This window comes from Neptuniibacter sp. 1_MG-2023, from assembly GCF_030547185.1.
Classification (GTDB): Bacteria; Pseudomonadota; Gammaproteobacteria; order Pseudomonadales; family Balneatricaceae; genus Neptuniibacter.
In genome coordinates this window covers 403,701-460,674 of record NZ_JAUOQR010000001.1, presented here as the reverse complement: position 1 = coordinate 460,674, position 56,974 = coordinate 403,701, and the positions used below count along the sequence as shown (strand labels likewise).

Here is a 56,974-nt window from a genome sequence, read left to right as displayed (position 1 = left end):
GCTACTAATGTTGTAGGTCAGGTTGCTTTTGCTGTTACTAATGGTACGGTTGATGGTATTAACTTTATGGCGAATTCAGGTAACTTGAGTGCAGTGGATGGAGCCGTAACAGGTACGGTTAATGGTGCAGTGTTTGGTGGTAATGCTCAATCTGTAGTCGGTATGGTTGATATTGTTAAGTCTACAAATGAATACACTGACTTACAGCATGAGACACTGTTTGCGGGTGTTAATGACGCGATTACTTCCCCTGCTGTTCCTGAGTAAACTCTTCTTTGTTTAGTAAAAAAGCCAAGGCTAATGCCTTGGCTTTTTTCTGTATTTTTTTTGTCGGGGTGGACTAAAACGCTCATCTTTCTGTTATAACTTATTTCTTTACCGATAGAGAGCGGACTGTATTGAAAGCGGGCGTGTTTGCATTAGGTCGATCAATGCTGGGGAGTTTGCGTGACTTGGCGCCGATTGTACTTGTCATTGCGTTTTTTCAGCTTGTTGTTTTACAGCAGCCGATTCCTGATTTTTTTAACCTTCTTGTTGGCTTTTTGTGTGTCGTTGCCGGCCTTACTTTTTTTATTTATGGCTTAGAAATGGGGTTGTTTCCCATTGGTGGGAGTATGGCGTATGAGTTTGCGAGAAAAGGAAGTCTTTTTTGGTTATTACTTTTTGCGTTTGCTCTAGGTGTGGGAACGACTGTAGCCGAGCCAGCATTAATTGCGGTCGCGGCTGAAGCGGCTCAGGTGGCTGCAGCTGGTGGTATGATCGCTATGGAGCCTCAAGCTCAACTTGAATATGCGTCCGGCCTTAGGTACACCGTTGCTTTTTCTGTTGGCTTTGCAATTGTTTTGGGGGTGCTTCGTATTCTTAAAGGGTGGCCAATTCAATATATTATTATTGGTGGTTATCTTTTAGTGGTTATTATGACTTTTTTTGCGCCTAAAGAAATAATTGGAATAGCGTATGATTCGGGTGGCGTCACCACCTCGACTATTACAGTGCCTTTAGTGACGGCTCTGGGGGTTGGGTTGGCTTCTTCTATTAAGGGGCGTAATCCGATGATTGATGGCTTTGGGTTGATTGCCTTCGCTTCACTTTCTCCTATGATTTTTGTAATGGCCTATGGAATGTTGATGTAATGGGATTTTGGGAGCAATTTGCTGATATTACACTTGCTACCATAAAAGATGTAATACCTATTGTGGTTATTCTTTTTGGTTTTCAGTTTGGTGTGATCAGACGGCGTATAGCCAACCTTCGAAAGGTGTTAGTTGGTTTTGTTTATGTAGTGCTTGGCCTTGCACTATTTTTGTTAGGACTAGAAAAAGCGTTGTTCCCTATTGGCCGTTTAATGGCTGAGCAGTTAACAGATCCTGATTTTATTCGTGCTTGGAGTGGCCCTTCCGATATGGGCCTTCGTTGGTATGATTATTTTTGGGTGTATATCTTTGCCTTTGCTATAGGTGCCAGCACAACAATCGCCGAACCCTCTCTTATTGCTGTAGCTATGAAGGCGAATGAGGTTTCGGGGGGCTCTATAGGTGTTTGGGGACTTCGGATTGCGGTTGCTATAGGGGTTGCTATAGGGATCTCTTTAGGTGCTTGGCGGATAGTTACAGGGTACCCGATTTACTGGTTTATTATTGCTGGTTATATCATTGTTGTTATTCAAACATTTTTTGCCCCTAAAATGATCGTGCCGTTGGCATATGATTCTGGTGGGGTTACAACATCAACGGTCACGGTTCCTTTAGTTGCAGCATTAGGCTTAGGGTTAGCTGAAACTGTACCGGGACGTAGCGCTTTAATAGATGGTTTTGGCTTGATTGCATTTGCTAGTTTGTTTCCGATAATAACGGTTATGGCATATGCGCAAATTGCAGAATTACGTACTAAACGTAGCAAGATAACGGACTAATAGTAGTCGAAGGGGCGGTTATGCATTTCAAGTTATTAGTGGTTTTTGTAGAAGATTCAAAAACTGAGGCGGTCATGGAAGCTGCGCGCGAAGCGGGTGCTACAGGCGCTACTGTCATTAATAATGCTCGCGGAGAAGGTGTAAATCAGCCTAAAACGTTTTTAGGATTAACGCTTGTATCTCAGCGTGATGTTGTGCTCTTTATTGTTGAAGAGCATTTAAGTCGGAAGATTCTAGAAACAATTTCTAACGTTGCGGAGTTTGAAGAGCATCCTGGTCGTGGAATAGCGATACAAGTTGATATAGAGGATGCAGTAGGGATTGCTCATCAAGTGAAAGAGCTATCGAATATCGTTGAGGATGAGCTATGAAAGTAGAAAAGAAAGTAGTCCGTGTCCGCGATGTAATGACGGATGAGTTTGCTATCATTGATGGTTTAATTACTGTGCAGGATGCTTTGATTGTATTTCAGCAACAAAATTCTGAAGTGCTTATCATTAATAAGCGAAACCCTGATGATGAATATGGACTGTTACTTTTAGCTGATGTGGCCAAGAACGTTGTAGCTAAAGATCGTGCACCGGAGCGGGTCAACGTCTATGAAGTAATGGCTAAGCCGGTCGTTTCCGTGGATCCCGAAATGGATATTCGCTATTGCTCACGTTTGTTTGAGAACTTTGGTTTGGCGCATGCGCCTGTTATTAAGGATGGTAAGGTCTTAGGTGTTGTGAGTTATAGCGGTATTGTTTTAAAGGGTGTGTTGGGCGTTTAAATACAGTAGATTGTTTTACATAGAAAAGCCTGCATGAGCAGGCTTTTTAATTTAGAGTAATGGGCTGCTTACCGTCGTGCGGCTTTTAGTGTGTCGGCAATTAGATAAGCAAGTTCTAAAGCTTGTTCTCCATTAAGACGGGGATCGCAATGAGTGTGGTAGCGATCGGCTAGGCCTTGTTCGCTAATCATGTAAGCGCCACCTATGCATTCTGTTACATTTTGCCCTGTCATTTCGAAATGAACGCCGCCCGCATGGGTGCCTTCCGCTCGGTGTACTTCGAAGAATCCTTTGACCTCTTTAAGGATGGCGTCAACACTACGTGTTTTATAACCACTGGAGGCTTTGATCGTATTGCCATGCATAGGATCTGAACTCCATATCACTTGATGACCGCTCTGTTTGACAGCGCGAACAAGTCTAGGCAGGTGCTCAGTGATTTTATCGGCTCCCATTCGAGTAATTAGTGTAATACGTCCTGCTTCGTTTTCCGGATTCAAAATATTTAACAGCTGCTCTAAGTCGTCAACTTTTGTACTTGGCCCTACTTTAATACCAATGGGATTTTTGACGCCTCGTAAAAACTCCACATGGGCGTGATCGGGTTGACGTGTTCTGTCGCCAATCCAAAGCATATGTGCTGAGCAGTCATACCAGTCACCTGATAGGCTGTCGGTTCTAGTTAAAGCTTGCTCATAACTCAGTAGCAGTGCTTCGTGAGAGGTATAAAGTGCCGTTTCATGGAGCTGGGGTGTGTTGGATGAATTGATACCACAAGCTTCCATAAAACGAATAGATTGATCAATTTGATCCGCTAGATTTTGATATTTATCTGCCAGCGGGCTGTTACTAATAAAGCTTTGGTTCCATGCATGTACTTGATGGAGATCGGCAAAGCCGCCACTAGAAAAAGCTCTTAGCAGGTTAAGCGTCGATGCGGCCTGGTGGTAAGCGGTTACTAAACGCTCAGGATCAGGCTGTCGGGCGCTTTCCGTAAACTCAATACCGTTAATGATATCACCACGGTAACTGGGTAATTCAACGCCTTGGCTGCTTTCCATGTCGCTGGAACGAGGTTTTGCGTATTGTCCTGCAATTCGACCTACTTTTACTATAGGGCTGCTTGCCGAGAAGGTCATGACAATGGCCATCTGCATAAGGACTTTGAAGGTATCACGGATCTTATCGGCGCTAAATTCGTTAAAGCTCTCAGCGCAGTCTCCACCTTGGAGAAGAAAAGCTTTACCTTGGGCAACCTCAGCTAGCTCTTTCTTTAGTTGGTTTATTTCGCCGGCAAATACCAAGGGCGGCATTTTGCTTAATGTTGCTTCGGCATCCATTAATGCTTTTTGGTCAGTGTATTCGGGCTGTTGAAGAATAGGTTTATCTCTCCAACTAGTCGGTGTCCATATTTGTGTGGTCATTTTCTGAATCCTAGAGTGTTCTAGTTTAAAGCTAAAAATATAAAGATTATTTAAATAGAGGAGCGGAGGCGGCCTGTAAATTTTGTGCAGATAGCACGAAGTCTACAGACCTAAATAAAATAGGAGTATAGAAAAAAAGCAGGGCAGGTAATGTAGTTTGATTGCAGGGCTGCTGCATTCATATTGCTACGATTCACGTTTAAATACTTATCTTGTTAAATGTTGATTAATTATTTATATCATTTATTAAGCGGTCTTAATACCCGTTAAATTACGGAAAGAGATATCTTTTGCTGTATTAAGGAAGTCGACCATAAATTCTGCATCTTTTTGGTCATCGCGAATCGCTGCATAAAGGGTACACCATATGCCTTTTTCGCCTAGAGGTTTGGAGGCTATGTATTCCCGTTGGATGTACTCATGTAGTGCCCAGTTTGGTAGGGCGGCTACACCGCGACCGCTTGCCACTAGCTGTAGCATCATAATCGTCAGCTCAGCGGTTCTTATGGTTTGTGGCTCTACACCCGCTTCATCTAGAAAGTGATTAAATATATCCAACCGCTGGTGCTCTACCGGGTAGGTGATAAGCGTTTCTTGTGCGAGGTCTTCCGGATGGATAAAGCGTCTTGCCATTAATCGGTGTTGCTTGCTGATCGCCAATCGAGACTCGTAGGTGAATAACGGGATATAGGTGATCCCATTACGGGGCTCTGGATCTGATGTGATAACTAGATCTAAATCGCCGCGTGCGAGGGCGGGTAGCGGTTGAAAACTAAAACCACTTGATAGATCAAGCTCAATTTCAGGCCAATGTTGACGGAAATGATCAATGGTTGGCATTAACCAGTCAAAGCAGCTATGGCATTCTATACATAAATTAAGTCGGCCTGCTTCGCCGCCTGCAAGGCGCGCAATATCGCGTTCTGTATTACGAATCATGGGCAGTATTTCATCGGCTAGTGTGAGTAGACGTTGGCCTGCGCTGGTAAAGCAAATAGGTTTTGTTTTACGAATAAAAAGAGAGCAGTTAAGACGATCTTCTAAGTCTTTAATCTGATGTGATAGGGCTGATTGAGTGAGGTGAACTCGTTCTGCTGCTTCGACAAGACTACCAGCGTCGCGTAAAGCGGACAGTGTTTTTAGATGTCGAAGTTCAACCATTTGCTCGTCTCTCTAGTGGGTGATCCTATAATCGGAATATACGCAGTATAGTACGTTGGAGCAAGAAGAGCAGGTAACCCAGAAAATTACTGTGGTTACCTTACTTTATTTGACAAGTAGAAACTCTAATAATGCTTTTTGCGCATGCAGTCTATTCTCAGCTTCATCGAATACAACCGAACGAGGATCATCCATCATATCTATACTAATCTCTTCGCCGCGATGGGCTGGAAGGCAATGCATAAATAAAGCATCTTCATTTGCATGATCCATAAGCGCTGGAGAAACTTGAAAACCAGAGAATTTCTTCTCCCGTTCCTTTTGTTCCTCTTCTTGGCCCATGGAAGCCCATACATCGGTGACGATCAGATCGCTGCCTGAAACTGCTTCTTGAGGAGAGCGTGTAATAAATACCCGTTCTTTATTTTCCTCAACCAGCTCCATATTTGGATCGAACCCTTCTGGGCAGGCAATATTAAGTTTGAAATCAAACTGTTTTGCCGCATTAATATAGGAGTGGCACATGTTGTTGCCATCACCGATCCACGTGACGGTTTTTCCTTGAATTTCACCCCGATGTTCAAAGTAAGTTTGCATATCTGCAAGCAGTTGGCAGGGATGGTATTCATCGGTAAGCGCGTTAATAACCGGTACAGATGAGTTGGCGGCAAAGTCCTCAACCAGCTGGTGGCTAAATGTTCTAATCATTACCACATCAACCATGCTAGATATCACTTTAGCGCTATCGCTAATCGGTTCACCGCGGCCTAGCTGTGTATCCCGTGGGGATAAAAACATTGCGTGGCCGCCAAATTGCGCCATACCTGCTTCAAAAGAAACACGGGTACGAGTCGATGACTTTTCGAAGATCATCGACATTACTTTGCTTTTCAGTGGCTCATAGACTTCGCCGCGATTTCTAATGGCTTTAAGTTCGCTTGCCCGTCGAATCAATCGGCGTAGTTCGGTTGAGTTGAGATCATTTAGTGTTAAAAAGTGTCTAATAGTCATTATACTCTGCGGTCGCCATTGGGTGCTTCTGGGAGATCATCTGAGCTGCGTTCATCAGCCGCATAAATCCTAATAATTTGTGAAAGCGTATTGACCAAAAGTTCAGCTTCGCTGTCGGTCATTGTTAAAGGAGGGAGCATCCTTACGACTTTTCCGCCGCCAGTAATGTTCAATAGAATGCCTTTCACTTTTGCTAAGACTGCCAGTTCGCTACCACCGTCGGTGAGTTCTATCGCGATTAGCATACCTTTGTTGCGGATCTCCTTAACGTATTCGGCTGTGCCGATTTCGTTGCGGAAACCCTCAGCAATTTTATTGCCTAATTTTTCTGCGCGGTCACATAAATTCTCATTCATAATAGTGTTCACGACAGCAAGTGCAGCGGCACATGCAAGCGGGTTACCACCATATGTTGAGCCATGAGTACCAGGAGAGAGAATAGTAGCGGCTACACCGCGTGCTAAACAAGCGCCAATAGGTACGCCATTGCCTAAGCCTTTGGCTGTAGTGACAACGTCCGGCAGAATATTATTGTGTTGGTAGGCGAAATATTTACCCGAGCGGCCATTACCGCTTTGTACTTCGTCGAGCATCATTAGCCAGTTATTTTCGTCGCAGATGGTACGAATTTGGTTGAGATAATCATCTGCAGGTATATGAATGCCTGATTCGCCTTGGATCGGCTCTACTAAAACCGCAACGATATTTGGATTGTTTGTTGCGATTGTTTTGATGGCGTCAATATCATCGTAAGGTGCGCGTACAAAACCGCTAACGAGAGGTTCGAAACCTGCTTGGGCTGAACGATTACCTGTAGCACTTAATGTAGCCATTGTGCGGCCGTGGAATGCGTTTTCCATAACGATAATGGCAGGATTATCAATGTTTCGAACTGTGTGGCCGTAGCGGCGAGCAATTTTTATCGCAGCTTCGTTGGCTTCGGCGCCAGAGTTGCCGAAAAAAACATTTTCCATGCCCGAAATCTGGGTTAGGCGTTCCGCCAATTGCTGCTGATTGGGAATGGTATATAAATTTGATGTATGAAGAAGCTTGCCTGCTTGTTCTGATATGGCATGCGTAACAGCCGGGTGTGCATGGCCTAAGCCACATACAGCGATACCGCTTAATGCATCCAGGTATTTATTACCGTTTATATCAAACAACCAGCTGCCTTCTCCGCGCTCGAACGCTACGGACAACCGGTTGTAGGTAGTCATGATAGATTCTACAGCCATGTTTATATTTCCCTACAACGCAAAAAGGCAGCCAAGGCTGCCAATCTAAAGGACGAATAATAGGCAGCTTTAATCGCTTTGGCAAGATCTTGTATCAATAAAGTCAGTAATTTTTTTTAGAGAGGGGGTTGCGGTAGTTGGTAATGATAGAAATTATTTATCGACCTAATTAAGAAATGCAAATGTACATTATCAGAGTAAGATGGTCGGATATATGGTATATTGTTCGCCACAATATCCGTGAGAAATGTTTTCAGAATTAGTAAAGAATATAGGTGTACGAATGAGTGTAATAGATACCATTAAAGAACAGCTTGAGAGTAATGATATTCTGCTTTACATGAAAGGGACGCCTCGTTTCCCTCAGTGTGGCTTTTCATCTCGCGCTTCTGAAGCAGTAATGGCTTGTGGTGAACGTTTTGCCTTTGTCAATATTTTGGAAAACCAAGAGATTCGTGCAGAGTTGCCAAAGTATGCTAATTGGCCAACCTTCCCACAGTTGTGGATTAAAGGTGAGTTAATTGGTGGTTGCGATATTATTTGTGAAATGGCGGAAAGCGGTGAGCTTGAAACCTTAATCAAAGAATCGGTCGCAAATTCTGAAGCAACAGATGCAGAATAAATTTTGAAGAGGTGATGTGCTTGATTTTAAGTGCATCTCTTCTATCATATTATCCCTAACGCTAGATATCACTTAATGGAGATTTATTACAATGGGCGTACTTGTAGGTAAGCAGGCACCTGATTTCACTGCACCAGCTGTATTAGGTAACGGTGAGATTGTTGATTCCTATACACTGTCTGAAGCTACAAAAGGTAAAAAAGCGGTAGTTTTCTTCTACCCACTTGATTTTACTTTTGTTTGTCCTTCTGAACTATTGGCTTTCGATCACCGTATTGAAGAGTTTAAAAAGCGTAATGTAGAAGTGATTGGTGTTTCTATTGATTCTCACTTCTCACATAATGCTTGGCGTAATACGCCTGTTAACGAAGGCGGTATCGGTGCTGTGAACTACACATTGGTTGCTGATATGACTCACAGCATTTGTAAGTCTTTTGATGTTGAGTCTGAAGGTGGTGTAGCTTTCCGTGGTTCTTTCTTGATTGATGAAGATGGTTTAGTTCGTCACCAAGTAGTGAACGATCTGCCACTTGGCCGTAACGTTGATGAAATGCTACGTATGGTTGATGCGCTTGCGTTCCATCAGGAGCATGGTGAAGTTTGTCCAGCGGGCTGGAATCAAGGTGATAAAGGTATGGTTGCATCCCCTGAAGGTGTTGCTTCTTATCTTTCCGAAGAAGGCGATAAGCTTTAATTTTAGCGCTTTTATAAAAAAACCCGCTATTGCGGGTTTTTTTGTGTTTGATAGTAAAGGGGGTTATTTATACGTGATGATGGTTATTCGTAATCATCATAGTTATCGACCATGTCCCACCCGCCTAGCTCTTTCCAGCGGTTGACAATAATGCAAAAAAGCTCGGCAGTTTTGGTTGTGTCATAAAGTGCAGAATGGGCTTGTTTTCCATCGAAATCTATCCCTGCAACTTGGCAAGCTCTAGCTAATACTGTCTGACCAAAGGCTAGTCCGCCTAGTGTAGCTGTGTCGAATGTAGAGAATGGATGGAATGGATTGCGTTTGATATCGGCACGATTAGACGCGGCATTGACAAAGCCTTGATCAAAAGAAGCGTTATGACCGACTAATACGGCACGTTTACAGTCATGAACTTTGATCGATTTGCGAACGGCTTTGAATATTTCTTCAAGTGCTTCGCGTTCGGGAACTGCTTCCCGATTTGGATCAAAAGGGTCTATGCCTGTGAAATCAAGTGCAGATTGCTCAATGTTAGCGCCTTCAAAGGGATCAACTTGAGCTTCAAAGCTTTGGTCTATAATTAAAAAGCCATTTTCATCCATTGTGAGTGTTACAGCGGCAATTTCTAGTAGCGCATCAGTGCGGGCATTAAAACCTGCTGTCTCGACGTCTATAACAACAGGTAGAAATCCGCGGAAGCGGTTTGCCATGGGATGTTTTGTATCATGAAGGTTATTCAAGTGCTGCCCTTACTTGGCGAGGTTTCCGTTTAATCAGAGGTTATTCTAACAGTGTAATTGAAGTCACTCCAATTACCTCCTCAAGATAATGATGTTTTGGCCGAAAAGAAGTAGGTATTGTTGTGTTTATTGAATTTCCTAGGCGGTTTATTCTGTGTTTGTTCGTTTAATTATTTCATTGATCATTTTTTTGTCTGCTTATTCTGTGCAGGCTATGACATTTCGTAGCTCGATTGATGATGCAAAATGGGAGCTTGAAGCTTCAAAATTTAGTTGTCGTCTAAGCCAGCTTATTCCCTCGTTTGGTAATGCTGTATTTGAACATGAGGCCGGTGAATCGGTGCGGTTTATCCTTAAGCCTACTGAAAATGTACATTTTGAAGATGGGGCGAAGCTCGTTGCAGAAGCATCACCTTGGCAGCCTGGAATTGCCCCTCGTTTTATTGGCTCTCTAAAGGCTGAAGAGGGCACAGGCTATCTGAATGTTGAGCCAGCGCATGCTAAAAATATGCTAGCAGCGCTTTATAAGGGAATGATGCCTACGTTTACTTCTAATCAGTGGTATGGCACAGAGGAGTCGCTCCGTGTTTCTGTATCTGCTGTGAATTTCCAATCAGCTTATTCTGATTATGTAGGGTGTACTGAAGGGCTGCTCCCTGTTAATTACCGCCAAGTTGCGCGTACTGCTATTTTGTTTCCTTCTTCTCAGTGGCGGTTGTCCGATGCTTCGCGTGAACGTTTGGATATGATTGCACTTTATGTGAAAAATGATGATAGCGTAAAGGCGATCTATGTTGATGGTCACTCAGATAGTATGGGTCGTCGTTTAATGAATCGTGATATGTCTAAACGTCGAGCAGAAGAGGTGACCGCTTACCTCATCAGTTTAGGTTTAGATCCGAATGGGATCACGACGCGTTATCATGGTGAACGTTATCCCGTCGTTGAAAATAACACTAAGGCGAATCGTGATCGAAATCGTCGTGTGACAATTCGTTTAGAGCGAGATTAAAGCCGTTTGTTTTTTTATTATTCTACTGGTTTGAGTCGTAGTTGTTGCTTTCGAGCCGTTTCGTTACCTGCATAGTTTCTGCTATACTAGCGCGCTAAATTTGAATCATCCCTTTCAGTCGACTTCTCGGCTGAAATTGTTCGCAAGTTGGAGCTTGAGAATGTCCGAGATCAAAAAGGTCGTTCTGGCCTATTCCGGTGGATTAGACACGTCCGTAATTGTTCGTTGGTTACAAGATGAGTACAACGCAGAAGTTGTTACCTTTACTGCTGATTTAGGGCAGGGTGAAGAGGTTGAACCTGCACGTGCTAAAGCCGAAGCGCTAGGTGTTAAAGAGATCTATATTGAAGATCTGCGTGAAGAGTTTGTACGTGATTTTGTATTCCCTATGTTCCGTGCTAATACGATTTACGAGGGTGAGTACTTATTAGGTACGTCTATAGCACGTCCGTTAATCGCAAAACGTTTGATTGAAATTGCGAATGAAACGGGCGCAGATGCTATCTCTCATGGCGCTACAGGTAAAGGCAACGATCAGGTTCGTTTTGAGTTAGGTGCTTATGCGCTTAAACCTGGCGTTCATGTGATTGCCCCTTGGCGCGAATGGGATTTGAATTCCCGTGAATCTTTGATGAATTATTGTGAAACTCACAATATTGAAGTTGATTACGCGAAAAACAAGAAAAAGTCCCCTTACTCTATGGATGCTAACCTTCTTCACATCTCTTATGAAGGTGGTATTTTAGAAGACCCTTGGGCTGAAGCTGAAGAAGAGATGTGGCGTTGGTCTGTATCTCCTGAGAATGCTCCAGATCAGGCGACTTACCTTGAGTTGACCTATGAGAAAGGTGATATTGTTGCCATTAACGGTGAGGCAATGAGTCCAGCTACGGTTCTTGAATACCTGAATAAAGTAGGTGGCGAGAATGGTATTGGTCGTTTAGATATTGTTGAGAACCGTTTTGTTGGCATGAAATCTCGCGGCTGTTATGAAACTCCGGGCGGCACTATCATGATGAAAGCGCATCGTGCTATTGAGTCTATTACCTTAGACCGTGAAGCGGCTCACCTTAAAGATGAGTTGATGCCTAAGTATGCTAAAACCATTTATAACGGCTTCTGGTGGTCAGAAGAGCGTAAAATGATGCAGCAGTTGATCGATTACTCTCAGCGTGTCGTTAACGGTGATGTACGCGTTAAGCTTTACAAGGGCGCTGTTGAGGTCGTTGGTCGTCGTTCTGATGACAGTCTTTTTGATGAAAGTATCGCAACATTCGAAGATGATGCAGGCTCTTACGATCAGAAAGATGCGGCAGGTTTTATTAAACTGAATGCACTACGTATGCGTATTGCAGCGAGTAAAGGACGTAATCTTTTAGAAGATTAAGTTGTTACTTGCTCTTTTAAAAACCCCGTACTAGTCCTGCGGGGTTTTTTATTGTCTAGAGAGTCGCTTAAACTTTGATAATATCCTGATTTATATGCTACTTTTGCTGATACGTAATCTTTATGACGCCTATGGAAATTAATTACTCAGGAAAGTCGGCTCTCATTGTAGACAGTAAGCTTGAAGACCTTGGGACGCTACGACAAATCCTGAGTCGTATAGGTGTGGGACAGATTCAGGTAGCTTCTTCGGTAAATATGGCGCTTAGTCTAATGAGGGAGTTCTCATATGACCTCTGTTTTGCTGCCTACGACATGGGAAAAGGTGAAAAAAATGGTCTTCAGTTGTTACATGAGGCCAATGCTGAATATATTTTCCCATCCTCTAGTGCGTACTTCCTTATTGTCGATCCTAAAGATGCAGAACTTCTCTTTGGCTCTTTAGAAAACTCTCCAGATACTTACCTTTCTAAACCTTTTGATCAGGCTAAGATACGTCAGCGTGTAGAAAAGCTATTACGAATAAAAGATGCGATAAAACCAATAGAGCAATTGTTGGATGAAGAGCATTTTGATGAGGTGATAGAAAAAGCTGAAATACTGGCAAAGCATTATCCTGGCTTAAATGTTGTGCTGCAGCGTATTACGGGAATTGCTCTGATCCGTATGCGACGTTTTAGTCAAGCAAAGGCACTATTTTTGACGTTGACTGAGAAGCGGTCATTACCTTGGGCTGAGGTTGGGAAAGGGATCGCTTATTTTAATTTAGGTGAATATTCAGATGCATTGTCGTCATTAAATAATGTAGTAAATCAGCAGCATATTTGCGTCGAGGCTTATACCTGGTTAGCTCGAACCCATCAGGTTAGGGGGGAGCTTGAATTGGCTGTTGCGTTGATGCGCAAAGCAGTGATGTTGCAACCGACTGTGCCTTCGTTGCAGGGGGAGCTAGCTGAACTTGCTAGTCAGACTGAGGAGTGGGAGATAGCTAAAGGGGCGTACCAGCGAGCGGTACGTTATGCGCGCTATTCAATCTTTCAGTCCCCTAAATATTACTTTGGGCTTGTTCGGGCGCTTATTCAAGCAAATACTCAGCGCTTAGCTGAGATAGAAGATGATGTCATAAGGATACTTGAGGATGTTGTGCTGGATCACCCTGATAATCAAGAGGTGATGTTTCGAGCAAAATTGATTAACTGTGATTTTTTTCGGATGGAATCTGATACTTCTCGTTTACAGCAGATGTTGCAGCAAACGTGGAATTTCTATTTAAGAATGGATTTGGATAGTCAGTGCAAGTGGTTAGATGTCATGGTTGATACTGCTAGTGATACAGATCTCGATGACGAGGTGAAAAAGCGTCGTAAAGAGTTGACTAGAAAAATGATTGAAATGGAGTGGGGTAAAGCTAATTATGCTGCGATGACGAGTTTTAGGGGTGGGGATTTAGATAGGGCATTCCAAATGTTCGGCCGTGCCCATGAGTTGCTCCCCAGTCATACAGGTATAGCGCTTAACCTTGTGCAAGCGGGTATTGAAAAAGCGAAAAGAGGCGAGAGTGCTCTTTGGATTTTGCTTTCGGTGCGTGATGTGCTTTCAACGGTTAATTTTGGCGCGTTGCCCACAAAGCAACAGCAGCGTTATAAAGTTCTTTTTAAGCGCTTTGTGGAGCAATATAATTTGCTTGTTCAGCCCCAAGAGGTGCCCCGTAACGACCCCCTGAGTCAGGAGCTTTAATCTAGGTTAAGCGTTAAATGGTTTCATCGTCATCTACAATTAAAAATGATGTTGAGGTTTGGGTATCCGAATCGCCTTCTTGTCTATTAAGGTTTCGAGCGAGTTTTCGGCTTAAGAGCTTTTTCTGCGCCATAGGTGGGAGGTCGGTAAACATAATGATGTTTTTTCCGACAAGCACATCAATTAGATCTTCGAAGATACGAGATACAGCCGCATCGGATTGCTCTAAGAACTCTTCCGCAGAAAATTCATTATCATTGATCGAGAGGAATGCTAGAACCTCTTTGTTTTTTATATCGACCGCTTCTGCTCCTGTTTGAAAGGTTTCAGAGAGGCTGATAATGCGTCCTTCTTCATTGCGTATGGCGTATAACATATTGATTTGCTACATTGGTTGGGTTTTAAAGCGTTGTTGTCATACGCTTTTTTTTGAGTATCTCTCTCATATAAGGTTAAGGTCAAGGTAAATGAAAGCTGTTCAGGATCCTTTGCTCGGTTGTCTAGTTCATCTAAGTAAGCAAAATCATAAGCCTTCCTCGCCTGAAGTGCTCTGTGAGGGCCTCCCCCTAGTTAATAATAAGTTAACACCCAAGCTGTTTGTTCGGGCGGCCAAACGGGCCGGTTTTGCCGCTCAAGTGTTGAAACGTTCACTCGATGATATCTCCCCACTCGTTCTTCCTGCTGTTTTGTTGTTAGAGGGTGATAACGCCTGTGTTTTACAGGAAATTGACCGGGATACTGGACAAGCACTTATTGTGCAGCCTGAAAGTGGTGGTGAGCATAAGGTAGATCTTGAGCAGTTAAGAAATAGTTATCTTGGTTATGCTATTTTTGTTCGTTTGGAATATCGCTTTCAGGAGCAGGTGTCAAAGCTGCTAGAAGGGCATAAAGGTCATTGGTTTTGGGGAACAATCAAGCGTTCATCTGCTATATATCGTGATGTTCTTATCGCCTCTTTTCTGATTAACCTATTTGTTATTGCCAATCCTTTGTTTGTTATGAATGTTTATGATCGTGTTGTACCAAACAATGCGATTGAAACATTATGGGTGCTGGCTATAGGTGTCTTTATTGTTTATTTGTTTGACTTTGGTTTGAAGATGCTACGTTCCTACTTTATTGAAATTGCAGGTAAAAAAGGTGATGTCATATTGTCAGCACTCCTGTTTGAGAAGGTTCTGTCGTTAAAATATAGTGCACTCCCCGCGTCTGTAGGCTCTTTTGCGAGCAACTTAAGAGAGTTTGATAGTATTAAAACCTTTTTAAGTTCCACGACTAATGTAGTTTTTATTGATCTACCGTTCGCTATTTTGTTTTTAGTTGTGATTGGTTTTATCGGGGGGCCATTGGTTATTGTTCCCTTGGCAATCATCCCTTTGATTATTTTGTTTTCGTTTATTGTACGTCCCTATCTCAAAGAGGCTGTAGAAAAAACATTTGCATCTAATTCACAAAAAAATTCTACGTTGATAGAAAGCTTAACCGCGATGGAAACGGTGAAAACCCAGCGCGCTAGTTCGTCGATGCAATTGAGTTGGGAACAAGCTGTAGGTTATATCGCTAAGTGGAGTTTGAAGTCGCGGATGTTGTCGGCATCGGTCGTCAATTTTGCTTCCTTTGCTCAACAGCTGACATCGGTAGGTATTATTATTACGGGTGTATATCTGATTAGTGAACGAGAAATTACGATGGGAGCTTTAGTTGCCTGCGTGATGTTATCAGGTCGTGCTATCGCGCCTATGAGTCAGGTGGCAAATTTAGTGATCTCTTACCATCAAGCGTCAACGGCGTTAAAAGGCTTGAATGAAATAATGCAGATGCCATCTGAGCGTTCAGAAGGTCAGCAGTTTGTTTATCGTGATGAGTTAAAAGGTGCAATTGAGTTTAAAAATGTAAGTTTTGCCTATCCGGGTGAGCAGCAAAAGGCTCTAGATAATGTGTCTTTTAATGTTAAAGCTGGTGAAAAGGTTGCACTGATTGGGCGTATAGGATCGGGTAAGTCTAGTATCGAGAAATTAGTTCTTGGCTTATATGATGTTACAGAAGGCTCTGTTCGTATTGATGGCTTAGATATTAATCAAATCGATCCTGTTGATCTGCGTCGGAATTTTGGTTATATGCCGCAAGATATTATGTTATTTGCAGGGAGTGTACGTGACAATATTGTGATTGGTTCCCCTCAGACTGAAGACTCTAGACTTGTGGAAGTGGCTAATCTATCAGGCGTATCAGACATGGTGAATAGACACCCGCAAGGGTTTGATATGTCAGTAGGTGAGCGCGGTGCGTCTCTTTCGGGAGGGCAGCGTCAGGCCGTCGCAGTAGCAAGATCTTTAGTGCATGATCCCAATGTTTTGATTTTAGATGAGCCAACGGCATCGATGGATAATGCTTCAGAAGAGCATATTAAATCTATGTTGAAAAAATACACTGCAGATAAAACGATGTTAGTGGTTACGCATAAAATGTCATTACTTTCTTTGGTTGATCGAATCATCGTTATGGACTCGGGCAGAGTGGTTGCTGACGGCCCTAAAGATGTTGTATTGGATGCCTTGAAGCAAGGGCGCCTTCAGGTGCAGAAATGAGTGTTATGAATCACAATAAAAAAGACCTTCCGTATATGTCTAGCGTTAGTGAAGCTATAGCTGAACAAACACCTAAAGGTGCAAGCTTTCTTCTTTGGGTGATGGTTCTTTTTATTAGTATCGCTATAGCTTGGGCTATGTGGGCTGAATTAGATGAGATTACGCGTGGGGATGGAGAGATCATACCTTCAAGCCAGTTGCAGGTCATTGAAACGCTGGAGGGGGGCGCAGTATCGGAAATTCTTGTACGTGAAGGCGATATAGTTGAAAAAGGCCAAGTATTACTGCGTATTGATGATATTCGCTTCTCTAGCTCGTTGCAGGAAAATTTAGTGCGCCAGTATGAGCTCATCGCAAAAGCCGCACGCTTAAAAGCGGAAGCTGATAATGTGGAATTTGTTAGCCCCGAAGGTTTCCCAGCAAAATATCAATCTATGGTTGAACAGGAAAGGTATCTTTATTCTACTCGTAAAGCTGAAATGCAAGCGGGCATGGAGGGGTTGAAGCAACAGATCTCCCAACGAGGGCAAGAGCTTAAGGCCGCTAAATCTCAAGAGGGGCAGTTGGCCCGTAGTTATAGTCTATTAAAGCGCGAGTTGGATATTACGCGCCCTTTATTAAAAGAGGGTGTGATTTCCGAGGTGGAATTTTTGCGCTTAAAGCGTCAATTAAATGATCTACTCGGAGAGCTATCAGGCGTTCGTTTGAATATTCCTCGTATTGAGTCAACTTTACAGGAAACTAAGCAGAAGTTAGGTGAGTTTGAACTTCAGTATCGAAACGAAGCACAAAAAGAGTTGAACGAGGTGGGGGCGGAAATTTCACGTATTACCCAAGCACTTACTGGTATGAGTGATCGTATAGCTCGAGCTGAAGTAAAAGCTCCCGTAAAAGGCACAGTAAAACAGTTGTTTGTGAATACCATTGAGGGTGTAGTTCAGCCCGGTGATGAGTTGCTGAATATTATTCCTTGGGAGGATACGTTGTTGGTTGAGGCGAGGATTAAACCTGCGGACATCGCCAATATCACGCCTGGGCAAAAAGCGGTTATCAAAGTAACAGCGTATGATTTCTCGATCTATGGTGGGGTTGATGCTGAGGTGCTTTTTGTTAGTCCAAGTACCATTTTGGACGAAGAGGGGAATAGTTATTACCTTGTACGCTTACAGACAGATACGCCTTACATTGCTACAGCCTCAGCGGAGTTGCCTTTGATTTCTGGTATGACTGTAGGTGTCGATATTCTTACAGGTAAGAAAACGGTTATGGATTATTTGTTAAAACCTGTATTAAAAGCGAAGGAAAATGCCTTAACGGAAAGATAGTTTTTTGCTAATAAAACAGGATGTTACTGACTAGGTGTTTAGTATTTAGGCTGGTTTTGTGGCTGGTGAGCTAAGAATTGTGTCTAAGTATTACATTGGACATATTTTTTTGTTATAAACGCATGTGCATTGCTGCTATTAATAGTACTTTTTAATAATGCTTTTAGGTGATGTGCTTAAAAATCTTAGAATCAATCCTAAATATAGTTAGGTAAAGGATGATAAGGGTGCAGTTATTTTACTGTGAATAACTGCCAGAAACTCAAGGAATAGTATTGAGTATAGCTGGAGCTTTGAACCGCTTAAAGCATGAGGCGCTATGGCTAAATTAAGCGCGCTATGTGCTTCATTTATAAGCGAAGTCAGTTTCTGTTCAGTTACAAAAAGTGATAATCTATATAACCATACGGTAGCAATGGTTATTTTTTGACTGTATATGCTTGCTAACCTTACTTAACCTTAAAGATTGGAGAGGTGGATTCTAAGAATTATGCAGTTATTCTTCATTAGTAACCGACCAAAAGTCCTGGAGCGCTGGAACCATTTATTGAGTGATTGGGATCCTGAGACGGTTGGAGTAGATGAAGTTTCAGCTAAGTTGGCTGGTGGTGGTATTTTACTGATGCATTTAAGTTCAGTGGATGAAGCTGATAGTCAGCGCATATTCAGTTACAAAAAGGATAATCCTAAAAGCATTTTGATTGTCTGTACTGATGTCCCTAATGAGGAAGAGGGGGTTGAGGTTTTACAGCTAGGTGCTAATGGTTATACAAACACGTATGTAACAGGTTCGCTGCTATTAGAGGTGGTGAAGACTGTGCTCCGTGGTGATATTTGGGCTGGGCCTGAGTTATTACAGAAGCTGCTTAGACGGCTATTAAATAATTTGCCTGCATCAAATAGTAAAGTGGACACCGCAGAGTCTGTAGATTGTTTTGACGGATTAAGTAGTCGTGAGCAACAAGTGCTGTCAGTTTTGGTGACAGGTGCTAGTAATAAGGAGATTGCTCGCGAGCTTGAAATTACTGAACGAACAGTTAAAGCCCATCTGAGTTCTATTTTTCAGAAAGCAGGGGTTTCAGACAGAGTTTCGCTGGTCTTATTGGCCAGTAAATCACCGTCATTGGTGGTTTGAAGGTAATTCGGTGGTGGCTACAAACTATTTATTTAAAGGGCGGAAGTAACTTATGTTTAGGTCGATGATTGCTGGTGTGCTTATTGGAACGGTAAGTACCCTCTCCTACTCAGCCTCTTTGGAAGAGGTTGTTACTCAAGGGTTATCAGATAATCCTGACGTACAGCGGGCAATTAGTTATCGAAATTCAGTCTACCAAGAGGTCCGACAAGCAAAAGGTGGTTATCTTCCTAAGGTTGATATATCGGCGGGCTATGGCTATGAATGGACAAACAATACAACGACCGGTGCCAGCGGTTTAGATGATGTTGAGCTAAATCGAGGTGAGGCGGGGTTAAGTATTCGTCAAATGCTCTTTGATGGTTTTGCAACATCAAGCGAGGTTAATCGTCAGAAAGCCCGTGCTTTATCTGCCGATAAACGTCTAGTCGAATCTGCCGAGTCTTATGCGTTGGATGCAACGCGTGCCTATATTGAATTAAATCGTAGAAACGCTCTTTTTCAGCAAGCGAAAGAAACTTTATATAACCACGTTAAAATTTATGACCGCATTAAGCGTCGTTCAGAATCAGGCTTAGGTGCGTTAGCCTCTATCCAGCAAGCGGAAGGCCGTTTAGCCTTGGCAGAAGTTAATGTTTTAGCCGCTGAAAATAATCTTTTAGATGCTAAGGCTAATTTCCAACGTGTGACTGGTGTTCCCGCTCCGGAAGATATTGTTTATCCTGAGTTAACTAATATCACCATTCCTGCAACTATTACTGAAACAACAGAAGTAGCGATGAGTAATCATCCGACACTGCAAGTTGCTGAAGCGGATACTCTTGCGGCTGTTGCTCAATATGATGCAGCTAAACGGAACTACTATCCACGATTTGATTTTGAAGTAGATCGTACATGGAATAACGACCTCGATGGCGTTGATGGTATGAATGAAGATCTAACGGCTATGGTTCGCATGCGTTATAACTTGTATAACGGTGGTGTAGATCAAGCTAAAGTTCGTCAAACCCAACACCAAATTGAAGAAGCTAAAGCGATCCAGAATAATGCGCACCGTGAGGTTATGCAGAGTGTTGAGCTTTCATGGAATGCGTTTTCCATTTTAAGTCGTCAGGTTCCTTATTTAGAACAACATGTGGCAGCCAGCCAAGAGACTCGTAACTCATACCTAAAACAATTTAATATTGGTCAGCGCTCTTTATTGGATCTACTCGATACTGAGAATGAGGTTTTCTCAGCAAAGAATGATCTGACGAATGCATTACATGATCAGCTTATTGCTAAATACCGTGTTGTGAATGGTATGGGTACGTTGTTGGATAGCTTAAACCTTTCATTGCCAGAACCGAATTTGGGTGATGTAGAGGAAAAAAGTCAGCTTGCTGATGCTAAATAAATAAAGAATGACTCTCAGAGTTGTTCTATCATTGAAAAGAGAGGGTGAAGTTAATTAGAATCCCTCCTCAACCTTGTTATTTGAAAAGGGTTGCCATTGGCAGCCCTTTTTTCTTTATGTGAAGTGCCAAAATGAAAGCTCATAAAATTAGCCAAGCCCCAATCCCAATGCGAACCGTTGGTCCTATTAAAATTAGCGGCTCCGTATTAGATGAAAAGATATCGGTACCTTTGGCTACCTATGAAACACCGCTTTGGCCTTCTGTTGGTCGAGGAGCGCGGATCTCTGTATTAACTGAGGGGATTAAAACAACGGTAATTGATGAGCGTATGAGTCGCTCAATTCTCTTGGAAGCGGATGATGCTTACGAAGCCGTTAATGCGTTGAACTCCATTAAATCACGCATGGATGAGATAAACCAAGTGGTTGCAAAAAGCAGTCGCTTTGCCAAGCTCATTGATATGAACAGCCAGATTGTAGCGAATATGATCTATCTGCGTTTAGAGTTCACGACGGGAGATGCATCAGGTCACAATATGGTGACGAATGCGGCCGATAAAATCATTCCTTGGTTATTAACGGAATACCCTCAACTGCGTTATTCATCTATTTCGGGTAACTACTGTTCAGATAAAAAGGCTACAGCGGTTAATGGGATCCTGGGGCGTGGTAAATATGTTGTGTGCGAAATTTTAATCTCGCGCGAACTTTGTGAGCGCCGCTTAAAAACTACACCGGAAAAAGTGGTTGACCTTAATATTAAGAAAAACCTGATTGGTACAATGATAGCGGGTGGCCTGCGTAGTGCTAATGCTCACTTTGCTAATATGCTTTTAGCTTTCTACCTTGCTACAGGGCAAGATGCTGCCAATATTATTGAAGGGTCTCAAGGTATAGTGCATGCAGAGGTGCGTGGTGACGATCTTTATTTTTCCTGTACTTTACCTAATCTCATTATGGGTTCTGTGGGGAATGGTAAAGGGATTGATTTTGTAGAAGATAATCTTGCGATGCTGGGTTGTAAAGAAGATAGAGCGCCGGGTGAAAATGCACGTCGTTTAGCAGCTATCTGTGCAGCGACGGTGTTATGTGGTGAGCTTTCTCTGTTAGCGGCGCAGACAAATCCAGGTGAGCTTATGGAAGCGCATCTTAAGTTGGAGCGATAATGACGGATCTAACCAATGACCGTAAACTTGAGCATATTCGAGCTATTGAGAATGATCCTTTAACTGATCGTTCAGGTCATTATTTTGATCAGATCAAACTGATGCATCGAGCTCTTCCTGAGATAGCGTTGGGGGAGGTAGATAGCTCCTGTGATTTCCTTGGAAAAAAGCTGAGTTTTCCTATGTTGATCTCATCAATGACCGGTGGAGATCATCAGCTTGTTAAACAGGTGAATCAGAATTTGGCGAAGGCGGCTCAGGTTTGTGGTGTTGCGATGGCTGTCGGTTCTCAACGCGTGATGTTTACTGCGCCTTCTGCAAGAGAAAGCTTCCAATTGCGTGATTTTGCCCCCGATGTACCGTTGATTAGCAATATTGGTGCAGTACAGTTGAATTGTGGTATGTCTAGCGAACAAATCCAAGATGCGATTGACTGCTTGCAAGCAGATGGTCTTTATCTGCATTTGAATCCCTTGCAAGAGGCGGTTCAGCCTGAAGGTGACACGGATTTTTCTAACTTAGGTAATGCCATTGCTAAATTAGTTAAAACGCTGGATATCCCGGTGCTTTTGAAAGAGGTGGGTAGTGGTTTGTCGCCAGCGGATATAGAGATTGGTCTGCAGGCAGGCATATCCATCTTTGATGTGGCTGGGAGCGGCGGTACCTCATGGAGTCGCATTGAACATCATCGTCGTCAAGACAGCAGTGATTTAGGGTTGAAGTTTCAAGATTGGGGTATTTCTACGCCAACTGCACTTAAAATGGCCAACCCTTATCTTGGACGTGCCACATTAGTTTCAAGTGGTGGTTTAAGGGATGGGATTGATATGGTTAAATCTGTTATACTCGGCGCCTCAATATGTGGCATGGCCGCTCCACTGCTTAAACCAGCGATGGAATCAAGCGAAGCGGTTGTCACAGAAATAGAAAAAATTAAAACAGAATTCAGAACTGCTATGTTTCTGCTTGGTGCCCGGGATGTTGCCGCTTTATTTAATAACCCAGCCCATATTTTAGAAGCGCGTTAGGATCGAGACCCCATAATGTCAGTTGGTATTGACGAAATTAGTTTCTATACATCTAATTATTTCTTAGACCTGAGAACTCTTGCAGACGTTCAAAAGATTGAGTCTGGGAAGTATTATCAAGGCATTTGGCAAGAAAAAATGTCAATGGCCGCTCCAGATGAAGATGTTGTGACTATGGCTGCAAATGCAGCCAATCCATTAATTGATCGTGTCGGTGCAGATACGATCGGTACCTTGTTGTTTGCTACAGAAACAGGGATCGATCAGTCTAAAGCTGCTGGCGTTTATGTTCATCGTTTATTAGGGCTAAATTCAAATTGTCGTGTCGTTGAATTAAAGCAGGCGTGCTACAGCGCAACCGCTGCGGTTCAGATGGCGTGCGCTTTAGTTGCTCGTCAGCCCAATAAAAAAGTACTGGTTATCGCATCCGATGTTGCTCGTTATGATCTGGATACTTCAGGTGAAGCGACCCAAGGCTGTGGTGCTGTAGCCATGCTTATCTCAACGAACCCTCGGTTAGTTGAAATTGATCCTGAAGTTGGAAATTACACTGAAGATGTGATGGATTTTTGGCGTCCTAACTATCGCACTACAGCTATAGTGGATGGTAAGTACTCCACCAAAATTTATTTAAAATCGCTTAAAAAGGCTTGGGAAAACTTTGTTGAAGTGAGTTCCTTAGCATTTAATGACTTTTCTCACTTTTGTTATCACCTACCTTTTAGCCGAATGGCTGAGAAAGCGCATAAGCATTTAGCTAAAGTGAATAAAGCTGGCTTGTCACTGGATCAAATAGAACAGCAGGTTGAAGATACGCTGCACTATAATCGAGTGATTGGTAACAGCTATACAGCATCAATGTATATTGGCCTAACCTCATTGCTAGAAAACTGTAAGGAAAACCTTGCCGGCCATAAAGTTGGCTTTTTTAGTTATGGTTCGGGTTGTGTAGCTGAGTTTTTCTCGGGCACGGTTGTGTCAGGTTACGAGCAATGTCTACATACGTTGACACATAAAAACATGTTGGATGCGCGTCGAGAAGTGACCTATGATGAGTATCTCACGCTCTACCATTATCCCGACCCTAGGGATGGCGGACACCATGATATTCCTGAGTCCACGACAGGACGTTATCGTTTAGCTGCAATCAGTGGTCATAAACGAGAATATGTTATCTGCTAAAGCCCCTGGGAAATTGATACTGAGTGGTGAACATTCAGTTGTCTATGGGGCTCCTGCCATTGCGCTAGCTGTGAACCATTTTGTCACAGCTAGCTATACTCCATCGGATTTCGATACGTTAATTATTACCTCCGCTGCGTTAGGGCGGGATAGCCGTACTTTGGGGCAACTGGAGACTTTTGTTGCGCATATAGATCAGCGTTTTGAGCGCTTTCTGTCCGGTGAGCTTGCGGTCCAAGATGTTTTAACGACCCCCCATGATCTTCTTTATTATGCGGTGTTACAGTCGGATAGATTAGGTGCTGGCAACATAACCATAAATAGTGAGATACCTACCGGTGCAGGTATGGGGTCATCGGCTGCTGTCATAGCGAGTTTACTTCAACTATTTGAATCCTCTTCTTCTATGCAAAAAGATGCTGTTGAACAGCAGGTGTTTTTCCAGAAAGTAAAATATTGCGAGCGCTTGCAGCATGGCCGAGGTAGCGCAATTGATGCTGCGGCTGTGACTTACGGTGGTACATTAAAAGTCGAAGATGGCAAAGTGATGCCTTTACCCATTATGTTGGGAGAGGGATGGTACTATTTTCATACGGGTACTCCTTGTTGCTCTACGGGAGAAACGGTTTCCGCTGTTAGAGAACAGTTTGCGAGCCAAGTCGATCTGTGGGAGCAGTTTGCCGATGTAACCCATTGTTTTGAGCAATATATAAATCAGCCTTCAGAGCTACTTGCGGTTATTAGATCCAACCATCGGCTATTACAAAAAATTGGTGTTGTACCTTTATCTGTATCACAGCTAATTGAGCGTATTGAAGCGCTAGGCGGTGCAGCTAAAATTTGTGGTGCAGGAGCTCATCGAGGTGAGGGGGCAGGGCAAGTACTAGTGTATTTTCCTGAACAAAGTACTGAGCTCTTAAGTGCGCAGCTCGGCATTCAGTTAACACCATTACAGCAACAATTAAGGGGAGCTCATCGTGCGTAAAATTCGTGCAAAAATACCCGGTAGTATTATGTTGATGGGCGAGCATTCAGTGCTCTTTGGAGAGAGAGCATTGGCCTGTGCTGTAGATAAATATATTGTTGTTGAATTAATGCCTCTGTCAGAACCTGAAGTGATAATTGATTCTGCCTTAGCGCATTACCGATCTAATTTAGCTCAGCTTACCGCTAACCCAAATTTAACTTTTGTGTTAGCTGCGATTGAATTGTTTACGAGTCAACTGCCAAATGGCTTTCGGTTAACTATTGAGTCAGAGTTTTCCCATAAGGTGGGATTGGGCTCTTCGGCGGCGGTAACAGCAGGTGTTGTAGCTGTTTTGTCCGCCTATGCTGAGCTTAAGGTAGATAATAAATCCTTATTTGAAAAAGCGTTAACTGTCGTGCACAAAGTGCAAGATGGACGTGGTTCAGGTACGGATTTAGTTGCTAGCATATACGGCTCTATTGTCGCTTATAGTGTTAATCCTTGTTCAATTAAAAAGCTGCCCGCATGTCCTGAAATATCTCTATTCTATGCAGGTTATAAGACAAAAACCCCAGATGTGTTACGCAGAGTTGAGAAATTAAGTAGCGCTAACCCTGAGATATATCAGCAGATTTATCATCTAATGGGGCAGGTGACATTGAAAGCAGAAAAAGCCGTTGTAGAGCTGGATTGGCAGAATTTTGGCTGTCTGATGAACCATTATCAAGGCTTAATGGATGCGTTAGGCGTATCTGATCGCGTTATTTCAGATATGGTTTATCGCTTACGATCCAGTGCTGATATACAAGGTGCCAAAATATCAGGTTCTGGTCTGGGTGATTGCGTATTAGCTTTAGGGCAGGTGACTGATCTAACTATGCCTTATGAGCAGATAGAGGTTGCAGTATCAGAGCAAGGAGTGAGTCTTGAGTATCTCTAAAAAGGATGTGATTGCAAATTACCTACCTCAAAGAACCGAGGCGGGCTTGAAAGCTGAGGCGTTTGCACCTAGTAATATTGCGTTATGCAAATATTGGGGGAAGCGAGATGTAGAGCTTAATCTACCTATTAATGGATCTTTGTCTATTTCTTTAGGTGAGTTGGGCAGTCATACATCAATAAATGAGTCTGACACAGGAGAGGATCAGGTTTATTTAAACGATGAGTTGCTTGAGCTAGATAGTAAGTTTGCCAGTAAAGTGATTAGGTTTATTGAGCTGTTTCGGCGAGATCTAGATCAGCCTATTACTGTGAGGACTGTAAATAATATTCCTACAGCGGCAGGTTTGGCATCATCTGCATCGGGCTTTGCTGCTTTGACTTTAGCGGTAAATGACTTTTATCGTTTTGGGTTGAAGAAAGAACATCTATCAGCTTTTGCTCGAATGGGGAGTGGCAGTGCTTCTCGTTCCATTTACCAAGGTTTTGTTGAGTGGCATTTAGGTGTTCGAACAGATGGTATGGATAGTTGTGCTGAACCTTTAGCTGCACAATGGCCTGGATTTAGGATTGGTCTGTTAAAAGTTGCAACCGGCGAGAAAAAAATAGATTCCCGTTCAGGTATGCAGCGCACAGTTGAATCCGCACCACTTTATAACTCATGGCCGCAGCAAGCTACCAATGATTTGAGGGTGATTAAAGAGGCTATTAAGAATCGGGATCTAGAATTATTAGGTCAAACTGCGGAGCAGAATGCCTTATCTATGCATGCCACTATGATAGGTTCTTGGCCGCCCTTACTTTATTGGCAGCCCGAGTCTGTTGCAGCAATGCATAGATTATGGGAATTAAGAGCATCGGGTGTTCAGGTTTACTTAACTATGGATGCGGGTCCCAACTTAAAGTTGATTTACCATAGTGAGTCTGAAGCTCAAGTAAGAGATGCTTTTCCTGAGTTAATGGACGTAGATATTGTTGCGCCGTTTGGATAAGTTATCTGTGATCCCTGATGTCTAATCGAGATTTGTTAGCGTTGGAATCGACAACGGGATTTATATTAACGCGTCAACAACAGGATGGTCCTACAGGGATTGTGCTCACCTACTGGGTTCGCACAATAGATCAAGTTTTTCCTGTTACGGTTCCCAATCAAGAGACGATTTTCTTTGTCTTAGATGAGCAGGTTGAAGAGGTCGAACGCATATTAATGCGTTTTTCAGGTTGGCGAATAGTTAAGCTTGAATTAACTGACCTTAATTATAAAGGGGTGCACGGCCTCTATTGCCGTAGCCTTAAAGTCATGCGGCAGATCGTGGATCTTTTGCGATTGTCAGGCATTGTGATGATGGAGGAAGATATTCGCCTTACTGATCGCTTTTTAATGGAGCGGTTTATTCAAGGTGGTGTTGCCATTACGCAATGCGCCTCCCAATTTAAGCTTAAACCTGCAGAAGTATTCCCTCGTTTTCGAATTCTCTCTATCGACTTAGAAACCACTATGCGCGCCGATAAAATATTATCGGCAGCCTTTTATGCAGATGACTTTCGCTTAGTGTTAATGCTGGGGGAAGGGGAAGATAAGGCAGAAATAAAATACTATCCTAGTGAAAAATCACTTTTACTCGCTTTTATTGATGTAGTTGAACGATATGATCCGGATATTTTTATAGGTTGGAATGTTGTTGGTTTTGATTTTAGGGTCCTTAAAAATAGAGCTGATGCATTGCATATCGCTTTACGTTTAGGCCGCGATAAGCAGCCAATACAGTTACATGAGTCAGGTCAAGGGAAGTTATTTATCCGTATGGCGGGGCGCATGGTGTTGGATGGTATAGACACTCTTAAAGGTGCGACCTACCAATTTGAAAGCTTCTCCTTAGAAAATGTTTCCCGTCAGATGTTGGATCGTGGCAAGTTGATTGACCATGTCGAGGTTCGAGGGGATGAAATTCAACGGCTTTTTCGTGATGATAAAGAAGCTTTAGCCCGCTATAACCTCGAAGATTGTAAGTTGGTTTGGGATATTTTTGAGAAAGCAGATCTGATCAATTATCTTATTGAGCGAGCCCGTTTGACTGGATTGTCTTTAGATAAAGTAGGAGGTTCAGCGGCCGCTTTTGATAACCAGTATTTACCCCATCTTCATCGTAAAGGTTATGTTGCGCCGGAATACGCATCGGGGGTTTCAGGGCTAAGTGCACCAGGTGGATATGTTATGGATTCCCGCCCAGGACTATACAGCCATGTACTTGTTCTGGACTTTAAAAGCCTATACCCGAGTATTATTCGTACGTTTAAAGTAGATCCCTATGGTTTAGCTGAAGGACTAAAAGAGGATTGCCTCCCAGAAGATCTATTACCCGGTTTCAATCATGCTATTTTTTCGCGTAGCAAGACGATTCTCCCTGAGTTAATTGAAACCTTGTGGGCCGCTAGAGATCAGGCTAAACGGGCGAAAAATGCCGCACTCTCTCAGGCAATAAAAATAATTATGAACTCGTTTTATGGCGTGCTCGGTTCAAATGTTTGCCGGTTTTATGATCAAAGGCTATCAAGTTCTATTACACTGAGAGGACATGAAATACTGACAAAAACCGCTGAGTGCATAGAGGGTAACTTTGGTTTCAAAGTAATCTATGGCGACACAGACTCTGTCTTTGTGTGGTTAGGCGATGACTTTTCTACTGAAAATGCAGATAAAAAAGGTGAGTTGTTAGCTGAATTTTTAAATGGCTGGTGGCGAGAAAACTTACAGCAGCGCTTTCAGTTAGATACTCAATTGGAGATAGAGTACGAGACACACTATAGCCGCTTTTTAATGCCGACCATAAGACACTCTGAAAAAGGTTCAAAGAAGCGTTATGCGGGATTGAAGCGTCTGTCTGATGGTTCTGAGCGGATGGTTTTTAAAGGGTTGGAAAATGTACGAACGGATTGGACTCCGCTTGCTAGGGAGTTGCAAGAGAACTTGTATGAACGCGTATTTAAAGGGCAGGAGTGGAAGTCACTTTTAAAAAATATAGTGGAGCAGCTGAAACAGGGAGAGGTTGATGCAAAGCTTGTGTATCGAAAACGGATCAGGCAGCGCCTAGATCAATATGTCAAAAATAAACCGCCCCACGTTCAAGCAGGCTTAAAAGCTGAGCGCGAATATGAACAGCTTGATCAGCCAAGTCCGTATCGTTCGGGAAGTTACATCGAATATGTAATAACGGTTAATGGCCCAGAACCAGTCGAGTTTGTGAGGTCTTCATTGGATTACCAGCATTACCTAGAGAAACAGATTCGGCCGGTAGCTGAGGCAATTATGCAGTTTTTAGGTGAGGATTTTGATGACTTAGTCGCACCGCAAATTAAATTGTTTTAATCTTTTTTGCGGAAAAGGTAGCTTTCGCCCGCTTTTATGCGGTGACATCAAGCAGTGAACCTAATGGGCTTAGAGGGTCGGTGCGTAACTTTCCTGGCGCAGTGACTTCTAATAGTTGCATCACTTGTTCACCTGTTTTCTCAATTTGGTTGTTAGCCATCTCAGCCGATTTTATTGTGTGGTTAGTGGGTACTGTATGCTCATTAGCGACCGCTACACTGCTACTGATCTCATTTATTTCCATTTCTAACCTTTTGCCTTGATGATGAAATTAGGTTGTTATTCCTCTGCGAATTTCTTCTTTGTGTTTAAAAGAGAGGTAGTTAAATTGTCGGCTGCAAGTGTAGATACTTGAGTGCTGCTTTAGGTTTCACTGTGTTTAAACCTTAGGAAATCGATTCAAAGGGTGACTTTTTGGGCAGAAAACACTATTTTGGAACTAAGCCTCAAGAATGATTTAAAAACCAGAATATACAGTTCATGCTTATCTGGATTTTTTAGGCTTTAAATTAACTTCATTTTGCTTTACTAAAAATTAAAATTAAAAGGGTCAGGGATAATGAAACAGAAACAAAGCGTTACTCGCAAAGTTCTAATTGGATTAATTGCAGCATCAGGCATGTTGTCTAGTACTGCTTTTGCGGCGGGTAATATTAATATCGAAGAAACTGCAAACCTTAATGTTAAGCCCGCTGGTGTATGGGCTTTAGTGGGTGATTTTAATAGCCTGAACCGTTGGCTTCCAGGTATTGTTGCCAGCGATCGCACAGGTGATACTCGTGTATTGACATTAGGTGATGGCGGTAAAGTTACTGAAATTCTTCTAGAAGAAGATAATGTAAATCACTCTTATCGCTATGCGATCACCGATTCTCCATTGCCTGTTTCTGATTATGAAGCGCAAATCACCGTTAAGCCAAATGGCAAAGGCGGCTCTGTAATGACTTGGAAAACAAGCTTTAATGCTGCGGGCCTATCAGATAAAGAAGCGGAAGATGTGATGCGTGGTGTGCTTAAAGCCGGTGTAGGAAATCTGGAAAAACTTTATAACTAATTAAATGTTTTCTGGTTTAGAAAGAGCGGCTTCTGAAAAGGAGTTGCTCTTTTTTTATGTGTATTATGTGCTAGATATACTAAAACACTGAGATCACGCGCACACTGTTTGCGTGAATATGGCCTAAAGTGCACACTTTACTATTCCTTGATTATCGCGAGCAACTCAAGGCTTAGCTTATAAGCAGCGGATTAATTCGATTAAAAAGAGTAGTTCAGGATAAAATTAAGAGAAGTGTTAAACTGATAACTGGTCGTCCATAAGGCTATTCGTATCATCTATTATGTCTATTAAAAAAGCAGGTTCTGATGTTAAGGGTCTTAGTCAGCAGTTAAGTCTAAAGCTGCAGCAAGATATCTTATACGGCGATGTTTGCCCCGGGCATAAACTGACTTCTCAGCGAGAACTTGCTTCTACTTATCAAGTTTCTAGATCTACAGTTCGAGAGGCAATACAAGATCTTGAGCTTAAAGGAATGGTGAAAACCTATCCAGGTGGAGGATCAGTCTGTCTCAATTTACTTGAACCTCATTTAGATATGCCGTTGGGAGGATTAGGGCATAGCTTGGAGTTTCAATTACAAGTGATGGAGATGCGGGCTGCTTTGGAAGGAGAGGCTGCATTTTATGCAGCTTTAAGAGCAACAGATGAGCAGCTAGAAAAAATAGAGCAGGAATACCAAATTGTACATGCGCGTTCTAGTGGCGTGACCACCTTAGCTAAAGCGAAAGCAGATCTTCGTTTCCATATGATGATCGCTGAAGCAAGTCATAATGTTTTAGTAATGTCCTTTAGCCAGATTTTTTATGATCGCTATTTTAATGCTATTTATGGCGTACTTGATCTCACACTGAAAAAATTTGGGCGATACCCTGATCGCATTGGTGCCCAGCATACACAGATCTATCAAGCTCTAATGAATAGGGATGCGCCGCTTGCAAAAAAAATAGCCACAGAGCATATCAACTACACACGCAGTCAGTTGGAAGGCGCTGGTTAATCTAGGTGTGCCTGTTTTTCCCATTCAGTACTGTTTTATTGCCCTATACTTGTTCACATTATACTTTCTTCAATCAGTCATAACTTTCTTGGTCAGACCAGTTGGCGTGTCTGCCTATTTTTGCTTTGAAATAGGGTTTAGTGTGTCTTGCATAAGTTTTAATGGTGGCCTGTATTCGATGATAATTTATCCCGAAACGTTGGTCCGATTAGTGGATTAGCCAAGCATTGCCTGAAACTGCTTATTGGTTGATTCGTATAACAATAAAAAGAACGTCACCTTCATTGACAAGGGCGGGTAAATGTCTCAAGAAATTATTAATGCCGATGTTAAGGGCGCAAAATCCAATACGATTAAATGCCTGAATATATCTGAAAAGAAAGTAGGTTTATTTGTCACCTGCTTAGTCAACACTATGCGACCATCGGTAGGTTTTGCTTCTCTAAAATTACTGGAGGAGGCAGGATGTACCGTTGAGGTTCCGGAGCAGCAGTCATGTTGTGGTCAGCCAGCTTTTAATTCTGGTGATGATGAGGGAACACGTCAGATAGCCTATCAGACGATTAAACAGTTTGAGAATTTTGATTACGTTGTTGTGCCTTCAGGCTCATGTGCTGCAATGATCAAAAAGAATTTTATTGAGGTTTTTAAAGATCAACCTGAATGGCTTGCGCGAGCACAGCATTTGGCGGATATAACCCATGAACTGCTTTCATTTTTAGTGGATGTTTGTGAATTTGAGTCCAGCGGTATTGAGCTTGAAGGGTCGTACACGTACCACGATAGCTGCTCAGGTTATCGAGCGCTTCATGTTTATGAGCAGCCTCGAAAGATGTTGGCTAATGTTAAAGGGTTAGAGCATAACCCGCTGAATGGTCACTCTGAATGCTGTGGCTTTGGTGGAACCTTTTGTGTCAAATATTCTGATATCTCTAATGAGATTGTTGCGGAGAAAGCCGAAAATATTCTAGCGACTGAAGCCGATTATCTGCTGGGTGGTGATATGGGTTGCTTAATGAATATGGCGGGAAAACTGAATCGAGAAGGCCATAAAGAGATAAAAGCGCTACATACGGCGGAAGTGCTAGCAGGCTTAGCTCCACAGATTTTGGGAGATGAAAATGCAAGCAAATAAACCGGAAAATTTCTACCAGAACGTTAAAGATGCGCTTGCACAACCGGATCTGAAAATGATCATTCGGCGCACGACCGATAAAGCAGAAGCAAAACGTGCGGAGGCGATTGCTAACTTCCCAGGGTTTGAAAATGCCCGTAAACAGGGGCAGAAAGTCAAAGACCATACGATTAAGTATATGGATCACTATTTGGCTGAGTTCGAGAAAAATGCGTTGGCACAAGGGACTATCATTCATTGGGCCAGTACCGCAGAAGAAGCGTCAAAGATTGTTTTAGATATTTGCCGTCAGCATGAAGCGAAGAAAGTGACACGTAGTAAATCGATGCTAGGTGAAGAGATCGGTTTGTCCCATGCGTTAGATAACTCAGGGATAGAGCGAGTTGAAACGGATCTGGCTGAACATATTATTCAGTTGGCGGGTGATCCCCCTTCACATATTGTCTGGCCTGCGATGCACCGTAGTCGGGAAGATGTTATTAAACTCTTCCGCGAATACCATAAAGACCCTACTTATTCTGAAGAGATTATTGATCTAGTGCGCAGCGCGCGTCGAGATCTTCGAACTAAGTTTTTAACCGCAGATATTGGTATCAGTGGTTCTAACTTTTTACTGGCGGATAGCGGTTCATCTTGTACCGTTACTAACGAAGGTAATGCGGAGCTAACGATTACGCCGCCTAAGGTCCATATTGTGACGGCGGGTATTGAAAAATTAGTACCATCAATGGCTCATGCGGTACCTTTATTGCGATTGCTGACCCGTTCGGCGACTGGGGGGGAAATTACCCAGTACATTACTTTTCATAACGGACCTAAGCGCCAGAATGATGCGGATGGGCCGGAAGAGTGTCATATAGTTTTGGTTGATAATGGCCGTACCAAAATGCTGGCTGATGGTATGGAAGAGATGTTGCGCTGTATCCGATGTGGCGCCTGCATGAACCATTGCGTAGTTTATAAACATATTGGCGGTCATGCCTATGGCTCTGTTTACCCAGGTCCGATGGGGTCAGTGTTAACACCCCATTTAAATAGCTTGGAAGTGGCGAATAAACAGACCCATGCCTGTACCTTAAATGGACGTTGTGAAGAGGTCTGTCCGGTTAATATTCCTCTACCTAAATTACTGCGTTCACTGCGCGCCCAGTCGTGGGATAAGAAGTACGAACCGTTAACCAACCGTTTTGTTGTCAAAGCTTTTGCCGCTTTAGCTAAAAGGCCTAAGTTATTTCAATTGGTTTCCTCTTGTGGCGTGATCTTTATGAGGTTATGTAGTCGTCAGGGGTGGATTAAATCAATGCCATTAGCGGGTGGTTGGACGCGTAATCGTGATTTGATTGAGCCAGAATCAAAAACCTTTATGCAGCAATATAAAGCAATGAAAAAAGCCAAAAGTGATGGTGCGTAAATAATGAATAAACAACGAAATGAAATAAGTCGAGAACGTATTTTTGATGCGATTAGAGCGGCTGCGCCAACCGTCACTGCGGATGTAAAGGCTATTCAGAATGAAGCGCTTGAAATCTTAGGTGAAAGTGAGTTTGCACGTCCTGCCCTTTTAGCTGAAGATGCAGCTGAAGCATTGACGCTGAGAATTGAAGCGGGTCTAGTTATAGGCACCAGCTGCGAAAAGATCGCTTCCCTTGATCAGTTACCTGATTCTGTTAATCAGTTTTTAGCTAAATATGCTTTACCTGCGGAGCTTAAGGTTCAGGAGATAGAGCGATTAAAAGCACTAAATTGGGATGGTATTACAACAGAGGTCGATATTAAAAACGATAATACTGTAGGGCTATGTTGGGCGGAGTATGGTATTGCGGAAACGGGTACGTTTGTCGTTCATTCTGGGCCGGATATGCCGATTCTTCTTAATTTTTTACCTTTGTATCTTCTTGCCGTTATCCCGAAATCGAAAATACTGCCTTATATGGATGACTATGCCCTAATTGCAGGTGAGATAGCGCAGCGGGGAGAAACACCGCGCAACATGTGCCTTATCTCGGGTGTTAGTGGAACAACAGATATAGAAGGGGTGTTGATTCAAGGCGCCCATGGGCCAGAAGTCTTGCATATTATTATCGTTGAAGATCAGTAAGTACAAGAGCCTATCCCTATTTATGGGGATAGGTTTTTTTTGAGAAGGTATCTATCTCATTCCTTTGCATCTAATAGCCCAATGGCAGTTTAAAAAATAATACTGCTTATATGGAACACTCATATATTTCTGTTCTGTTGGGTGCGCCTTTTAGTTTTCGCTAAAAAAGCAGACATTAGCAATGCGTCACCAAAAATCGACTCGCCAGCAACAGTTAATTCCCCTATAATCCGCCCTCGCGAAACGTACTTGGTTTGTATGTTCTCGAACTAACTAATTTTGAAGTGGCCTTGCGTATGGGTCACCACTGAGATCAAAGGATTTAACATGCCTGTAATTACCCTACCTGACGGTAGCAAACGAGAGTTTGCTAATCCGGTTACTGTTTTCGAAGTTGCTGCTGATATTGGTGCAGGTTTAGCGAAAGCAGCCCTTGCTGGTAAAGTGAATGGTCAGCCAGTTGATACTTCTTTTACCATTGCAGATGATGCAGACCTCGCGATTATAACTTCCCGTGATGAGGAAGGTTTAGAAGTGATTCGTCACTCTTGCGCGCATCTGATGGCAATGGCAGTTCAAGCACTTTTTCCAGGTGTTCAGGTAACCATCGGGCCTGTTATTGAAGATGGTTTCTATTACGACTTTGCTTACGAACGCCCGTTTACGCCAGAAGATCTAGAAAAGATCGAAAAGAAAATGGCTGAACTAACAAAGCAGAATCTACCGGTTACCCGTTCAATTATGAGTCGTGATGAAGCGACTAAAATGTTTGATGAGATGGGTGAGAAGTACAAAGTAGAGCTGCTACAGGCTGTTCCGGATGCTGAAGATCTTTCATTCTACTCTCAAGGTGATTTTATTGATCTTTGTCGTGGCCCACACGTGCCATCTACGGGTCATATTAAAGCATTCAAATTGATGAAGGTTGCCGGTGCATACTGGCGTGGCGACTCCAATAATGAAATGCTACAGCGCATTTACGGTACTGCTTGGGGTGATAAAAAAGCACTTAAAGCGTACTTGCACCGCTTAGAAGAAGCTGAAAAACGTGATCACCGTAAGCTGGGTAAACAGCTTAATATGTTCCACCTGCAAGAAGAAGCACCGGGCATGGTGTTTTGGCATCCAAATGGTTGGACGCTTTATCAGCAGATCGAACAGTACATGCGTACTAAACAGCGCCAGCATGGTTATAACGAGATTAAAACACCACAAGTTGTTGAACGCTCTTTGTGGGAGAAATCAGGTCACTGGGATAAGTTCTCAGAAGAGATGTTTACAACACACTCTGAAAACCACGATTTTGCAATTAAGCCAATGAACTGCCCTTGTCATGTTCAAGTGTTTAACCAAGGGTTGCGCTCGTACCGAGATCTACCTTTACGTTTGGCTGAGTTTGGCTGTTGTCACCGTAATGAGCCATCAGGTGCATTACACGGTATTATGCGTGTGCGTGGCTTTGTGCAAGATGATGCACATATTTTTTGTGCTGAAGACTCGATTCAAGAAGAAGTTGCACGGTTTATCGAATTTCTTGATGAAGTATATGATGATTTTGGTTTTACCGAAGTTATATACAAACTGTCTACACGCCCAGAACAGCGTGTAGGTTCAGACGAAGTTTGGGATAAAGCCGAGAAGGCTCTGGCAGATGCATTAGATGCTGCTGGCCTTGAATGGGGTGAACTTCCAGGCGAAGGTGCCTTTTATGGCCCTAAAATTGAATTTTCTTTGAAAGATTGTCTTGGTCGTGTTTGGCAGTGTGGTACTATTCAAGTAGATTTCTCAATGCCGGGTCGTTTAGGTGCTCAATTTGTAAATGAGCAGGGCGAACGTGAGACTCCAGTCATGCTCCATCGAGCAATTTTGGGCTCTTTTGAAAGATTTATTGGTATTCTGATCGAGAACTTTGCCGGTGCATTACCGACATGGTTATCGCCTGTACAGGCAGTTGTGATGAATATTACGGACAAACAAGCAGAATATTGTGAAAAAGTTGTCCAAAATCTTGAAAATAACGGATTCAGGGCCGAGTCGGACTTGAGAAATGAGAAGATCGGCTTTAAAATTCGCGAGCGTACTTTACAGAAGGTTCCTTATCTTCTTGTAATAGGCGACAAAGAAGTTGAGGCAGGTACCGTTGCGGTACGTACGAGAACAGGTGTAGACCTTGGTTCCATGTCTCAAGATGAATTTATAAACCTTCTTGGTAGCGATGTCGCCAAGAAAGGTCGTCAGGATTAATTAGACTAAATAATAGTCAGGAGATACAGCTATCAGGCGTGATAATAAAAGGGGCGCTCGCAGAGAGGAGCCCATGATCAATGAGAACCTGCTTAAAGTAACTAAAGAATGCAGGTTGATTGGTCCAGACGGAACGCAGATAGGCGTCGTACCGATTAAAGACGCTATTGAGGCATCTCAAGAAGCGGGTCTTGATCTGGTGAAGATTTCTGAAGCGGATCCTATCGTCTGTAAGGTGATGGATTATGGCAAACATTTATATGAGCTGAAAAAGCAAAAAAATGAAGCCAAGAAGAAACAGCACCAGGTTCAGATTAAAGAAGTAAAATTCCGTCCAAATACGGAAGAGGGTGATTATCAGGTAAAACTACGCAACCTGGTACGTTTCCTTGAAGCAGGAGATAAAGCCAAGATAACACTACGTTATCGTGGCCGTGAGATGGCTCATCAGGAACTGGGCATGCAGTTGCTCCAACGAATCGAAAAAGATTTGGAAGAGACAACCGTAGTTGAACAGCGTCCTAAGATGGAAGGCCGTCAATTGGTCATGGTCTTAGCTCCGAAGAAGAAAAAGTAACTCGTTACTTTCCTTAACCCGTGACTAACTCGTTAAAAAGTTAGCTGCGGGTTTTGTCGTTTGTTCTGAGTGAAAAAAAATTAACGAATGCGTGGAGATTTTAGTAATGCCTAAAATGAAATCTAATAGTGGTGCGGCTAAGCGTTTTAAGAAAACCGCTAACGGCTTCAAGCACAAGCAATCCTTCACTAGTCACATTCTGACTAAAAAATCGACTAAGCGTAAGCGTCAGCTACGCCCGATGATGCAGATTCATGCTGCTGATAAGGCTCTAGTTCGTCGTATGTTGCCTTATATTTAAACGATTTTTTTAGTTAATAGAATTTAGAAAGGAAGGAAAGTTATGGCTCGCGTTAAACGTGGTGTTGTTGCCCGTCGTCGTCACAAAAAAATCCTGAAAAAAGCAAAAGGTTATTACGGTGCTCGTAGCCGTGTATTCCGCGTTGCTAAACAGGCTGTTATTAAAGCTGGTCAGTATGCATACCGTGACCGTCGCCAGAGAAAACGTCAGTTCCGCGCATTGTGGATTGCACGTATCAATGCTGGTGCACGTATCAATGGTTTGTCTTACAGCCGTTTCATTGCTGGTCTGAAAAAGGCTAACATCGAAATCGACCGTAAGGTTCTAGCTGATCTAGCTGTTCACGAAGCTGGCGCATTTGCTGCGATCGTTGAGAAAGCGAAAGCTTCTCTAGCGTAAGTAAGCACCCAGTGTCGTGTGAACGACTCGATTTAAATAGGGGAAGGGTGCAAGCTCTTCCCCTATTTTTTCGGTTTTTTTGCACAGATTTATAGATGAAATTTGCGCAAAGAAACTGATTTTATGTAGAGACCTACTTTTCTCATATAGATAAAGGTGATGGTCTTTTTCTCCTGATTATTGGAGCCGGATAATGGAAAACATTCAAAGCCTGTTGGCAGCAGGTACTGAAGCTGTTGCTAAGGCAACGACTACGCAAGCGTTGGACGATGTACGAGTTCAGTACTTGGGTAAAAAAGGTGAGCTGACAGCCCTGCTAAAAGGGTTGGGTAAGCTGTCTGCTGAAGAGCGTCCACAGGCGGGTGCCAAAATCAATGAAGCTAAACAGGCACTGCAAGATAAGATTAACGAGCGTAAAGCCTCGTTAGAATCTGCGGCATTGGAAGCTAAACTAGCAGACGAAACCATTGATGTTACCTTGCCCGGTCGTGGTCAGGAACTGGGTGGTTTACACCCTGTAACTAAAACAATGGAACGTATAGAAGCGTTCTTTGCTGGCATTGGTTACAGCGTTGAAGAGGGGCCTGAGATTGAAGATGATTATCACAATTTCGAAGCTCTAAATATACCGTCGCACCATCCTGCGCGGGCGATGCATGATACGTTCTATTTTAATGCCAATACCTTATTGCGTACACATACTTCAGGTGTGCAAGTACGTACTATGGAAACACAGCAGCCACCTCTACGTATTATCTGTCCAGGCCGAGTTTATCGTTGTGATTATGACCAAACCCATTCACCTATGTTCCATCAGGTTGAAGGTTTGATTGTAGATAAAAACATTAGTTTTGCTGATCTAAAAGGCACATTAGAACAGTTTTTACGTGAATTCTTTGAAGAAGATGTACGTGTACGTTTCCGTCCATCCTATTTCCCATTTACAGAACCTTCTATCGAAGTGGATATTGATCGTGGAGATGGTAAATGGTTGGAAGTTCTTGGTTGCGGCATGGTGCATCCAAAAGTATTTGAAGCATCGGGTATCGACCCTGAAGAATACACTGGCTTTGCTTTCGGCATGGGTGTGGAACGTTTGGCAATGCTACGTTATGGCGTAAATGACCTGCGTTTGTTCTTTGAAAACGACCTGCGTTTCTTAGGTCAGTTTAACTGATCAATAAACGTTTAGTGGTTATTAACAGGATTTTCGGGAAAGCAAAATGAAATTCAGTGAAAAGTGGTTACGTGAACTGGTAAACCCTGCAATTGATACGCAGGGTCTTGTTGATCAGGTCACAATGGCAGGTCTTGAAGTAGACGAAGTAGAAGCGGCAGCTAAAGATTTTAGTGGTGTTGTTGTCGGTGAGATTCTAACAGCTGAACAGCATCCTAATGCTGATAAGCTGCAGGTTTGTACTGTATCAAGTGGTAGCGAAGAGTTCCAAGTTGTATGTGGTGCACCTAATGCACGTGCAGGCTTAAAAACAGCCTTTGCGACAGTGGGGGCTGTACTCCCAACGCCTGATGGTAAAACTTTTAAGATTAAGAAAGCTAAACTACGCCAAGTTGAATCTTTCGGTATGTTATGTGCGGATGATGAGCTAGGTATTTCTGAAGACCATGGCGGCATTATGGAGCTACCGGCTGATGCGCCTGTAGGTACCTGTATCCGTGATTACTTAGGTCTTGATGACAATATTATTGATGTTGACCTTACGCCTAACCGAGGGGACTGTTTAAGTATTACGGGTCTTGCTCGTGAAGTGGGTGTACTTAATAAAGCGCCGGTTACCTTTATAGACGCACCTGAGGTTGCTGCAACCATTGATGACCAATTTACGGTTGGTTTAAAAGACAGTGCTGATTGCCCGCGTTATGTTGGCCGTGTGATTCGTAATATTAATCCACAGGCCGAAACGCCATTGTGGATGAAGCAGAAGCTTGAACGTTCAGGTGTGCGTAGTATCGACCCAGTCGTTGATGTCACTAACTTCATTCTTTTGGAATTAGGTCAGCCGATGCATGCGTTTGACTTAGATAAGTTAGAAGGCGGCATTGTTGTTCGTCGTGCAGAGCAGGGTGAAAAGCTTGTGCTGCTTGATGGGCAAGAGGTTGAGCTTAATGCTGATACGCTGACTATCTCTGATGCTAAAGGGCCTGTTGCTATGGCCGGCATTATGGGTGGCGAGCCGACTAGCGTAACGGCAGAGACTAAAAATATTTTTCTAGAAAGCGCCTTTTTTAACCCAATTACTATTGCGGGTCGTGCGCGTTCTTATGGTTTGCATACAGATTCATCTCACCGTTTTGAACGGGGTGTAGATTGGCAGCTACAAGCTAAAGCGATCAACCGTGCTACCGCTTTATTGATTGAGATTGTTGGTGGTGAAGCTGGTCCAGTTATTGAAACTGTTGACCAGAATGAATTGCCATCAGCTCGTCAAGTTACTCTGCGTCAAAGCAAAGTGAATAGTATGTTGGCGTTTGAGATGCCATCTACTGAGATCGAAGAGATTTTGACACGCTTAGGTTTAGGTATTGAGAAAACATCGACAGAAGGCGAATGGAACGTATCTGTACCTTCTTATCGTTTTGATATAGCTATCGAAGTTGATCTTATTGAAGAATTAGCCCGTGTTTATGGTTACAACAACCTACCCGTACGCACGCCAATGGCTTCTATGCCGATCAAAGCGAATGATGAAACCATAGTAACGATTCACAATGTGCGCCGTGCTCTGACCGCCTTAGGCTATCAAGAAGCGATTACCTACAGTTTTATTGAAGCGGGCTTGCAACAAAAGTTTGATGATCAATACGAAGCGATCGCGCTAGCTAACCCAATTTCCGCTGAGATGGCTGTAATGCGTACAAGCATTTGGCCCGGTCTTGTTAAAGCCGTTCAATACAATCAGAACCGTCAACAAAACCGTGTACGTATGTTTGAAAGTGGACAGCGTTTTCTACCGACTTCGGGTGATGAAATTATCCAAGAAAATGTAATCGCGGGTGTTATTACTGGCCCACGAGATCCTGAAGGCTGGAACGCAGGTAAAGATGCTGTTGATTTCTTCGATATTAAAGGTGACTTGGAGAGCTTGCTAGCTCTTGGTGGTGCTGCGGATGAATTCAGTTTTGTTGCTGACCGTCATATAGCTTTGCATCCAGGTCAGACTGCACGTATTGAACGTAATGGTGATGGGATAGGCTTTATCGGTGCTTTGCATCCAAATCTTATAAAAGAACTGGGTTTGAATGGCACAGTTTATTTGTTTGAGATTAATCAGGCAGCATTATGCCAAGGTAAATTGCCACGTTACGCGGAAATTTCTAAGTTTCCGGAGTCTCGTCGTGACTTAGCCTTAATTGTTGATGAGTCTGTAGCATTTGAATCAATTCGTCAGATTACAGAGAAACATGCGGGTGAATTTATTAAAGAAGTCACTCTTTTCGATGTTTATCAGGGCCAAGGTATTGAAACAGGACGAAAAAGTCTTGCTGTGGGCTTGACGTGGCAGCATCCTTCGCGCACTCTTAATGACGAAGAAATAAACAGCGCAATTGACGCAGTTGTTTCAGCACTAGCTTCTAAGTTGAGTGCCACATTGCGAGAGTAAGCAGCGAAAGGTGATTTATCATGAGTTCGTTAACAAAAGCTGAAATGGCGGAACGCCTAAATGAAGAGCTTGGGTTAAATAAACGCGAAGCCAAAGAGATGGTGGAGTCGTTTTTTGATGAAATCCGTGCATGTCTGGCTGATAACGAGCAGGTGAAATTGTCCGGCTTCGGTAACTTTGATCTACGCGATAAGCGTCAAAGACCAGGCCGCAATCCCAAAACGGGGGAAGAGGTACCTATAGCGGCTCGCCGCGTAGTGACTTTCCGACCTGGTCAAAAACTGAAGGATCGTGTCGAAACTTATGCTGGAGACGGAGCAGAGTAACGACCCTAACCCTATTCCGGGTAAGCGTTATTTTACTATTGGTGAAGTGGCTAAACTTTGTGATCTCAAAGCGCATGTACTGCGCTATTGGGAGAAAGAGTTTAGCCAAATATCGCCTGTAAAACGTAATAATCGTCGTTATTATCAACGGCAGGATGTTTTGTTAATTCGCCAAATTAAAAGCTTATTACACGATCAAGGTTATACCTTGAGCGGTGCTAAACAGTATCTATCTGGCGAGAATAACGAAGATGATCAAAATCAATATAAACAATTGCTAAGGCAAACAATTACTGAACTAGAAGCAATCCTAGCTTCGTCTAAGCGTAACTAGTTACACTTTATTGGTTACGCCTTTAGTTCTATCTATTCAGATCTATTAAAACAACCGTTTTACATACATAGTTTCAATACCCTCCCTCTTTGGCACTGTTTCTTTCTTAGACTATTGGTTTAGATCTCGCTGTTCAGTTACTATTATGTGACAAAAATAATAACGACGAGATATGGATATGGCTATTGTTAGAGTCGGGTTAGGTCACGCGACTGATGCAGCAACTGCTGCGAACCAAGCAATGGAGAAAACACCCAAACCAGATCTAGTAATCTGTTTTGTTAGTTTCTCATTAGACATTCATCAAGCTTACGCAGATGTAAGATCAATCGTAGGTGAGAATGCCCCAATTATTGGTGGTAGTGCTTGGGGAGAATTTTCCAGTTTAATGGATGAACCTCAAACAGGTACGGTTGTTATTCTTACCCTGCAAAGTTCCTACTTCAGCGTTGGTTTGGGCATAGGTGAAAACTTAACCGCTCAGCCAGAACAGGCCGCTAAAGATGCTATTCGCAATGCCTATTCTAATTTATTATCAAACCCTGCAGTTATGTCCCTTATGGCAATTGCGCTAGATAGTAAAGGGGCGAATGAAGTCTCCCGTATTAAGCCTTGTATCAATATGGTGTTACCGGATGGTACATCGGCACAAGAGGAAGCGTTTTTACGTAGCCTTATTATTGAAACCGGAACTGTATCGCAAATTATCGGGGGGTCGACTGCTACCGATTTCTCTGACAGCAAAAGTTATCAGATCTGTAATGGGATTTATCAAGATTCTGCCGCCATCGCTAGTTTTAGTAGTGGGTTAAAAATTGGTACAGCGATGGGGCATCCTTACATGCCCGCCAGTAAAGGTGCTGTAGTTACAAAGTCTTCCGGCCGTAGAGTCATTAGCCTCAACGGTAAACCAGCAAAAGAAGTGCTTGAAAAGTTGCTAGAAAGTGACGACCTCACGCCTGAGCTCTTTATACAAAATCCCTTTGGGATTAAGTCGTCCGATGTGTTTGCAGAATACACGATTAAAAGTGCACAGCAGGTGCATGAAGATGGCAGCGTAAGCTTTTATGCGGAGATCCCTAAAGGGGCTTTTCTTCGGGAGATGAAAACGGATGCGGAAACCGCTAAGCAGCGATTTAAAGAAACCTTAGAAAAAGCGATTATTGATGCGGGCAGCCCTAAAAAAATCGCTGCTGTAATCGTCTTTAATTGTATCCTGCGCCACGAACTTAAATGCCGTCTAAAAGTCGATGACCTCAGTTTGCTGCAAGAGGTCTGTGGCGAAGAGGTGCCTTTAATTGGATTTAATACATTTGGCGAGCAGGGCTCAACACAAGGTGGCTCCATTGGTCACTATAATCAAACCGCTACTGTAATGGTGATAGCGGAAGAGGTTATTACACAATAAATTCTTAAAAATTCTTCACAGATTCAGGCGGTTAAGTTAATATACCGCCCTCTTGAAGAGCGCCCGCTCTCAAGTTCTTAGTCGGGATGTAGCGCAGCTTGGTAGCGCACTTGCATGGGGTGCAAGGGGTCGGAGGTTCAAATCCTCTCATCCCGACCAAATAATCTTCTATATTTTATTACATTAGATTGTCTTAAATTGACTCAGCCTTTTCATTTTTTACTTTTATGCTCGATGTTGCGCTTTAGGTCATAACTTTTTATTGTTAATTGGTGCCCCTTAGAATTTCAATCGTTCAGAGATCCACTCTGCCGTTGTTAAGATCCTTACCTTCAATCGAAACGATTAAAGTAGCTAAGATACCGCTTCATCTGGGGTTTTATTATTACCTGTGTGTAAAAGATGTTTTTATAGAAAGGCTATTATCTCTCTAGAGAAATTAAAATAAACTCCTAGAACGGATGCTAAGAACTTTGCTGCGCTTCTGCTATAAGTTTTTTAAGTTATAGCCCTGTAATACGGTCGTTACCTTTGAGAACGGCCATACCTACCAGTTATCTATGAATCTTGTGTCACGTTGCAGCCTTTAAAGTTACCTAGCCTCGATGATGTATCCTGCTTCACAATATAGCGAAGAAAATTAATGAATGATCAGAAACGAAAGATCCCTACAAATATTATCACTGGATTTTTGGGTGCCGGGAAAACTACAGCAATAAATGCAATGTTAGCTAGTAAACCTGAAAATGAATCCTGGGCTATTTTAGTTAATGAATTTGGTCAGGTCGGGATAGATCAGGAAATGTTGCCTGACGATGATGGCGTTTATGTAAAAGAGGTTGCTGGTGGATGTATGTGTTGTTCTATGGGAGCTTCATTATCAAAAACGCTCTCAGTGCTCATTGAACATGCCAGTCCTGACCGTCTAATTATTGAACCTACAGGTCTAGGGCATCCCGAAGGTATTATGGATACCCTTATGAATCGTTCTTTTAAAGATATCCTGGATGTACGGGCGACAGTGTGTTTGCTGGATCCGCGTTTACTTGATCAAGAAGAGGTAATAAGTAATAAAACTTTTCAGGATCAGCTGAGCATGTCGGATATTGTTCTCATCAATAAATGTGATCTTGCTGCTGAAGAATTTATAGAAATAGCTGAAACAAGTCTCAACAATATGTTCCCTCCAAAACAACATGTTGGTAAAACGACTCGGGGACTGATTGATCTTAAGCTGCTTGATGTAGTGCGAGAGGGTAAGTTTTGTAATCAATTGCCCGGTTCCCATGGGCATGCCCCTCATCACCATCATCATTCCGATCCAGACGTATGGCCAGAACCGAGAAGTCCTATAAAAAAAATAGGTAATGGGAGTGGTTTTTACAGTTGTGGTTGGGTTTTTCATCGAAGTGATTGCTTCGACTATTGGAAGTTGGAAGGGGTACTTAATGGTATTCGGGGCATTAATCGAATTAAGGGCGTAATCCGAATTAGTAGTGATTGGGTTCTGTTCAATAGGGTTCAGGACGAATCTGATTTTGATAAGGTCGCTTACCGCCGCGATTCTCGAGTCGAAATTATTAGCCCGTTTGAGCTAGATTGGGAAAAGGTTGAACGTGAAATGTTGGCTTGTTTAATAGATGCGTAGAGAGATCTATTCCCTGTAATAACAGAACAGGAAGTGCGCCCTAGAGTAGATTTTATCTGCTGATTGGCTGATTGATAGCCACTATCTGAAATAAAACTGTTATTGGCTTTTTGTGTGCAGCTTTTTAAGTCTATTCAGCAATCTGTATATTAAAAAACATACGGTGTCTGCGTATTTGAGTGGACAGGCCGTCAAGAAGTGCAAAGGTTGTGTAAAGGTATGCTAAGTCGAGTTTTTTGTTAATTTTTCCGCGTAGTATGGTTCTTAACTTAATTGGTTTAGATAGGTAACGCGATGAAATTAACTATCCTATTACCCCTTGTTATGAGTTTGATTGTGCTGCCAACGACGGGTACCGCTCAAGGAAAAGACTCACAGTATAAAGATGCACACTATAAAGAGACTAAATCTATAGAAGGTCAAAATAAAAAGAATCAGAATAAACAATCTAAGGGCAAGGAAACGAAAAAGAGCCCGGGTCATCATAAGAGTGCTCCGGTTAAAGTTGTATCGCACAAGACAATTGTATATCGCCAGCATAGCGTTCCGCAGCGGAAGGTTTATAAAACCGGTGCGGTTGTTCATAAAGCACCAGCGAAAGGAATATCCGTTAATTTTGGAGGTGTGTCATTTATCTTTAATGACGGATTCTATTATCGCTATGGTCATCAAGGCTATACGGTTGTTCGTCCACCGTCGGGTTTGAAAATTCGTTATCTACCCAATGGACATGAAAAGGTCATAGTAAAAGGGCGCTCCTATTATGCTGTTCAAGGCATTTACTATGTGTTTGATAATGGCTATTACCGTGTAGTTGAAGCACCGAGTGGCACGATTATCCGTAGTACGACTATTTTACCTACCCGGAGTAGCAACTTTCAGTTGGGTAACCGTTACAGCGCTTTGCCCCAAGGTGCAGCGTCGGTCACCATCAATGGACAGCAGTATTTTCAATATAGAGATATTTACTTTTTGCCTCAGCTATCAGGTCAGGGGATTCATTACCTAGCTGTGAGGTTGAATTAGGTAAGGTTTTGGAAAAAGGGCACGTCTAAGGTAGGCGTGCCAAACGCCGGATTATTTCTTGGGTTTAATGTTACTTTTCTGCTGCAATAGCAGTAGAGCGATCTCGTAAAAAGGCTAGAATCTGCCAGATCTCATCATCTGTATGGCTTTCTTTAAATGATGCCATGATCGTGCCTGGACGCCCATGTATAACAACGGAATACATATATTCTGGTGTGTTACCGCCGCCGGGCCTATAGGGGCCTGTTACTAAAGATGGGGCGCGAGCACCTTTACCATCGGGGCCGTGGCAAAATAGACAGGTATTACCAAATAGTTGTCTACCAGTGGCGATAGAGTCGGGGTTGCCTATGTGTTTTTCAGCGAGTGCCGCTAGATCCTCTTCGCTTGTGCCTTCTTGTTGTTGGAGGCCTTCTACACCAAACCCCCATGCGGTTGATACTATGCTCATCAGAATCAAAATTGCGAGTTTGGTTTTTAGTCGTTTTTGCATGGAACACCTTTGAAGATAATAGAGGGAGCAGGTGCCCCCTCGTAAAGGTTAAAAATGATTCAGGTGGTTATTTTTTATGGAGTGCAAACACGAAGAGACCGCCGCCCTTAGTGTTATGTTTGAAAAACTCTCCATACACGAGTGGCCATAAGCTACCGCCACCAGGGCCTACAAGTACGGCAACATATTGGGTGTCGCCTACCATGTAGGTGGTAGGGTTGCTGTGGATACCTGTACCTACGTTGTATTCAAATAGGGTTTCGCCAGTATCATCTTTAATGGCGCGGAAGAAACCTTCAGCATCACCGTTAAAAACTAGTCCGCCCGCCGTGGCTAGTACACCGCCTGTTGCTGGTACGTTTTGCGACCGCATCCATTCAAGTTCGCCGGTAGTTGCGTTAAATGCTTTTAGATAACCTGCTCCGGGGTGTAAACGAAGTGTATTGGTGCCTAAGAACCATTGCCCAGGTTTAAACTCTTGTTTTTTGGCTTCTAGATCCATCGACATATCAATGACAGGCACATAAATCATACCGGTACGTTTACTGTAAGCGGCTGGGTGCCACTCTTTACCGCCGCCTAGCGTCGGTGCGATATCGGTTGTGATTTTACCTTCAGTTGGTACTTTGTCTGGATTAACCGTTGGACGGCAGTTGTCATCAAAGCTTTCAACCCAATTGGCCCGCTGCATAGGAACAACCCAGTTACATTTCATCGTTTTGCTGTTGATAGAATATAAGTGGCCGTTACGGTCAGCATGTAGGTAGGTGTCTCTGTTTTTCTTATCTTTGATCAGTATCGCTTCGTTGGTACCGTCATAATCCCAAACGTCATGGGGCGTGTATTGGAAGTGGTTAACAATTTTGCCGTCTTTCGGATCGATTGCGACGGTGGAACCTGTATATAGGTTGTCACCTTTTCGTGAGCTTCCATCAAAGTCTGGGGTAGGGTTACCTACACCATAAAGAATGTAACCTGTTTTTTTATCATAGGTTGGTGGAAGCCATGGCGTACCGCCTGCGGTTTTCCAAGAATCTCCTGCCCATGATTTGGCGATTTTTTCTTTGCCGGTCATTGGGACAGTGTAGGTTTTCCAGATCAGTTCGCCTGTATCAGCATCCAGCGCATACACGGTGCCTGGGTTTGCACCGAGGTCACCACCGGAGTTGCCTATTACGATCATGCCATTAATAACCATTGGCATGGACGTTAGGATCTCACCTGTTTTGTAGTCACCTAGTTTCTTTTCCCAAACCACTTCCCCTGTATTGTTGTCTAAGGCAACCATATGGGTGTCGAGTGTGGCCATATAAACTTTATCTTTGTATACCGCGACACCGCGGTTAACTGAACCACAGCAAAGCTTTGAACCTAGATCACCAGGCAGTGCGCGTTGATATTTCCAAAGGATGTCGCCTGTTGTTCCGTCAAGGCCAAAGGCTAGGTTCTGGCTGGAGGTAACGTAGAGTCGACCATTGACGGCCATGACTTGGCTGTCTTGTGCGCCAATTACACCAAACGAAAGGTTCCATTTAGGCACTAAATCGCTGACATTTTCTTTGTTTATCTGTGTTAAGGGAGAATACCGTGTTCCTTCGTAGTCTCGACCGTAATGTAGCCAGTTGTTTGGATCTTTATCTGCATTAAGCAGCATATCGTCCGTAACAAAGTTATTAAGATGCTTTCCTTCTAAGACACTGACGCCAAGTGCGTAGGTGTTGATAGATAGGCTTAAGCCTAATAAAGCCGTGCAGACGACTGCACCTGCTATTTTTTTATGCATCATATTTGCTCTCACTTATGTATTTTTAATTTTTATCGTATACGTGCGCGATTATGAGAGAGCATTATTTGTGCCATTAAAAAATAGGATGAATTTGGTCTATTTCTTTGCTTTTTGCATGTTGGCTGAAACTGTTTGTGTCATTGTGCGACATTATGTTTTATTTGAATTTCAGTTATCGAGTGGTTACCAATTTTATTGAGGATAAGATCGTAGGATTTTATCTCAGAGCGAAACTTTAGTTAGAACTAAAGAACGCAGACGGATTAAATTTGTTCAATATCTTCTTTTCTAAGTTCTGTTTTACCTTATTTATAGGTAGGGATGCTGGTTGGGGCGGTAGGTGATTTTTTAATACCTGTAGTGGGTTTGCTTTATCTAATTCTTTTTCAGTCAGGGATTGGGTAATAAGCTGCTTTATCGGGGTAATATTATTTGCCAAACGAAGGGTCACTTTACGTGCTATTTTTGCTGCCAAAGTGTCGTTTGTGAATAGGCCTACCACTAAGTTTGTACCGTGGTAGAGGATACGAGTAGTGCGCATCATCTCTGATTCGTAGTTGGCTAACAGTGTTTCACTAGCAATCTCTTCTCCATCGGCCACAGCTTGTGCTATTAATTGAGTTAAGGTTGCTTGTCCTTTAAGTCCAAGATTAAAACCGTGAGCTGTGACGGGGTGCATACCTACAGCGGCATCACCGATTAAGGCAAAGCGACGTCCTACAAATTGATTTGCGTGTACAGCGACTAATGGATAGATATGACGTATACCGGTCAGTTTCATCTCCCCAAGTAAGCCATTTAGCTGCTGTTCTATCGTCTGGTTAAAGTCAGTTTCTTTCATTTCAGCATAGTGTTGTGCTTCACGGCTATTAACAGTAACTACAATGGATGAGCGGTTCCCGTTCATGGGTAGAATTGCGGTTGTACGACCATAATGAAAGCATTCAAATGCAGTTTGCTGGTGTGACTTTTCATGTTCCATTCGGCAGACGATTGCGCTTCTTGAAAAGTCCTTCATGGTTGCAGATAACCCCATTTTACGACGCATCTCAGAAAAACGCGTATCCGCAGCAATAATTAGCTTAGCTTTTAATTCCTTGCCATTGCTGAGAATTGCTGTGCCGTTGTATTCATCTGTTGTCACTGATTCCACAAGGGTTTCAGTTAAAACGTCTATCTGAGGATGAGATATGAGTTCTGCGTAGTAAGCTTTACGGATCTGGTGGTTGGGGACTAGGTAGCCTAAGGCTTCTAAATCTTGAGTATAGTTATCAAAATTTAAGCTGTAGCTTGATTCACCATCAAACACTTTGGCTGCTTTGATAGGTGAGATCGATTCCGCGGGTAGTCTTTGCCATGCGCCACAGGCTTTCATGATCTCTACGGATTGATGGGTGAGTGCTATTTCTCGGCCATCTTCGGGAGGTTCTGCCAGTGTTGTTTCTGATGATCGTTCTACGATAGCTATATTAAGCGGCAGGTCTGCTAAGGAACGAGCAAAACTCAGCCCTGCAGGGCCGGCACCAATTATTAAGACATCGTAGATTTCACTCATAACAACCACCTCTTAGTTGAAAAAAGCTACTTTACTCCGTCATTTAGTTTTAAGCTTGGATGTAAATCAAATAAAACGGCCTCAATCTCGGTTCGAATATTTAGTAAAAGATATAAATTGGAAGGTAGGTATGACAAAGAAACACACTGATGATGCAGTTGAAGAGATTGAACGTATCACTTTAGATCATTATGAAACGAATGCAGAAGCGTTTTGGCAGGGAACACGTGATCATGATGTTAGTCAAAATATTGAGGCTTTTTTAAAAGCGCTTCCGCAGCGTGAAGGATTAGACCTTTTGGACTTAGGTTGTGGACCTGGTCGCGATCTTCATTATTTTAAAGGGCTTGGTCATAGAGCAGTTGGTTTAGATGGTAGTCAGACTTTTTGTAAGATGGCGCAGGAGCATAGTGGTTGCGATGTTTTGAATCAAAGTTTTGCTGAGTTGGATTTAGGCGAGCAATGTTTTGATGGTATTTACGCAAATGCTTCCCTGTTTCATGTGCCTAGTCAGTTATTACCGAGTGTTTTAAGTGCCTGCCATCGAGCGCTTAGAGAGGGTGGTATTTTGTTTAGTTCTAATCCTCGAGGGAATGATGAGGGTTGGAATGGTCAGCGATATGGCCATTATATGGAGTTTGATGTGAGTCAACGTTTCTGGAATGACGCTGGGTTTGAGGTGCTACATCATTATTACCGCCCAGAGGGAATGCCGCGCCAACAGCAACCTTGGTTGGCTATAGTGAGTGCAAAGAGAAATTGAGTCGATCTGTTTTTTAATTTGTGGTTTATAATTAAAGCGTTATAAAAGTGTATAGCTCCTATATATAAGGGGTTGTTGAAAACTGAGCGGTGTTGAGATGCGTAAAATTATCATTCTTGATGATGAAAAGATGATGCTCAAAAGCTTAGAGCGTCGTATTAAGTCAGAAAACTTGGACTATGAACCGCACTGTTTTAGTTCGATTAAAGCGGCTTTGGCCGAATTGGAAAAAGGTGATTGTTATGCTTTTATCACCGATGTGAAAATGCCACTTTTGACTGGTGATCAGGTGGTTAATTATATTAGTCAGAAATTCCCAGAGCAGCCTTGTATCGTGATCACTGGGCAGGCGGAAAGGCGTGAGATTAAGCATATCCTTGATGCCGGGAATGTTAAAGAGGTTATCTGGAAACCGATTGATTTTGAAAAATTGGTGACTGCTTTGGATAATATTGCGGTGTCGGAGTAACCCCTTCATTTTTATCGGTGTATAGCTTTTTACCGTATCTACTATTAGGTTGTTTATGTCCCATGCTTTGACACAGTATCCCCCGTTAAAGATTGCCGCGGTCGTTTTGGCAGGAGGGCAGGGGAGTCGAATGGGAGATCAAGATAAAGGTTTAGTGATCTACGATGGGAAGCCTATGGTTTGCTGGACATTAGATCGTTTAAAGCCTTTGTTAGAAACCGTGCTTATTAGTTGTAACCGTAATTTTGATCAGTATGAGTCTTTTGGCTGTACCTTAGTAAAAGATCAGATCAATGGTTATCAGGGGCCGCTGGCAGGTATTCATGCGGCGATGCGTCAACTGGATGCTTATACCCATTTAATGGTGTTACCTTGTGATACGCCTCTGTTGGATGAAAATGTCATAGAGCGTTTATTACTGGCCGCTAAAGAGCATCGAGATAAAATTGTGGTGTTAAAAACGGGTGATCAACCGCAGTTTCTACATGCGGTTATACCTATGAGATTTGGCACTGAGTTAACCCATTGGCTTTCCAGCGGTGAGCGAGCGGTCTATAAGTGGTATAAGCAGTTTCCTATGTATTTTGTGGAAATGGATGCAAAGTCCTCTGCATTAAAAAATATTAATACCGCACAGGATCTACCTTAGTATTCTGTATCACCAGTCATCCGCCTTCACTTAGTGACGGAACCCCTCCAAAAAAATCGATAGCAACTTTTAAAAGCATTCTCTTCATTAGTTCTTGTTAATAAATCTACTCGCCTGTTGGTATAGGTCAATTTATATACTAATTTGTTTTGTTATTATTTCATTCAGAAATAATCTAATAGCCCTCAGTGGTCATTCCTTTCTCAATTGAGCGTGAGATTGTGAGTCTCTTTTTTTGTTGCGCGGTGCCTATTAGCTTTAACGTTTATGTATAGGTTTAGCCATTATGGATTTCGATTTTTTAATTGATAGCTTAGGTGAAGATGGCGCAACAGCCTTAGGCGGGCTGATTTTAGGGCTGATGTTTGGTGTGTTTGCCCAGCGAAGTCAGTTCTGTTTACGAGCCGCGGTTGTTGAATTTGTACGTGGAAATATGGGACCTAAGGTGGCTATCTGGTTGTTAACCTTTTCTGCGGCTGTCGGTGGGACTCAAACGCTTATTCTGATGGGTGAGCTGGATATTACTGATTCTAGAATGCTGGCATCTTATGGAAGTTTATCCGGTGCGGTTATAGGCGGGCTCATGTTTGGTGCGGGTATGATTTTAGCGAGAGGCTGCGGAGCACGTTTGCTTGTGCTAGCAGCCACAGGGAACCTTCGTGCTCTGTTTTCAGGCTTATTGTTTGCTGCTATAGCGCAAGCTAGTTTACGTGGTATTTTTGCACCGGCTAGGGATGCTGTTGCCCATTCTGTTTTACTACATGAGGATGGGGGGCTGGAATTATTAGGTTTTCTTGGCTTAGGTGATTATGCTGGCATATATATCAGTATCGCTTGTGCTGTAGTGGCTGTGATCTATGGTATAAAAAATAAACTGACGCCGTGGGCTTGGATTGGTTCTATGGGTGTTGGATCTATGGTCGTGGGCGGCTGGTGGTTTACTTATCATATGTCTTATCAAACATTCGAATCTACACAAGTTGAGAGCATGACGTTTACAGGGCCTTCCGCCGACACCTTGATGTACTTTCTGACGCCAGGTGGTGCGCCAATGGATTTTGATGTTGGATTAGTACCTGGTGTTTTTATTGGTTCGTTCTTAGCTGCTTTCTTTTCCCGTACGTTAAAGCTTGAGGGGTTTAAAGATGGTAGTAGTATGGTGCGCTACATTATGGGGGCATGCCTAATGGGGATGGGAGGGATGCTGGCTGGTGGCTGTGCTGTGGGTGCAGGATTAACTGGTGGCTCTGCGTTTTCTATTACGGCCTGGATTGCTTTGGCCTCTATGTGGGCTGGGGCAGGTCTGACCGATACCTTTGTTGATCGGAAGCGAGAACTTTCAGTGGTTAGAAGTTAAACTTTTTACCTGAGTCTTTTTCCTCTGCCTTCTCTTTTGCTTTTTCTTCTGCTGCTGTATCTATTTTTTCTGCCAGTTGGCCGACATGTGTGCGGATTTCGTATAATTGTCGATCGAGCGTTTGGTGGTAATTGAGGTTTTGCAACTTGCTAAAGCAGCTACGGTAGTGATGTATGACGACTTCGGGGCCTCTAGATTTCTCCGTTTCCATCGCGTTCATAAGTTCAATATCAACTTCAATACGCGAATAGGTGTGTTTTGCGTCTTTTGTTAAGTTGTCTGCTATTTCATTATTGATTTCGCCTTTGTTTTTTATATCGGCAATGAATTGGGCTAATTCTTTTATAATGCCCATCGCTCTAGCGGCTTCTGTATGGCTTTTAAATATGGTCATGGAGCCTGATGGGTGAGCTACAGGTTCTGGCAAAATAGCTGCTTGAGCTTGAAAAGCGGCTTTTTGCTGTTTATTGCTCTCATTCGGATCTAATTCGACAACCGCTGTCCAGCGAGCTTCTAGGTATTTGCAAAGTAGGGTGCGGATTTCGGTAGACATTAGAATGGGTGGGAAGGCATCAAATAGATGAGATGCCCTGCGAATACCAGACTTTAAACTGATCAAGCGTAGATTACGTTCGCGCTTTTTGTTTTCAATATCCTGTATGACAAAGGCTATACAGGCCATGAGAGCAACGCCACAAAGAATAATAACTGCTATGTAAGTTGGGCTCATGAAAGTGTCCTATTTATAATCACTTTACACTATCGGAAACAACTCTGATTTTATAGGTAAATAATCAAATAAAACACTTGTATTTTGAATGTTAGATCAGTATTATTTGCCCCGCTTTAATGAGCTGATAAAGCTTGCTGCGTCCCATTCGTCTAGAGGTCTAGGACACCGCCCTTTCACGGCGGTAACAGGGGTTCGAACCCCCTATGGGACGCCATTTAAAGCATTGCGGGAATAGCTCAGTGGTAGAGCACAACCTTGCCAAGGTTGGGGTCGCGAGTTCGAACCTCGTTTCCCGCTCCATCTTCTACTATACCGTTTATTTTATCAGCCGGCTTATGCTGGTTTTTTTGTTTTTATCCCTCCGATAACTGTTTATTAAGCTGTCTTCCTTTACTGCATATCTACCTTATTGGCACTTGAGTGGCCAAAAAATGGTGTGTATTGGGTATAAAGCTGTCATGAATTTACCTTGTTGAAAGTTCTTTAATATTACCAATGGGTTAGGGTGAAAACAGCGTTAGGGCTGTTTGCTGTATTTGCAACCCATGGATAGAAAACAAAGTGTTCTTTTTTCTTAAAAATAGGGTTGACCCCTAAGAATCAGTTCTTTAATATACGCGCCTCCTTACAAGGCAACACGTCTTGCAAGGATGTAGCGTCCCATTCGTCTAGAGGTCTAGGACACCGCCCTTTCACGGCGGTAACAGGGGTTCGAACCCCCTATGGGACGCCATTCTCTTTAAAGAGATCAGCGGGAATAGCTCAGTGGTAGAGCACAACCTTGCCAAGGTTGGGGTCGCGAGTTCGAACCTCGTTTCCCGCTCCAAATTCAGTAGTGAATTTGAATTTTTTGTGTCCCATTCGTCTAGAGGTCTAGGACACCGCCCTTTCACGGCGGTAACAGGGGTTCGAACCCCCTATGGGACGCCATTCTCTTTGAAGGTTTTGCGGGAATAGCTCAGTGGTAGAGCACAACCTTGCCAAGGTTGGGGTCGCGAGTTCGAACCTCGTTTCCCGCTCCAAATTATGCAATGAATTTACAATTTTTGTGTCCCATTCGTCTAGAGGTCTAGGACACCGCCCTTTCACGGCGGTAACAGGGGTTCGAACCCCCTATGGGACGCCATTTCCTTATTTTTCTTTGTTGTATCGCCCAATAAAATGAATTAATGCTTAGTTTTGAGAAAAATCTCTTTTCTTGAACTAGACTACTATGCGTTGTACCTTGTTTGTTCGAAATAAAGATTTTTTATTTCGAGTCTAGGTTATTTCACATAGGATGTGGTTGTATTCATTGTATGATCCGACTTCTGTTATTTTTATTATTGTTAGTGCTTCCTCGGATAGTTTCGTCTGAGGTTATCGTCAATTCAAGTGTTTCACTTGATAGCGTTAGCCGACAATACCTCCTCTCTATTTTCTCGATGCAAACTCGTGTTTGGCCCGACGGTCAGTCAGTTAGGGTTTATATTCTTCCTCCCCATAAAGCAGAACATCAAATGTTTGTTAAAAAAGAATTAAAACTCTTCCCTTATCAGTTAGTGAAAATCTGGGATCGATCTGTTTTTTCTGGCTCAGGACAGTCCCCAATGGTTGTAGAGTCCTTTGACGAGATGCTAGATAAAGTATCTAAAAATAAAGGAGCGATAGGGTATATATCCATGGATAAGGGGGGGAGCAGTGATGCTAAGACTTTACTGGTTAAATAGGTGGTTTAGTGCACTTCTTTTCAGTCTGCTATGGGTGGATTTTGTTGCGGCAGATGATATTGATTGGGAAGTTAATGGTTTTGTTACCCAAGGGTTTTCCTTAACTGACGATAATAATTTCTATGGTAAGAGTGAGAGCGGAAGTTTTGATTTTAGAGAGCTTGGTATTAGTTCAACTACGCGCTTAAGTGAACGGTTTTTAGTCTCCGGGCAGTTGGTTTCTCGTCGGGCGGGGGAAGTGGATGATGGTAAATTAAGTGTTGATTATGCCTTAGTGGATTATCGCTTTTTGGAACAACAATGGGGACATGCAGGTATACAGGTAGGGCGGGTAAAAAATCCATTTGGTTTTTATAATACGACGCGTGATGTAGCGTTTACACGGCCTTCAATTATGCTGCCTCAATCGCTCTATTTTGACCGAGCCCGAAATCTAGAGCTATCTTCTGATGGCTTGATACTTTATGGAACGAAAATGTTGAGCGGTGGACGTATTAAGTCGGAGTTATTAGCCGGCGCCCCGCGCAAAGATAAAAATGTGGAATATGCGTATTTGAATGACGATTGGCCTGGTTCGTTTGATCAGACTCGAGGCTACCTTTGGCGTACAGAGTATAGTTTGAATGACTATAGTTTTATCGGCGCTTTTACTTATGGGAATTTTAAGTTGGACTTTGATCATCCCTCGACTCCGGCTCCAGGAGCACCTGGTGATGGTCGTCTCGATCTTGGCGTTATTGTTTTGTCATTACAATACAATTGGGATAAGTGGAGTTTGACGGGGGAGTATTTTCGGCAAGATGTTGATTGGGGTAGTTTAGGAGGCGTATTTGCACTTAAGCCTGAAACGGCCAGTGAATCTTTTTATCTGCAGTTAGAGCATAGGTTGACGTCTGAGTTATCTATGTTTGCTCGACGAGATGTGTTTTATATAGATAAAGACGATAAAGATGGTAAAAAAGCGGAAGCACTTTTGGGGGTGCCCGCCTATAACCAATATGCTTTCGATTGGACGCTTGGGGTTGGTTGGGAACCTTCGTCTCATTGGCTGTTCCGTGCCGAATGGCACAAAGTAGAAGGGACGGGTTGGTTGGCAACCCAAGATAATCCCGATCAGACCAAGAAAAAAGAGAATTGGGATCTATTTCTTCTCCAGGCAACCTATAGGTTTTAATAAAGATGGCTGATGTGCATGCGAGTAATCGCGCTTTTTTTAGCTTGCGCTGGAAGGTATTTATATACTTAGTTTTTGCATTGACTATGGTGCATCTTATTTATGGCTATTACTCCTATTTAAGCTTAGAAAAGAAAAGTGAGCAACAGCGTCTTGAATTTATAAAACGCGATGTGAATGTGCTAGAAGGGCTGGTCGCTACCTCTTATGATCGATTGCTCGATTTAGCAGAAATTATCCCTCTCGTTGTCAATAAACAGTATGAGGGAAACACAAGAGCGGAAGCATATACGGAGGTTATCGGAACCCTCTTTCCT

Annotated in this window: 55 protein-coding genes and 8 tRNA genes (2 of these 63 only partly in view); 52 read left to right on the top strand and 11 right to left on the bottom strand. The window is 42.9% G+C overall.

Features of this window, described 5'->3' with window-relative positions; translation table 11 throughout:
* From Q4492_RS02150 to Q4492_RS02130, 5 genes are all read left to right on the top strand, one after another.
* A protein-coding gene (locus tag Q4492_RS02150) for a hypothetical protein (protein ID WP_303415597.1) crosses the window boundary here: on the top strand, window positions 1–267 show its 3' end. Its footprint begins 936 nt before the window's first position; 267 of the gene's 1,203 nt are visible here — the last part of the coding sequence; its start codon lies off the left edge, out of view; it ends in the stop codon at window positions 265–267.
* Window positions 268–431: 164 nt separating this feature from the next.
* Window positions 432–1,133, top strand: coding sequence for a DUF1538 domain-containing protein (locus Q4492_RS02145; RefSeq protein WP_303415596.1), 702 nt, complete (start codon window positions 432–434; stop codon window positions 1,131–1,133).
* Window positions 1,133–1,912: a DUF1538 domain-containing protein gene (locus tag Q4492_RS02140; RefSeq protein ID WP_067982266.1), complete on the top strand. Its 780-nt coding sequence runs from the start codon at window positions 1,133–1,135 to the stop codon at window positions 1,910–1,912. The genes Q4492_RS02145 and Q4492_RS02140 overlap by 1 nt, the downstream gene beginning before the upstream one ends.
* A 20-nt stretch (window positions 1,913–1,932) precedes the next feature.
* Complete coding sequence (locus Q4492_RS02135) at window positions 1,933–2,283, top strand: P-II family nitrogen regulator (RefSeq protein ID WP_067982263.1); 351 nt, start codon at window positions 1,933–1,935, stop codon at window positions 2,281–2,283.
* Complete coding sequence (locus Q4492_RS02130; RefSeq protein ID WP_303415595.1) at window positions 2,280–2,684, top strand: CBS domain-containing protein; 405 nt, start codon at window positions 2,280–2,282, stop codon at window positions 2,682–2,684. Before Q4492_RS02135 ends, Q4492_RS02130 begins: the two co-directional genes overlap by 4 nt.
* Window positions 2,685–2,752: 68 nt before the next feature.
* On the opposite strand, the gene Q4492_RS02125 is transcribed toward Q4492_RS02130, so the two are convergent.
* The 4 genes from Q4492_RS02125 to Q4492_RS02110 all read right to left on the bottom strand — a co-directional run bounded on the left by Q4492_RS02125 (window position 2,753) and on the right by Q4492_RS02110 (window position 7,515).
* Window positions 2,753–4,108 (bottom strand): class II 3-deoxy-7-phosphoheptulonate synthase, encoded by a 1,356-nt coding sequence (locus tag Q4492_RS02125; protein ID WP_303415594.1) that lies wholly within the window; start codon window positions 4,106–4,108, stop codon window positions 2,753–2,755.
* Between the two features lie 246 nt (window positions 4,109–4,354).
* Entirely contained in the window at window positions 4,355–5,269 is a 915-nt protein-coding gene (locus tag Q4492_RS02120) for a LysR family transcriptional regulator (RefSeq protein WP_067982255.1), read from the bottom strand.
* Window positions 5,270–5,374: 105 nt separating this feature from the next.
* A complete protein-coding gene (gene argF, locus Q4492_RS02115; protein ID WP_303415593.1) occupies window positions 5,375–6,280 on the bottom strand; it encodes an ornithine carbamoyltransferase in 906 nt (301 codons plus the stop codon).
* Window positions 6,280–7,515: an aspartate aminotransferase family protein gene (locus Q4492_RS02110; protein ID WP_303415592.1), complete on the bottom strand. Its 1,236-nt coding sequence runs from the start codon at window positions 7,513–7,515 to the stop codon at window positions 6,280–6,282. The genes argF and Q4492_RS02110 overlap by 1 nt, the downstream gene beginning before the upstream one ends.
* A gap of 283 nt (window positions 7,516–7,798) precedes the next feature.
* On the opposite strand from Q4492_RS02110, the gene grxD reads away from it, so the two are divergent.
* Together grxD and Q4492_RS02100 are read left to right on the top strand one after the other, a co-directional pair.
* The gene (gene grxD / locus Q4492_RS02105) at window positions 7,799–8,137 is read left to right on the top strand and encodes a Grx4 family monothiol glutaredoxin (protein WP_303415591.1); all 339 of its coding nucleotides are present in this window, start codon (window positions 7,799–7,801) and stop codon (window positions 8,135–8,137) included.
* A gap of 91 nt (window positions 8,138–8,228) precedes the next feature.
* The gene (locus tag Q4492_RS02100) at window positions 8,229–8,831 is read left to right on the top strand and encodes a peroxiredoxin (protein WP_303415590.1); all 603 of its coding nucleotides are present in this window, start codon (window positions 8,229–8,231) and stop codon (window positions 8,829–8,831) included.
* 83 nt (window positions 8,832–8,914) lie between these two features.
* Here the strand turns inward: Q4492_RS02100 and rnt are convergent, their stop codons facing one another.
* Window positions 8,915–9,541: a ribonuclease T gene (gene rnt, locus Q4492_RS02095; protein WP_067866445.1), complete on the bottom strand. Its 627-nt coding sequence runs from the start codon at window positions 9,539–9,541 to the stop codon at window positions 8,915–8,917.
* A gap of 244 nt (window positions 9,542–9,785) precedes the next feature.
* Between rnt and Q4492_RS02090 the strand changes: the two genes are divergently transcribed.
* The 3 genes from Q4492_RS02090 to Q4492_RS02080 all read left to right on the top strand — a co-directional run bounded on the left by Q4492_RS02090 (window position 9,786) and on the right by Q4492_RS02080 (window position 13,706).
* Window positions 9,786–10,583 (top strand): OmpA family protein, encoded by a 798-nt coding sequence (locus Q4492_RS02090; protein WP_303415589.1) that lies wholly within the window; start codon window positions 9,786–9,788, stop codon window positions 10,581–10,583.
* Between the two features lie 160 nt (window positions 10,584–10,743).
* On the top strand, window positions 10,744–11,970 hold the full coding sequence (locus Q4492_RS02085; RefSeq protein WP_303415588.1) for an argininosuccinate synthase: 1,227 nt from the start codon (window positions 10,744–10,746) through the stop codon (window positions 11,968–11,970).
* Between the two features lie 131 nt (window positions 11,971–12,101).
* Window positions 12,102–13,706 (top strand): tetratricopeptide repeat protein, encoded by a 1,605-nt coding sequence (locus Q4492_RS02080; protein WP_303415587.1) that lies wholly within the window; start codon window positions 12,102–12,104, stop codon window positions 13,704–13,706.
* A 13-nt stretch (window positions 13,707–13,719) separates the two neighbouring features.
* On the opposite strand, the gene Q4492_RS02075 is transcribed toward Q4492_RS02080, so the two are convergent.
* The gene (locus tag Q4492_RS02075) at window positions 13,720–14,082 is read right to left on the bottom strand and encodes a hypothetical protein (protein WP_303415586.1); all 363 of its coding nucleotides are present in this window, start codon (window positions 14,080–14,082) and stop codon (window positions 13,720–13,722) included.
* A 91-nt stretch (window positions 14,083–14,173) separates the two neighbouring features.
* Here Q4492_RS02075 and Q4492_RS02070 point away from each other — a divergent pair, with 91 nt between their 5' ends.
* The 11 genes from Q4492_RS02070 to Q4492_RS02020 all read left to right on the top strand — a co-directional run bounded on the left by Q4492_RS02070 (window position 14,174) and on the right by Q4492_RS02020 (window position 28,799).
* Window positions 14,174–16,294: a type I secretion system permease/ATPase gene (locus Q4492_RS02070; protein ID WP_303415585.1), complete on the top strand. Its 2,121-nt coding sequence runs from the start codon at window positions 14,174–14,176 to the stop codon at window positions 16,292–16,294.
* A complete protein-coding gene (locus tag Q4492_RS02065) occupies window positions 16,291–17,619 on the top strand; it encodes an HlyD family type I secretion periplasmic adaptor subunit (RefSeq protein ID WP_303415584.1) in 1,329 nt (442 codons plus the stop codon). The genes Q4492_RS02070 and Q4492_RS02065 overlap by 4 nt, the downstream gene beginning before the upstream one ends.
* 490 nt (window positions 17,620–18,109) lie before the next feature.
* Entirely contained in the window at window positions 18,110–18,754 is a 645-nt protein-coding gene (locus Q4492_RS02060) for a response regulator transcription factor (protein ID WP_303415583.1), read from the top strand.
* Window positions 18,755–18,806: 52 nt separating this feature from the next.
* On the top strand, window positions 18,807–20,150 hold the full coding sequence (locus tag Q4492_RS02055) for a TolC family outer membrane protein (protein ID WP_303415582.1): 1,344 nt from the start codon (window positions 18,807–18,809) through the stop codon (window positions 20,148–20,150).
* A 131-nt stretch (window positions 20,151–20,281) separates the two neighbouring features.
* Window positions 20,282–21,316 (top strand): hydroxymethylglutaryl-CoA reductase, encoded by a 1,035-nt coding sequence (locus Q4492_RS02050; protein WP_303415581.1) that lies wholly within the window; start codon window positions 20,282–20,284, stop codon window positions 21,314–21,316.
* Complete coding sequence (gene fni, locus Q4492_RS02045) at window positions 21,316–22,344, top strand: type 2 isopentenyl-diphosphate Delta-isomerase (RefSeq protein WP_303415580.1); 1,029 nt, start codon at window positions 21,316–21,318, stop codon at window positions 22,342–22,344. Before Q4492_RS02050 ends, fni begins: the two co-directional genes overlap by 1 nt.
* Before the next feature lie 15 nt (window positions 22,345–22,359).
* Entirely contained in the window at window positions 22,360–23,526 is a 1,167-nt protein-coding gene (locus Q4492_RS02040) for a hydroxymethylglutaryl-CoA synthase (RefSeq protein ID WP_303415579.1), read from the top strand.
* Entirely contained in the window at window positions 23,513–24,511 is a 999-nt protein-coding gene (locus tag Q4492_RS02035; protein WP_303415578.1) for a mevalonate kinase, read from the top strand. The genes Q4492_RS02040 and Q4492_RS02035 overlap by 14 nt, the downstream gene beginning before the upstream one ends.
* Window positions 24,504–25,433, top strand: coding sequence for a mevalonate kinase (gene mvk / locus Q4492_RS02030; RefSeq protein WP_303415577.1), 930 nt, complete (start codon window positions 24,504–24,506; stop codon window positions 25,431–25,433). The genes Q4492_RS02035 and mvk overlap by 8 nt, the downstream gene beginning before the upstream one ends.
* Window positions 25,420–26,424 (top strand): diphosphomevalonate decarboxylase, encoded by a 1,005-nt coding sequence (gene mvaD / locus Q4492_RS02025; RefSeq protein WP_303415576.1) that lies wholly within the window; start codon window positions 25,420–25,422, stop codon window positions 26,422–26,424. Before mvk ends, mvaD begins: the two co-directional genes overlap by 14 nt.
* Window positions 26,425–26,441: 17 nt before the next feature.
* Window positions 26,442–28,799, top strand: a complete 2,358-nt coding sequence (locus tag Q4492_RS02020) for a DNA polymerase II (protein WP_303415575.1) — start codon at window positions 26,442–26,444, stop codon at window positions 28,797–28,799.
* A gap of 34 nt (window positions 28,800–28,833) precedes the next feature.
* Here Q4492_RS02020 and Q4492_RS02015 read toward each other — a convergent pair whose 3' ends face one another.
* A complete protein-coding gene (locus Q4492_RS02015) occupies window positions 28,834–29,043 on the bottom strand; it encodes a hypothetical protein (protein ID WP_303415574.1) in 210 nt (69 codons plus the stop codon).
* Between the two features lie 315 nt (window positions 29,044–29,358).
* On the opposite strand from Q4492_RS02015, the gene Q4492_RS02010 reads away from it, so the two are divergent.
* From Q4492_RS02010 to Q4492_RS01930, 17 genes are all read left to right on the top strand, one after another.
* Window positions 29,359–29,853, top strand: a complete 495-nt coding sequence (locus Q4492_RS02010; RefSeq protein WP_303415573.1) for an SRPBCC family protein — start codon at window positions 29,359–29,361, stop codon at window positions 29,851–29,853.
* 283 nt (window positions 29,854–30,136) lie between these two features.
* Window positions 30,137–30,853, top strand: a complete 717-nt coding sequence (locus Q4492_RS02005) for a FadR/GntR family transcriptional regulator (protein ID WP_303415572.1) — start codon at window positions 30,137–30,139, stop codon at window positions 30,851–30,853.
* A gap of 301 nt (window positions 30,854–31,154) precedes the next feature.
* A complete protein-coding gene (locus Q4492_RS02000; protein WP_303415571.1) occupies window positions 31,155–31,988 on the top strand; it encodes a (Fe-S)-binding protein in 834 nt (277 codons plus the stop codon).
* Entirely contained in the window at window positions 31,975–33,399 is a 1,425-nt protein-coding gene (locus Q4492_RS01995) for a lactate utilization protein B (RefSeq protein ID WP_067866338.1), read from the top strand. Before Q4492_RS02000 ends, Q4492_RS01995 begins: the two co-directional genes overlap by 14 nt.
* Before the next feature lie 3 nt (window positions 33,400–33,402).
* Window positions 33,403–34,086: an LUD domain-containing protein gene (locus Q4492_RS01990; protein ID WP_303415570.1), complete on the top strand. Its 684-nt coding sequence runs from the start codon at window positions 33,403–33,405 to the stop codon at window positions 34,084–34,086.
* Window positions 34,087–34,413: 327 nt separating this feature from the next.
* Window positions 34,414–36,330, top strand: coding sequence for a threonine--tRNA ligase (gene thrS / locus Q4492_RS01985; RefSeq protein ID WP_303415569.1), 1,917 nt, complete (start codon window positions 34,414–34,416; stop codon window positions 36,328–36,330).
* 73 nt (window positions 36,331–36,403) lie between these two features.
* Complete coding sequence (gene infC / locus Q4492_RS01980; RefSeq protein ID WP_303415568.1) at window positions 36,404–36,907, top strand: translation initiation factor IF-3; 504 nt, start codon at window positions 36,404–36,406, stop codon at window positions 36,905–36,907.
* A 106-nt stretch (window positions 36,908–37,013) separates the two neighbouring features.
* Window positions 37,014–37,208, top strand: a complete 195-nt coding sequence (gene rpmI, locus Q4492_RS01975; RefSeq protein WP_067866314.1) for a 50S ribosomal protein L35 — start codon at window positions 37,014–37,016, stop codon at window positions 37,206–37,208.
* 42 nt (window positions 37,209–37,250) lie between these two features.
* A complete protein-coding gene (gene rplT / locus Q4492_RS01970; protein ID WP_067866312.1) occupies window positions 37,251–37,607 on the top strand; it encodes a 50S ribosomal protein L20 in 357 nt (118 codons plus the stop codon).
* A gap of 193 nt (window positions 37,608–37,800) precedes the next feature.
* A complete protein-coding gene (pheS, locus tag Q4492_RS01965; RefSeq protein WP_067866310.1) occupies window positions 37,801–38,784 on the top strand; it encodes a phenylalanine--tRNA ligase subunit alpha in 984 nt (327 codons plus the stop codon).
* A 46-nt stretch (window positions 38,785–38,830) separates the two neighbouring features.
* Window positions 38,831–41,227 (top strand): phenylalanine--tRNA ligase subunit beta, encoded by a 2,397-nt coding sequence (gene pheT, locus Q4492_RS01960; protein WP_303415567.1) that lies wholly within the window; start codon window positions 38,831–38,833, stop codon window positions 41,225–41,227.
* Window positions 41,228–41,247: 20 nt separating this feature from the next.
* A complete protein-coding gene (ihfA, locus tag Q4492_RS01955; protein WP_067866305.1) occupies window positions 41,248–41,553 on the top strand; it encodes an integration host factor subunit alpha in 306 nt (101 codons plus the stop codon).
* Window positions 41,531–41,887: a MerR family transcriptional regulator gene (locus Q4492_RS01950; RefSeq protein ID WP_067866303.1), complete on the top strand. Its 357-nt coding sequence runs from the start codon at window positions 41,531–41,533 to the stop codon at window positions 41,885–41,887. Before ihfA ends, Q4492_RS01950 begins: the two co-directional genes overlap by 23 nt.
* A gap of 178 nt (window positions 41,888–42,065) precedes the next feature.
* Window positions 42,066–43,295 (top strand): FIST signal transduction protein, encoded by a 1,230-nt coding sequence (locus Q4492_RS01945; protein ID WP_303415566.1) that lies wholly within the window; start codon window positions 42,066–42,068, stop codon window positions 43,293–43,295.
* Between the two features lie 82 nt (window positions 43,296–43,377).
* Window positions 43,378–43,454: transfer RNA gene (locus Q4492_RS01940), tRNA-Pro, on the top strand.
* 484 nt (window positions 43,455–43,938) lie between these two features.
* A complete protein-coding gene (locus tag Q4492_RS01935) occupies window positions 43,939–44,943 on the top strand; it encodes a GTP-binding protein (protein ID WP_303415565.1) in 1,005 nt (334 codons plus the stop codon).
* A 294-nt stretch (window positions 44,944–45,237) separates the two neighbouring features.
* On the top strand, window positions 45,238–45,969 hold the full coding sequence (locus Q4492_RS01930; RefSeq protein ID WP_303415564.1) for a DUF6515 family protein: 732 nt from the start codon (window positions 45,238–45,240) through the stop codon (window positions 45,967–45,969).
* 70 nt (window positions 45,970–46,039) lie between these two features.
* Here the strand turns inward: Q4492_RS01930 and Q4492_RS01925 are convergent, their stop codons facing one another.
* From Q4492_RS01925 to ubiM, 3 genes are all read right to left on the bottom strand, one after another.
* Window positions 46,040–46,462: a cytochrome c gene (locus Q4492_RS01925; RefSeq protein ID WP_303415563.1), complete on the bottom strand. Its 423-nt coding sequence runs from the start codon at window positions 46,460–46,462 to the stop codon at window positions 46,040–46,042.
* 67 nt (window positions 46,463–46,529) lie between these two features.
* Complete coding sequence (locus Q4492_RS01920) at window positions 46,530–48,248, bottom strand: PQQ-dependent dehydrogenase, methanol/ethanol family (protein ID WP_303415562.1); 1,719 nt, start codon at window positions 48,246–48,248, stop codon at window positions 46,530–46,532.
* 235 nt (window positions 48,249–48,483) lie between these two features.
* Window positions 48,484–49,803: a 5-demethoxyubiquinol-8 5-hydroxylase UbiM gene (gene ubiM / locus Q4492_RS01915; protein ID WP_303415561.1), complete on the bottom strand. Its 1,320-nt coding sequence runs from the start codon at window positions 49,801–49,803 to the stop codon at window positions 48,484–48,486.
* A 130-nt stretch (window positions 49,804–49,933) separates the two neighbouring features.
* On the opposite strand from ubiM, the gene Q4492_RS01910 reads away from it, so the two are divergent.
* The 4 genes from Q4492_RS01910 to Q4492_RS01895 all read left to right on the top strand — a co-directional run bounded on the left by Q4492_RS01910 (window position 49,934) and on the right by Q4492_RS01895 (window position 53,041).
* A complete protein-coding gene (locus Q4492_RS01910) occupies window positions 49,934–50,566 on the top strand; it encodes a bifunctional 2-polyprenyl-6-hydroxyphenol methylase/3-demethylubiquinol 3-O-methyltransferase UbiG (RefSeq protein ID WP_303415560.1) in 633 nt (210 codons plus the stop codon).
* Between the two features lie 97 nt (window positions 50,567–50,663).
* The gene (locus tag Q4492_RS01905) at window positions 50,664–51,035 is read left to right on the top strand and encodes a response regulator (protein WP_303415559.1); all 372 of its coding nucleotides are present in this window, start codon (window positions 50,664–50,666) and stop codon (window positions 51,033–51,035) included.
* A gap of 55 nt (window positions 51,036–51,090) precedes the next feature.
* The gene (mobA, locus tag Q4492_RS01900) at window positions 51,091–51,684 is read left to right on the top strand and encodes a molybdenum cofactor guanylyltransferase MobA (protein ID WP_303415558.1); all 594 of its coding nucleotides are present in this window, start codon (window positions 51,091–51,093) and stop codon (window positions 51,682–51,684) included.
* 286 nt (window positions 51,685–51,970) lie between these two features.
* On the top strand, window positions 51,971–53,041 hold the full coding sequence (locus tag Q4492_RS01895) for a YeeE/YedE family protein (protein WP_303415557.1): 1,071 nt from the start codon (window positions 51,971–51,973) through the stop codon (window positions 53,039–53,041).
* Here the strand turns inward: Q4492_RS01895 and Q4492_RS01890 are convergent.
* Window positions 53,031–53,771 carry a hypothetical protein gene (locus tag Q4492_RS01890; protein WP_303415556.1) on the bottom strand — a complete coding sequence of 247 codons (741 nt, stop codon included), beginning with the start codon at window positions 53,769–53,771 and terminating at the stop codon, window positions 53,031–53,033. The genes Q4492_RS01895 and Q4492_RS01890 overlap by 11 nt on opposite strands.
* A gap of 141 nt (window positions 53,772–53,912) precedes the next feature.
* Here Q4492_RS01890 and Q4492_RS01885 point away from each other — a divergent pair.
* From Q4492_RS01885 to Q4492_RS01840, 10 genes are all read left to right on the top strand, one after another.
* Window positions 53,913–53,988 (top strand) — tRNA-Glu (locus tag Q4492_RS01885).
* Window positions 53,989–53,999: 11 nt separating this feature from the next.
* Window positions 54,000–54,074 (top strand) — tRNA-Gly (locus tag Q4492_RS01880).
* 357 nt (window positions 54,075–54,431) lie between these two features.
* Window positions 54,432–54,507: transfer RNA gene (locus Q4492_RS01875), tRNA-Glu, on the top strand.
* A gap of 18 nt (window positions 54,508–54,525) precedes the next feature.
* Window positions 54,526–54,600 (top strand) — tRNA-Gly (locus Q4492_RS01870).
* A 28-nt stretch (window positions 54,601–54,628) separates the two neighbouring features.
* A tRNA-Glu gene (locus Q4492_RS01865) sits at window positions 54,629–54,704 on the top strand.
* 17 nt (window positions 54,705–54,721) lie between these two features.
* A tRNA-Gly gene (locus Q4492_RS01860) sits at window positions 54,722–54,796 on the top strand.
* Window positions 54,797–54,824: 28 nt separating this feature from the next.
* Window positions 54,825–54,900 (top strand) — tRNA-Glu (locus Q4492_RS01855).
* Window positions 54,901–55,072: 172 nt separating this feature from the next.
* Entirely contained in the window at window positions 55,073–55,483 is a 411-nt protein-coding gene (locus Q4492_RS01850; RefSeq protein ID WP_303415555.1) for a hypothetical protein, read from the top strand.
* Window positions 55,455–56,657, top strand: coding sequence for a hypothetical protein (locus tag Q4492_RS01845; protein ID WP_303415554.1), 1,203 nt, complete (start codon window positions 55,455–55,457; stop codon window positions 56,655–56,657). The genes Q4492_RS01850 and Q4492_RS01845 overlap by 29 nt, the downstream gene beginning before the upstream one ends.
* A 5-nt stretch (window positions 56,658–56,662) precedes the next feature.
* Window positions 56,663–56,974, top strand: the 5' end (the start) of a protein-coding gene (locus Q4492_RS01840; RefSeq protein ID WP_303415553.1) for a bifunctional diguanylate cyclase/phosphodiesterase. It continues 2,541 nt past the right edge of the window; the window shows 312 of its 2,853 coding nt (coding positions 1–312); the start codon lies at window positions 56,663–56,665; the stop codon falls past the right edge of the window.

Excerpts from the sequence above, each read along its gene's own strand:
- Q4492_RS02145 (WP_303415596.1), top strand. The coding sequence starts at position 432 with ATGCTGGGGAGTTTGCGTGACTTGGCGCCGATTGTACTTGTCATTGCG.
- Q4492_RS02140 (WP_067982266.1), top strand. The coding sequence starts at position 1,133 with ATGGGATTTTGGGAGCAATTTGCTGATATTACACTTGCTACCATAAAA.
- Q4492_RS02135 (WP_067982263.1), top strand. The coding sequence starts at position 1,933 with ATGCATTTCAAGTTATTAGTGGTTTTTGTAGAAGATTCAAAAACTGAG.
- Q4492_RS02130 (WP_303415595.1), top strand. The coding sequence starts at position 2,280 with ATGAAAGTAGAAAAGAAAGTAGTCCGTGTCCGCGATGTAATGACGGAT.
- Q4492_RS02125 (WP_303415594.1), bottom strand. The coding sequence starts at position 4,108 with ATGACCACACAAATATGGACACCGACTAGTTGGAGAGATAAACCTATT.
- Q4492_RS02120 (WP_067982255.1), bottom strand. The coding sequence starts at position 5,269 with ATGGTTGAACTTCGACATCTAAAAACACTGTCCGCTTTACGCGACGCT.
- argF (WP_303415593.1), bottom strand. The coding sequence starts at position 6,280 with ATGACTATTAGACACTTTTTAACACTAAATGATCTCAACTCAACCGAA.
- Q4492_RS02110 (WP_303415592.1), bottom strand. The coding sequence starts at position 7,515 with ATGGCTGTAGAATCTATCATGACTACCTACAACCGGTTGTCCGTAGCG.
- grxD (WP_303415591.1), top strand. The coding sequence starts at position 7,799 with ATGAGTGTAATAGATACCATTAAAGAACAGCTTGAGAGTAATGATATT.
- Q4492_RS02100 (WP_303415590.1), top strand. The coding sequence starts at position 8,229 with ATGGGCGTACTTGTAGGTAAGCAGGCACCTGATTTCACTGCACCAGCT.
- rnt (WP_067866445.1), bottom strand. The coding sequence starts at position 9,541 with ATGGCAAACCGCTTCCGCGGATTTCTACCTGTTGTTATAGACGTCGAG.
- Q4492_RS02090 (WP_303415589.1), top strand. The coding sequence starts at position 9,786 with ATGACATTTCGTAGCTCGATTGATGATGCAAAATGGGAGCTTGAAGCT.
- Q4492_RS02085 (WP_303415588.1), top strand. The coding sequence starts at position 10,744 with ATGTCCGAGATCAAAAAGGTCGTTCTGGCCTATTCCGGTGGATTAGAC.
- Q4492_RS02080 (WP_303415587.1), top strand. The coding sequence starts at position 12,102 with ATGGAAATTAATTACTCAGGAAAGTCGGCTCTCATTGTAGACAGTAAG.
- Q4492_RS02075 (WP_303415586.1), bottom strand. The coding sequence starts at position 14,082 with ATGTTATACGCCATACGCAATGAAGAAGGACGCATTATCAGCCTCTCT.
- Q4492_RS02070 (WP_303415585.1), top strand. The coding sequence starts at position 14,174 with ATGAAAGCTGTTCAGGATCCTTTGCTCGGTTGTCTAGTTCATCTAAGT.
- Q4492_RS02065 (WP_303415584.1), top strand. The coding sequence starts at position 16,291 with ATGAGTGTTATGAATCACAATAAAAAAGACCTTCCGTATATGTCTAGC.
- Q4492_RS02060 (WP_303415583.1), top strand. The coding sequence starts at position 18,110 with ATGCAGTTATTCTTCATTAGTAACCGACCAAAAGTCCTGGAGCGCTGG.
- Q4492_RS02055 (WP_303415582.1), top strand. The coding sequence starts at position 18,807 with ATGTTTAGGTCGATGATTGCTGGTGTGCTTATTGGAACGGTAAGTACC.
- Q4492_RS02050 (WP_303415581.1), top strand. The coding sequence starts at position 20,282 with ATGAAAGCTCATAAAATTAGCCAAGCCCCAATCCCAATGCGAACCGTT.
- fni (WP_303415580.1), top strand. The coding sequence starts at position 21,316 with ATGACGGATCTAACCAATGACCGTAAACTTGAGCATATTCGAGCTATT.
- Q4492_RS02040 (WP_303415579.1), top strand. The coding sequence starts at position 22,360 with ATGTCAGTTGGTATTGACGAAATTAGTTTCTATACATCTAATTATTTC.
- Q4492_RS02035 (WP_303415578.1), top strand. The coding sequence starts at position 23,513 with ATGTTATCTGCTAAAGCCCCTGGGAAATTGATACTGAGTGGTGAACAT.
- Q4492_RS02020 (WP_303415575.1), top strand. The coding sequence starts at position 26,442 with ATGTCTAATCGAGATTTGTTAGCGTTGGAATCGACAACGGGATTTATA.
- Q4492_RS02015 (WP_303415574.1), bottom strand. The coding sequence starts at position 29,043 with ATGGAAATAAATGAGATCAGTAGCAGTGTAGCGGTCGCTAATGAGCAT.
- Q4492_RS02010 (WP_303415573.1), top strand. The coding sequence starts at position 29,359 with ATGAAACAGAAACAAAGCGTTACTCGCAAAGTTCTAATTGGATTAATT.
- Q4492_RS02005 (WP_303415572.1), top strand. The coding sequence starts at position 30,137 with ATGTCTATTAAAAAAGCAGGTTCTGATGTTAAGGGTCTTAGTCAGCAG.
- Q4492_RS02000 (WP_303415571.1), top strand. The coding sequence starts at position 31,155 with ATGTCTCAAGAAATTATTAATGCCGATGTTAAGGGCGCAAAATCCAAT.
- Q4492_RS01995 (WP_067866338.1), top strand. The coding sequence starts at position 31,975 with ATGCAAGCAAATAAACCGGAAAATTTCTACCAGAACGTTAAAGATGCG.
- Q4492_RS01990 (WP_303415570.1), top strand. The coding sequence starts at position 33,403 with ATGAATAAACAACGAAATGAAATAAGTCGAGAACGTATTTTTGATGCG.
- thrS (WP_303415569.1), top strand. The coding sequence starts at position 34,414 with ATGCCTGTAATTACCCTACCTGACGGTAGCAAACGAGAGTTTGCTAAT.
- infC (WP_303415568.1), top strand. The coding sequence starts at position 36,404 with ATGATCAATGAGAACCTGCTTAAAGTAACTAAAGAATGCAGGTTGATT.
- rpmI (WP_067866314.1), top strand. The coding sequence starts at position 37,014 with ATGCCTAAAATGAAATCTAATAGTGGTGCGGCTAAGCGTTTTAAGAAA.
- rplT (WP_067866312.1), top strand. The coding sequence starts at position 37,251 with ATGGCTCGCGTTAAACGTGGTGTTGTTGCCCGTCGTCGTCACAAAAAA.
- pheS (WP_067866310.1), top strand. The coding sequence starts at position 37,801 with ATGGAAAACATTCAAAGCCTGTTGGCAGCAGGTACTGAAGCTGTTGCT.
- pheT (WP_303415567.1), top strand. The coding sequence starts at position 38,831 with ATGAAATTCAGTGAAAAGTGGTTACGTGAACTGGTAAACCCTGCAATT.
- ihfA (WP_067866305.1), top strand. The coding sequence starts at position 41,248 with ATGAGTTCGTTAACAAAAGCTGAAATGGCGGAACGCCTAAATGAAGAG.
- Q4492_RS01950 (WP_067866303.1), top strand. The coding sequence starts at position 41,531 with ATGCTGGAGACGGAGCAGAGTAACGACCCTAACCCTATTCCGGGTAAG.
- Q4492_RS01945 (WP_303415566.1), top strand. The coding sequence starts at position 42,066 with ATGGCTATTGTTAGAGTCGGGTTAGGTCACGCGACTGATGCAGCAACT.
- Q4492_RS01935 (WP_303415565.1), top strand. The coding sequence starts at position 43,939 with ATGAATGATCAGAAACGAAAGATCCCTACAAATATTATCACTGGATTT.
- Q4492_RS01930 (WP_303415564.1), top strand. The coding sequence starts at position 45,238 with ATGAAATTAACTATCCTATTACCCCTTGTTATGAGTTTGATTGTGCTG.
- Q4492_RS01925 (WP_303415563.1), bottom strand. The coding sequence starts at position 46,462 with ATGCAAAAACGACTAAAAACCAAACTCGCAATTTTGATTCTGATGAGC.
- Q4492_RS01920 (WP_303415562.1), bottom strand. The coding sequence starts at position 48,248 with ATGATGCATAAAAAAATAGCAGGTGCAGTCGTCTGCACGGCTTTATTA.
- ubiM (WP_303415561.1), bottom strand. The coding sequence starts at position 49,803 with ATGAGTGAAATCTACGATGTCTTAATAATTGGTGCCGGCCCTGCAGGG.
- Q4492_RS01910 (WP_303415560.1), top strand. The coding sequence starts at position 49,934 with ATGACAAAGAAACACACTGATGATGCAGTTGAAGAGATTGAACGTATC.
- Q4492_RS01905 (WP_303415559.1), top strand. The coding sequence starts at position 50,664 with ATGCGTAAAATTATCATTCTTGATGATGAAAAGATGATGCTCAAAAGC.
- mobA (WP_303415558.1), top strand. The coding sequence starts at position 51,091 with ATGTCCCATGCTTTGACACAGTATCCCCCGTTAAAGATTGCCGCGGTC.
- Q4492_RS01895 (WP_303415557.1), top strand. The coding sequence starts at position 51,971 with ATGGATTTCGATTTTTTAATTGATAGCTTAGGTGAAGATGGCGCAACA.
- Q4492_RS01890 (WP_303415556.1), bottom strand. The coding sequence starts at position 53,771 with ATGAGCCCAACTTACATAGCAGTTATTATTCTTTGTGGCGTTGCTCTC.
- Q4492_RS01850 (WP_303415555.1), top strand. The coding sequence starts at position 55,073 with ATGATCCGACTTCTGTTATTTTTATTATTGTTAGTGCTTCCTCGGATA.